The organism is Streptomyces sp. NPDC002787 (assembly GCF_053592095.1).
Genome location: NZ_JBSFVC010000046.1, coordinates 1 through 54,899 on the forward strand (window position 1 = coordinate 1; position 54,899 = coordinate 54,899).

Sequence of the window (54,899 nt, forward strand, 5' to 3'; positions counted from 1 at the left end):
GGCGGGGCGGGGGGGGGGGGGGGGGGGCTGGCCCCCACGTCCCCCCCCCCCTTCATCCGCCGGGCCGGCCCCGTTCGATCCCCCGGGCCGCGGGGCCGGGCGTTACAGCCGGTCCAGGACCTGCGTCAGCAGCGCGCCCATGCGGGTGGCGGAGTCGCGGCCGGCCTGGAGGACCTCTTCGTGGTTGAGGGGTTCGCCGGTCATGCCGGCCGCCAGGTTGGTGACCAGGGAGATGCCCAGGATCTCGGCGCCCGCCTCACGCGCGGCGATGGCTTCGAGGACCGTGGACATGCCGACCAGGTCCGCGCCGATGACGCGGGCCATGCGGATCTCCGCCGGGGTCTCGTAGTGGGGGCCGGTGAACTGCGCGTAGACGCCCTCTTCGAGAGAGGGGTCGATCTCCTTGCAGAGGGCGCGCAGGCGCGGAGAGTACAGGTCCGTGAGGTCGACGAAGTTCGCGCCGACGATCGGCGACGTGGCCGTCAGGTTCAGGTGGTCGCTGATCAGGACCGGCTGGCCGGGGCGCATGCCCTCGCGCAGACCGCCGCAGCCGTTGGTCAGGACGATCGTCTTGACGCCGGCGGCGACGGCCGTACGGACGCCGTGCGCGACGGCGGCGACACCGCGGCCCTCGTAGTAGTGGGTGCGGCCCAGGAAGACCAGCGCGCGCTTGTCACCGATCTTGTACGAGCGGATCTTGCCACCATGGCCCTCGACCGCAGGCGGCGGGAAACCGGGCAGCTCTGTGACCTGGAGCTCGGCCTCGGGAGCGCCGAGGGCGTCCACGGCCGGAGCCCAGCCGGAGCCCATCACGAGGGCGACGTCGTGGGTCTCGGCGCCCGTCAGCTCGCGCAGGCGCGCGGCGGCGGCCTCGGCGGCGGCGTACGGGTCGCCCTGGATGTCGTCCGGAAGAAGAGATGCGTTCACGCGACGAGGGTATCCGGTTCCGGCCTACGCGCGTAGATGGTGGCTTCACGGTATGGGGATCGTTGTCTTGTCGTTTCCTGCCAAGTCCCACGGACTTGTCATCGGACGGGGCCCCGTCCAGGCCGGGACGTCAGGCCTCGGTGATGAGGATGTCCTTGTCGTTGAAGACCTCGACGATGAAGATCAACAGGCGGCCCCTGCTGACCGTGTACTCGACCAGGATGTTCTGCGTGAGCCGGATCGTGCGGTCGTCACCGGTGGACCCTATGGGTCGGGACAGGGACAGGAACGGATCGCGGGCCAGCAGAGCGATGCCCTTGTCGAACGCGACGCGCTGCTCGTCGTCCAGTCGGTCGCGCGCCTCGGCGGCCTGAACCGTGTAATAGACGTCGTACGTAGGAGTGGGGGCCATGCGCTTCTCCCGTTGATGCGTCGGTCGCCCAAGTCTAGGGCCGGCCACCCTCAGCAAGGCCGCTTGCGCAGCTCCATCACGTAATCGTGTGGTGCGCCCGCCGACTCGGCGGCGTCGGCGACCTCGCCCAGGTAGCGGGCCGAGGGCAGGCCGCCCTCGTAGCCGTTGAGGACGTAGACCCAGGCCGGTTCCTCGCCCTCCAGGGTGTGCACACGGACCCGCATCCGGCGGTATATGTCGAGGCCGACGCCGACCCAGCGGTCCATCGCGTCCTCGTCCATGGGGGCGATGTCGTACAGCGCCACGAAGACCTGGGAGCGCGGCGCCTCGACGACCGTGGCCAGCGCGCCCTCCCAGCCCATGTGCTCACCGCCGAAGGTCAGCCGCCAGTCGTTCAGTCAGCCGGTTGCGCGCAGCGGGGAGTGGGGGGCGCGGCGGGACATCAACCGCGCGTCCATGTTGCCGGCGTAGGCGGCGTAGAGCGACATGGGGGAGAGAGTACGGGAGCGCTCCGCTCGGCAGGCCGGGCGCCTGAGGGGGCGGGGGGCTGTCGTGCGGCGGCCGCGGGTTCGTCGGGGCTGGTCGCGCGGTTCCCCGCGACCCTTGCGGGGCGCCCCGTACCCCCGACTCGGTGGCACCCGTGTCCGTACGGGACAATGGAGTACGTGACTCGGATCGTGATCATCGGTGGCGGACCCGGCGGATATGAAGCGGCGCTGGTGGCCGCGCAGCTCGGCGCGGAGGTGACCGTCGTGGACTGCGACGGTCTGGGCGGGGCGTCGGTGCTGACCGACTGCGTGCCGTCGAAGACCCTCATCGCGACGGCCGAGGTGATGACGACCTTCGACTCCTCGTACGAGGAGCTGGGGATCATCGTCGCCGACGACACCCCGCACATCGACACGCCCGCGCGTGTCGTGGGCGTGGACCTCGGCAAGGTCAACCGGCGTGTGAAGCGGCTCGCGCTGGCGCAGTCGCACGACATCACGGCGTCGGTGACGCGCGCCGGCGCGCGGGTCATGCGCGGGCGCGGGCGGCTGGAGGGGCAGCAGGACCTCGACGGGTCGCGCAAGGTCGTCGTCAGGGCGGCGGACGGGTCCGAGGAGACGCTGACCGCCGACGCTGTGCTCATCGCCACCGGCGGCCATCCGCGTGAGCTCCCCGACGCGCAGCCCGACGGGGAGCGGATCCTCAACTGGACGCAGGTCTACGACCTGGACGAGCTGCCCGAAGAGCTGATCGTGGTCGGGTCCGGTGTGACCGGTGCCGAGTTCGCCGGCGCCTACCAGGCGCTCGGGTCGCGGGTCACGCTCGTGTCCAGCCGTGATCGCGTCCTGCCGGGCGAGGACCCGGACGCCGCGGCCGTCCTGGAGGACGTGTTCCGGCGGCGTGGCATGAACGTCATGGCGCGCTCCCGGGCCCAGTCCGCCAAGCGGGTGGGGGACCGGGTCGAGGTGACGCTCGCCGACGGTCGGGTCATCACCGGCTCGCACTGTCTGATGGCCGTCGGCGCCATCCCCAACAGCGCGGGGATGGGCCTGGAGGAGGCCGGGGTCAAGGTCAAGGAGTCCGGTCACATCTGGACCGACAAGGTCTCGCGGACCACCGCCCCCGGCGTGTACGCCGCCGGCGACGTCACCGGCGTCTTCGCGCTCGCCTCCGTGGCCGCCATGCAGGGCCGTATCGCCATGTACCACTTCCTCGGCGACGCCGTGGCCCCGCTGAACCTGAAGACCGTGTCGTCCAACGTCTTCACCGACCCCGAGATCGCCACCGTCGGCTACACCCAGGCCGACCTGGACGCCGGTGTCATCGACGCCGTCGGGGTGAAGCTGCCGCTGCTGCGCAACCCGCGCGCCAAGATGCAGGGCATCCGGGACGGCTTCGTCAAGATCTTCTGCCGGCCGGGCACCGGCATCGTGGTCGGCGGCGTCGTGGTCTCCCCGCGCGCCTCGGAACTGATCCACCCCATCTCGATCGCGGTCGACAACAACCTGACAGTCGAACAGATCGCGAAGGCCTTCACCGTGTACCCGTCCCTGTCGGGCTCGATCGCCGAGGTCGCGCGCCAGCTCCACACGCGCAAGTCCGGCGACGGGGCCTGACGGTCGCGTTTCTGTCCAGGTTGGCCTCTATATCACTTCTCGCCCCACGGTGCGAACAACTTCTGTTATTCGGCGCAAACTGCTGAAAGCAGATGGTCGTTGGCGTTACTGTCAGTTTCGTGTTCGCTGCAGAACGTCGTCAATTGATCCTCGAAATGGTGCGGGCCAACGGAGCCGTGTCGCTCCGTGAGCTCGCCCGCGTCGTCCAGACCTCCGAAGTGACCGTACGGCGGGACGTGCGCGCTCTGGAGGCAGAAGGACTCCTCGACCGCCGGCACGGCGGTGCGGTATTGCCGGGCGGGTTCACGCGGGAGTCCGGCTTTCCGCAGAAGTCTCATCTCGCGACCGCCGAGAAAACGGCCATCGCCGACCTTGCCGCGAGCCTCGTCGAAGAAGGCGAGGCCATCGTGGTCGGGGCGGGGACCACCACGCAGGAGCTGGCACGCCGGCTCGCGCGGGTCCCCGGGCTGACCGTCGTCACCAACTCCCTGTTGGTGGCCCAGGCGTTGGCCCACGCCAACCGTGTGGAGGTCGTGATGACCGGCGGTACCCTGCGCGGTTCCAACTACGCCCTGGTCGGTTCCGGCGCCGAGCAGTCCCTCCAGGGGCTGCGCGTCTCCAAGGCCTTCCTCTCCGGGAGCGGACTGACCGCCGAGCGCGGCCTGTCCACGTCCAACATGCTGTCGGCGTCCGTCGACCGCGCGCTGGTCCAGGCCGCCGCCGAGGTCGTCGTCCTCGCCGATCACACCAAGCTCGGCACCGACACCATGTTCCAGACGGTGCCGACCGATGTGATCACCCGACTGGTCACCGACGACCCGCCGGGCCATGACGACCGCGCGGTCCCCGAGTTGCAGGCCCTGGCGGACCAGGGCGTGCAGATCTCCGTGGCCGGGGCATCGGGCGGCGGTGGTACGGGAGGCGATCCCGTCCCGGCGCGCCCGTCGCGCCGGGACGTGCCCCTTCCGGGGCCCCGCCGCAACCAGGTCCACGGCACCGCGCCACAGCTGCGCAGCGCCACGGCCATGGGAGAGCAGCCGCCGACCGGTGAACGGGAGCGCGAGCGGGCGGCTCGGGTCGCGGATCTGCGCCGCCGGTAGGACGGCTGACGCCCCCTGTGGGGAGAGCCGCGTCGGCGGCAGGGGCGGGCGCGCTGCGCCGCGCTGTCGGGTGCCTGGTGCCGGCGGTTACGGCTTCAGGCCACGCAGTGTCAGATTCAGCAGGCGGTCGGCCAGTTCCGGGTCGTCCGGGGTTTCCTCGGCCGCCAGCGCGATCGCGTGGGTGAGCTGCAGCAGGTCGCCGATGGATACATCGTCGCGTACGGCGTGGGCCTGCTGCGCCCGCTCGAGGAGAGCGGCGCCCGCCTCCCGGATGGGGGCGCAGCACCGGGCCAGGTCCGAGGCGTTCGCCGCTTCGGCGCGCGAGTCCGCGTACGAGACCGTCATCAAGGCCTGCGCAAGACCTCGGTATTCACCCGCGCGGGTGATGATGTCGCGCAACCAGGTGACGAGGGCCGTGCAGGGCCGGTCCGCGTCGAGTTGCTCCCGCGCCCGCGCCAGAAGGTCGCCGACGGCTTCCTCGAAGACCGCGCTCAGCAGGGCCTGGCGGTTGGGGAAGTGGCGGTAGAGGGTGCCGATGCCCACGTCCGCTCGGCGGGCGATGTCTTCGAGCGAGGCGGTCGTGCCGTGGGCCGCGAAGGCGAGGCGGGCGGCGGTGAGCAGGCGGGCGTGGTTGCGGCGGGCGTCCGCGCGCATCGGCCTCCGGCCTGCTGCGGGGGGCTTGACCGGGGTGGGGGTCATCGCGGCTTCACCTGCTCTCTTCCGGCGGGGGCGTCTTCAGCCTAAGAGCTCGGGTGACGGGCGTAGTTGCGCGGGTGCGGGTGGGTGGGGCTTCTCGCGCAGTTCCCCGCGCCCCTTTCAGGGCGCGGGGGTTCCACGTACGGGTCAGTCCTTGATCTCGCAGATGGCCGCGCCGGAGGTGATGGAGGCGCCGACCTCGGCGGTCAGGCCCTTGATGGTGCCGGAGCGGTGGGCGTTGAGGGGCTGCTCCATCTTCATGGCCTCAAGGACGACGACGAGGTCGCCCTCCTTGACCTCCTGGCCCTCCTCGACGGCGATCTTGACGATCGTGCCCTGCATGGGCGAGGCGAGGGTGTCGCCGGAGGCGACGGGGCCGGACTTCTTCGCCGCGCGGCGCTTGGGCTTGGCGCCCGCCGCGAGGCCGGTGCGGGCCAGGGTCATACCGAGGGCGGCGGGGAGGGAGACCTCCAGGCGCTTGCCGCCGACCTCGACGACGATCGTCTCGCGGTCGGTGTCGTCGTCGGCCTCGGCGGTGTCCGTGGGAGCCGCGAAGGGCTTGATGTCGTTGACGAACTCGGTCTCGATCCAGCGGGTGTGGACCGTGAAGGGGTCCGTGGAGCCGGAGAGTTCGGGGGCGAACGCCGGGTCCTTGACCACCGCGCGGTGGAAGGGGATCGCCGTGGCCATGCCCTCGACCTGGAACTCGTTCAGGGCGCGCGCCGCGCGCTGCAGCGCCTGCCGGCGGGTGGCGCCGGTGACGATCAGCTTCGCGAGGAGGGAGTCCCAGGCGGGGCCGATGACGCTGCCGGACTCCACGCCCGCGTCCAGGCGGACGCCGGGGCCGGCGGGCGGGGTGAACGTGGTGACCGTGCCGGGGGCGGGGAGGAAGTTGCGGCCCGGGTCCTCGCCGTTGATGCGGAACTCGAAGGCGTGGCCGCGCAGCGGCGGGTCGTCGTAGCCGAGCTCCTCGCCGTCGGCGATGCGGAACATCTCGCGGACCAGGTCGATGCCGGTGACCTCCTCGGTGACCGGGTGCTCGACCTGGAGACGGGTGTTGACCTCCAGGAAGGAGATCGTGCCGTCGGCGCCGACCAGGAACTCCACCGTGCCGGCGCCGACGTAGCCGGCCTCCTTCAGGATGGCCTTCGACGCCGCGTACAGCTCCGCGTTCTGCGCCTCGGAGAGGAAGGGGGCCGGGGCCTCCTCCACCAGCTTCTGGTGGCGGCGCTGCAGGGAGCAGTCACGGGTGGAGACCACGACCACGTTGCCGTGGGAGTCGGCCAGGCACTGGGTCTCCACGTGGCGGGGCTTGTCGAGGTAGCGCTCCACGAAGCACTCGCCCCGGCCGAACGCCGCGACCGCCTCGCGGACGGCCGAGTCGTACAGCTCGGGCACCTCTTCGAGGGTGCGGGCGACCTTCAGGCCACGGCCACCGCCACCGAAGGCCGCCTTGATGGCGATCGGCAGACCGTGCTCCTCGGCGAACGCCACGACCTCCTCGGCGCCCGAGACCGGGTCCGGGGTGCCCGCGACCAGCGGGGCGCCCGCGCGCTGGGCGATGTGCCGGGCCGCCACCTTGTCGCCGAGGTCGCGGATGGCCTGCGGGGGCGGGCCGATCCAGATCAGACCCGCGTCCAGGACCGCCTGGGCGAACTCCGCGTTCTCCGAGAGGAAGCCGTAGCCCGGGTGGATCGCGTCCGCACCGGAGTCCTTGGCCGCCTGCAGCACCTTGGCGATGTCCAGGTAGCTGGTGGCGGGAGTGTCACCGCCCAGGGCGAACGCCTCGTCCGCCGCACGGACGTGCAGAGCGTCCCGGTCCGGATCGGCGTACACGGCCACGCTCGCGATCCCGGCGTCCTGGCACGCCCGGGCGACGCGGACAGCGATTTCGCCTCGGTTGGCGATCAACACCTTGCGCACGATGGCTCCCTCTCCTTGAAACAAGCCGAGTTTAGGGACTGCCGACACGGCGTTTCGACCCGTCCACAATGGTGAGCTTGCCCACACGGAGCGTGAAACGAGGCTTGCTCGACCGGCGAAATCCCTTGTCGCACAGCATGGCGCAGGACTCCACGCGGAAACCCTAGCCCTCTGATGTGGTCAAGGTCTCTGTGCGGCAGCGCTGCGGCAGGTTGGGTTTCTTTGTGGAGTCCCTACTAATGGCCCAATGATTCTTTGCTCGCGCGAGAACCCTTGTCCCCCGGTTTACCCGTTAGTAGCGTTCGTGATGTCTCGAACGCCTACCTGGGGTAACGGATGAGCGGCGGGAGCCGCCGGGGTGGCAAGCGGCAAGGCGAGAGCGGAAGTGGGTGGGGCCGGTGATCCGCAGACCGGTGGCGGTGGTCACGGCGATCGTGCTGTGCGCGGAAGGGCTCGGGATCGCCGGGCTGCAGTGGTTCCTCGGCACGGTCGTCGACCGGCAGAAGATGTCGCTCGCCGGGCTCGATCCCGATGCGATGTCCGTGTCGACGAAGGTCGGGGGCGTGGTCTTCGGCCTCTACTTCGTCCTCTGCGGCGTGGTCGCCCTTCTCGTCGCGCTGCGCGACCGGCCCGCCGCCGGGCTGGGGCGCATCCTGCTCATCAGCGTGGCCGTCGTGCACGGTCTGCTCGGGGCGCTCACCGTGGGGCTGGTCGGGTGGGGCGCCTTCGCGTTCATGATGATCGTGCTGGGGCTGGTGCTGCTCACGCTGATGACGTACGACCGGCAGGACGCGGTCGCCGACGCCGTGCCGGGTGCTCCCTCGTCGCCGGGCGCTCCTTCCGCGCCGGGTGCGTCCTGATCACTTCTCGCGGGGCGTCCACAGCTCTGTGATGCCTACGCCCAGTTGGGCCAGCAGGCGGCGGAGCAGGGGCAGGCTGATGCCGATGACGTTGCCGTGGTCGCCGTCGATGCCGTCGATGAAGGGGGACGAGCGGCCGTCGAGGGTGAACGCGCCCGCCACGTGGAGGGGTTCGCCGGAGGCGACGTACGCGGCGATCTCCTCGTCGCTGGGGTCGCCGAAGTGGACGACCGTGGAGGCGGTGGCGGAGGCGTAGCGGCCGGTGGCGGTGTCGTAGACGCAGTGGCCGGTCTGGAGGGTGCCGGCCCGGCCGCGCATGGACTTCCAGCGGGCCGTGGCCTCCTCGGCGTCGGCGGGCTTGCCGAGGGCCTCGCCGTCGAGGTCGAGGACCGAGTCGCAGCCGATGACCAGGGCGCCCTTGACCTCGGGCCTCGCGGCGACGACGGAGGCCTTGGCCTCGGCCAGGGCGAGGGCGAGGTCGGCGGGGGTGGGGGCGGTCACCGCGTCCTCGTCGACACCGCTGACGATCACCTCGGGGGCGAGGCCGGCCTGGCGCAGCAGGTTGAGCCGGGCGGGGGACTGGGAGGCGAGTACTAGGCGACGGCGCGGCTGCGGTTCGGTCATGCGGTCAGGATATCGGCGGGGTGGGGGCCGTCGGTGCCTGCGGCGGCCTGCTGGGGGTCGCGGGGGCGCGCGTTCGCCTGCGGTGAGTTGTGGGTCGGGGGTGTGCCGGGGCACGCCCCCTTCTCGACGTACGCGGCCGACCGGCGACGTGGGGGTTCCGCGTCTTCGGTGGCGCTCCCTGCGTTCGTGCGCGGCCGCCCTGGCCTGGGCGCGGCAGGGTCAGAGGACGCCGAGTACGAACATCGCCAGGAGCATGGCCAGGGCGATGAGCACGCCGAGCCGCCGAAGCATGGCCTGCGTGTCGCGCAGTTCCTTCGGCGGCTCGTTCTCAGGGTCGGACCAGAGCATAGGGCGATGGTGCGTCGCTCGGAGGGCCGGGCGCCTGAGTACGCGTACTCAAGTGGAGAGGTGAGGTTCCGCTCAGCCGGGCCAGTAGGTGCGGCTCCACGTGGTGGGGCCCGGGGCCGGGAGACGGTGGGCGGCGATGCGGGACGGGTCGGACCAGGAGTCCCGGGTGGTGGGCGCGCCGGGCGGCTCGGTGGCTGCCGCCGCGGCGCGCGCTCGCACGACCGCCAGGGCGGCGGCCAGCTCCTCCGGGGTCGGATTGCCCCGTACGACCTTGATGGTCATGTCGGCTCCCAGCGGACCTAGAGGGGGATGTTTCCGTGCTTCTTCGGGGGGAGGGATTCCCGCTTGGTGCGCAGTTGACGCAGGCCGCGGACGATGTGGCGGCGGGTGTCGGACGGCATGATCACCGCGTCGACGTAGCCGCGTTCGGCCGCCGTGTAGGGGTTGAGGAGGGTGTCCTCGTACTCCTGGATGAGGCGGGCGCGGACCTCCTCGCGCTCCTCGTCCGAGGCGGCGGCGATCGTGCGGCGGTGGAGGATGTTGACCGCGCCCTGGGCGCCCATGACGGCGATCTGGGCGGTGGGCCAGGCGAGGTTGAGGTCGGCGCCGAGGTGCTTGGAGCCCATGACGTCGTAGGCGCCGCCGAAGGCCTTGCGGGTGATGACCGTGATGAGGGGAACGGTCGCCTCGGCGTAGGCGTAGATGAGTTTGGCGCCTCGGCGGATGATGCCCTCGTGCTCCTGGCCGACGCCCGGGAGGAAGCCGGGGACGTCGACGAAGGTGAGGACCGGGACGTTGAAGGCGTCGCAGGTGCGGACGAAGCGCGCCGCCTTCTCGGAGGCGTCGATGTCCAGGCAACCGGCGAACTGCATGGGCTGGTTGGCGACGATGCCGACCGGGTGGCCCTCCACGCGGCCGAAGCCGGTGAGGATGTTCGGGGCGAAGAGGGCCTGGGTCTCGAAGAACTCCGAGTCGTCCAGGACGTGTTCGACCACCGTGTGCATGTCGTACGGCTGGTTCGCGCTGTCGGGGACCAGTACGTCCAGCTCGCGGTCCTCGTCCGTGACGGCGAGGTCCGCCTGCTCGGGGAAGGCCGGGGGCTCGCTGAGGTTGTTCGAGGGGAGATAGGACAGGAGCTGCTTGACGTACTCGATGGCGTCCTTCTCGTCACCCGCCATGTGGTGGGCCACACCCGAGGTCGCGTTGTGGGTGCGGGCGCCGCCCAGTTCCTCGAAACCGACGTCCTCGCCGGTGACCGTCTTGATGACGTCCGGGCCGGTGATGAACATGTGCGAGGTCTGGTCGACCATGACCGTGAAGTCGGTGATCGCGGGGGAGTACACGGCGCCGCCCGCGCACGGGCCGACGACCAGGCTGATCTGCGGGATGACACCGCTGGCGTGGGTGTTGCGGCGGAAGATCTCGCCGTACATGCCGAGGGCCATGACGCCCTCCTGGATACGGGCGCCGCCGGAGTCGTTGATGCCGATGACGGGGCAGCCCGTTTTCAGGGCGAAGTCCATCGCCTTCATGATCTTCTGGCCGAAGACCTCGCCGAGCGAGCCGCCGAGGACGGTGAAGTCCTGGGAGAAGACGGCGACCGGGCGGCCGTCGACCGTTCCGTAGCCGGTCACGACGCCGTCGCCGTACGGGCGGTTGTTCTCCATGCCGAAGTCGGTGGAACGGTGGCGGGCGAACTCGTCGAACTCCACGAAGGAGTCCTCGTCGAGGAGCAGTTCGATCCGCTCACGGGCCGTCAACTTGCCCTTGGCGTGCTGTTTCTCCACCGCGCGCTCGGAGCCGGCGTGCGTCGCCTCATGGATACGGCGCTGCAGATCCGCGAGCTTCCCCGCGGTCGTGTGAATGTCGATGCTTGCTGGCTCTTCCGGCTCGGACATCGGGATACGGCTCCCTGGCTGCTCAATGGGGACGTGAGGGTGAGGGTCGTGCGGTGGATCAGGTGCGTGCTCAGAAGTGTGTGGGGTTACTCATCCGTAGAGTAGTGCTGCACCTGGCCTTCGGCAGTGCGGCGTTTACCACACTCCCGACCCCTTCCGGTTGTGCGATCGGTGCGTCGCGGCGGGACACGTCGGAGGGGTGGCGTCACGAGAGTGATCGAGCGCCCGTGAACCTCAGCTCGTCAGGGCTGGAATCCGTCCCTTTCTCGCGGGGCGGAGGATGTCAAACCTAGGGTGGGTTGCATGACAACCCCACCAGGTGCACAAGGAGACCCGTCCAGCGGACCGGGTGAGCCGAGGTCGGACCGTTGGTCTGACCTCGGCCGGCCGCCCCTCAACTCCGCCTCCCTGCGCCGGGCCCTGGTCCGGGAGGGCGGGCTGTGGAGTTCCCTGGACGTGGTGCCGGTCATCGGCTCCACCAACACCGATCTCGCGGGGCGCGCCGACCGGCTGCCCGAGGGGGCGGTGCTCGTCGCCGAGGAGCAGAACGCGGGGCGCGGCCGGCTCGACCGGATCTGGACCGCGCCCCCGCGCTCGGGTCTGTTCTTCTCCGTCCTCCTCAAACCGCGCGAGGTGCCCGTCCACCAGTGGGGCTGGCTGCCCCTCCTCACCGGCGTCGCCGTCGCGACAGGCCTGTCCCGGGTCGCCGGGATCGACACCTCGCTCAAGTGGCCCAACGACCTGCTGGTGACCGTGGCCGGTGAGGAGCGCAAGGCCGGCGGCATCCTCGCGGAGCGTGCCGGCGCGGAGGGGGTCGTGGTCGGTATCGGCGTCAATGTGAGCCTGCGGGAGGAGGAGCTGCCGGTGCCCACGGCCGGGTCGCTCGGCCTCGCGGGTGCGCTGACCACCGACCGTGATCCGCTGCTCCGGGCCGTGCTGCGCGCCCTGGAGGACTGGTACGGGCGGTGGCGTGCCGCCGGGGGCGACCCCTCGGTGAGCGGTCTCCAGGAGACGTACGCCGCCGGGTGCGCGACCTTGGGACGCAAGGTGCGGGCCGAGCTGCCCGGCGACCGGTCGATCGTGGGGGAGGCCGTGGCGGTGGACGGGGACGGGCGGCTGGTCCTCGCGACGGAGGACGGCGTGCAGGAGCCGGTGGGTGCGGGGGACATCGTGCACTTGCGGCCTGTGTGACCTGTGACGTGTGGGTGCCCTGTGGCATGGGCACCCGGCAGCGCGGACAACGAGCCCGTCCGGTGTTCGAGAACGGCCCCGGAGGGCGGCGGCGGGGGTGCGGGGGCGTCGCCCCCAGGGGCTCGCACCGACGCCGGGTGCCCCGCTGAACACGCGGGGCGCCCACCATCGGCCCCACCTGACGGAGTGAGCTGGCGCACACCTGCCGTAGAGTTGAGGCCGGTCGAGTACGTGACCGCGGTAGATCGGAAGGGCAGCAGGCGTGAGCGTCGAGGACACGGGGTCCGGCACGGACGCGCATGGCCGCGTGGAGCCTCCCCCGCTCTCGGCGTCTGTCGAGCGAGGGGACTCCCACGGTGCGGACGCCGGCGAGGAGGACCCGCTGGCGCTGCGGCTCGAAGGGCTCATCCTCGGGGCCGAGCGCCGCTACACCCCCTTTCAGGCGGCGCGCAGCGCGGGCGTGTCCATGGAGCTGGCGTCCCGTTTCTGGCGGGCCATGGGCTTCGCGGACATCGGCCAGGCCAAGGCGCTGACCGAGGCGGACGTACTGGCGCTCCGGCGGCTCGCCGGTCTCGTCGAGGCGGGGCTGTTGAGCGAGGCCATGGCGGTGCAGGTGGCACGTTCCACCGGGCAGACCACGGCACGGCTCGCCGAGTGGCAGATCGACTCCTTCCTGGAGGGCCTGACCGAGCCGCCGGAGCCGGGGATGACCCGTACCGAGGTGACGTATCCCCTGGTCGAGCTGTTGCTGCCGGAGCTGGAGGAGTTCCTCGTCTACGTCTGGCGGCGTCAGCTCGCCGCCGCCACCGGGCGGGTCGTGCAGGCCGCGGACGACGAGGAGATGGTCGACCGGCGGCTGGCGGTCTGTTTCGCCGACCTCGTCGGCTTCACGCGGCTGACCCGCCGTATGGAGGAGGAGGAGCTCGGCGAGCTCGTCGAGGCGTTCGAGACCACGGCGGCGGACCTGGTGGCCGCGAACGGGGGGCGGCTCATCAAGACCCTCGGGGACGAGGTTCTGTACGCCACGGACGACGCCGGCGTCGCCGCGGAGATCGCCCTCCGGCTCATCGAGACCATGGCGAACGACGAGACCATGCCCGAACTGCGCGTCGGCATGGCCTTCGGCACGGTGACGACCCGGATGGGCGATGTGTTCGGTTCGACCGTGAACCTCGCGAGCCGGCTCACCTCGATAGCGCCGAAGGACGCGGTCCTCGTCGACGGTGCCTTCGCCGAGGAGCTGACCCGCACCGGTGAGGCCCCCGCGTCGGAGGCCGAGGCCGCCGAAGCCGCGGCCGCCGCGGAGAAGGAGGGCGAGGAACCGCCGACCTACCGCTTCGCCCTCCAGCCCATGTGGCAGCGGCCGGTGCGCGGTCTGGGTGTCGTGCAGCCGTGGCTGCTCACGCGGAGGCCGGGGAAGCCGTAAGGGGCTGCGGCCGTGGGGTGTGGGCGCGGCCGGTTGTCGATGTCCGGTGTCGGTCCCGCTCCGGGCCGGCCGGAGCGGGGTGGCCGTGTCACCGGCCGAGCGTGTCGTTGACGCACAGTCCGACGAGGGGGACGCACAGGTCCGGCTTTCCCGTGTTCGTGGGGGTTGCCGTGTCGCCGGGGGACGTCGGGGAGCCGGGAGCGGTCGGTTGCTGGGGGGCTGCCGCCGCCGGTGGCTGGGCGGGCTGGCTGGGGCGAGGGGAATCGGGGGTGCGGGGCGCCGCGGGCGTCTGCGCGGCGTCGGGGTTGCCCGGCGTGGTCGGGTCTTCGGGGAGGGCGCGGGCGCCTGGGGCGGAGGGGATCTCGACGCCGAAGGAGGGGGCGGACGGGAAGGACGAAGGGGTCGGTGTGGGGGCGGCCGCCCCTGGAGACGATGGCTGAGTCGATGAGGGGTTCCCGTCGCCCATCGGTGCGTCGGCGGTCGGGGTGCCCGCGTCCGCCGAGGGTTCGTCTCCCACCGTCGCTCCGGCGTTGGCCGCCTCGTCCGTGACGTCGTCGGCCGCCATCGGGGCCGGGCCCGCGGCACCGCCGCCGGCCGGATCCGACGACAGCCGCAGGAGGCTCAGCGCCCCGGCCGCCAGTGCCATCCCGCCCATCGCGAACAGCAGCTTCCGGGGCCGGGGCCGACGGTGCCGGCCTCGTGGGCGGGGCGCCTCGTGGCCGGGGGAGACCTCGACCTGGTCCAGGGCAACTGTGGAGGGCAGGGGAGCGCCCGGCGAGGAGGTGGTCGCGGGCGTCGCCGAGGGCCTCCAGGGAGCCGACGCCCCGGCGGACTCCGACGGCATCGACGGTCTGGGGGGTGCCGATGGTCCTGTCGGCGCCGGTGTCCGTGACAGCCCGGGTGACCCTGGTGCCCTGGGGGACGTGGGTGCCGTGGTCCTCGCGGACGGCTCCGACGGGCCCGACGGCCCCGGCGCCGATGCCCCCGGGTTCGACGACGGCATCGGCGACCCCGGTGGCCCGGAAGGCGCGGGCGTCGCATGCCTCGGCACCGCCCCCGACGGCTGTTGTGGCACCCACCGTGCCGTGGTCGGTGCTGTCGTCGTGGTCGGCGCCGGCCTGGTTGCCGTGTGCGTCGTCATAGTCCGTCCCTCCCCTGCGCGCCCGTGTCCCCCGGTGCGCCTGTGGCGGAGCGCAGGTTATGTGGCGGGGTGTGGTTCGTGGTCGGACAAGGGCCGGATGTCACTCGAACGGGGAAACGGCCGCGGAGGTTGCCATGGGGTGCGGCGGTTGCCGATCGGTAGGGGGGCCAAACGGTTGCCGAGTTTGCCGGTCGGTTGCCGAGGTCGCCGGTCGGCTGCCGAGGGCGCCAACCGGTTGCCGAGGGTGCCAACTGGTTGCCGAGGGTGCGGCGGGGCTCGCCCGCTGACCGGGCTTTGGCCACGCCTTCCGTCCGGCCCTTCCCGTGTCCTCAGCCGCTACGGGAGCTTGTTCCCCGCACCTGCCCCCGTCCGGGCTTTCCCTGGAGGGGCTCGGCTGGGATGATCGAGGCGGCAGGTTGTTAACCGGCGTTAACCGGGAGGGTGTCATGGGCGGCGGCGCGGCGGCGGAAGCGGACGAGCGGCGGTTCGGGGAGTTCGTCGGGGTGCGGCGGCATGGGTATGCCGCCGAGCTCGTGCTTGATCGGCCCAAGGCCATGAACGCGGTGTCGACCGGCATGGCCCGTTCCATCGCCGCGGCGTGCGACGCGTTGGCCGCCGACGGGGACGTACGCGTGGTCGTGGTGACGTCGACCCATGAGCGGGCGTTCTGCGTGGGGGCGGATCTGAAGGAGCGGAACTCGTTCAGTGACGCCGAACTGGTGCGGCAGCGGCCCGTCGCGCGGGCGGCGTACACCGGTGTACTGCAGTTGCCGATGCCCACTGTCGCCGCCGTGCACGGCTTCGCGCTGGGCGGTGGCTTCGAACTCGCCCTGTCCTGCGACCTGATCGTGGCCGACCGCACGGCGGTGGTGGGGTTGCCCGAGGTGTCGGTGGGGGTGATTCCGGGCGGCGGGGGTACGCAGTTGCTGCCGCGTCGGGTGGGGGCCGCGCGGGCCGCCGAGCTGATCTTCACGGCGCGTCGGCTGGAGGCCGTGGAGGCGCGGGAGTTGGGGCTCGTGGACCAGTTGGTGGAGGAGGGGCGGGACCGGGACGAGGCGCTGGCGCTGGCCGCGCGGATCGCCGCGAACTCGCCCGTCGGGCTGCGCGCGGCCAAGCGCGCGTTGCGGCTCGGGCAGGGGCTCGACCTGCCGGCCGGGCTGGAGGTCGAGGACGCGGCATGGCGTTCCACGGCCTTCTCGGGCGATCGTGCGGAGGGCGTGGCCGCCTTCAACGAGAAGCGGAAGCCCGACTGGCCGGGCGAGTGACAGACAGCCACCGACCCGGCGGCCCCCTGCCCACCGCCCCCGCCAGCCGGCCCGTACCCCGCTGGGAGCGGGCGGTACCCGTCGCCTTTCGGGTCGGTGCCCCTCGTCCACCCGCCCGTACCCTTCCCATGTCAACCCCTCCCCCCCCGCCTGCCGGCCCCCGCCCCGTACCCCTGTTCGCCCCGCCAACGTCTCAAAACGGGTTAAAGCTCCCTAGCCTGGAGTGATGGGTGAGGACAGGCGGCTCAGGGCCGTGGTGGCGTTGGCGCGTGGGATGGCCGGTGCGCGTACGCCCCGGGAGACGTGGTGGGCGGCCGCGGACGGCTCGTGCCGGGCCCTGTCCGGGAGCTTCGCCGCGCTGTCCGTGTGGGAGCGGGAGCGGGGGCTGCTGCGGGTGCTCGTCAATGTGGGGAACCGGGCGGCGGACGAGGAGGAGTTCCCCGAGGACGAGACGTACCCGGTGCACGAGTTCCCGGAGATCGCGGAGTTCCTGCACGAGCGGTGGCTGGAGGGTGGTGAGCCCAACGCCTGGGTGGAGACGGCGGCCGGGCCTGCCGCCGGGCGGCGGCCGGGCGGCTACTGCCATCAGCGGGTCGCCGCGCTGCGGCGGCGCGGACGCGGCTGCTGTGTGGTGGCGCCCGTCGTGCTGAACGGCAGGGCGTGGGGCGAGCTGTATGTGGCCAGGCCCGCCGGGGAGCCCGTCTTCCACGGCGGCGACGCCGCCTTCGCGACCGTGCTCGCCTCGGTCGTGGCGGCGGGGCTCGCGCAGTCCGAGCGGCTGGAGGAGGCCCGGCGGCTCGCCTTCACCGACCCCCTCACCGGGCTCGGAAACCGCCGCGCGGTCGACCTCCGGCTCGACGAGGCGATGGAGGCCCACCGGCGCGACGGCACGGTGATCAGCCTCGTGGTCTGCGACCTCAACGGTCTGAAGAAGGTCAACGACTCCTATGGACACGCGGTGGGGGACCAGGTGTTGGAGCGCTTCGGCTCGGTGCTCTCGCGGTGCGCGGCCGAACTGCCGAAGGTGCTGGCCGCGCGGCTCGGCGGCGACGAGTTCTGTCTGCTCGCGGTGGGGCCGTCGGCGGACGAGGTGGTACGGGTGGCCGGTGACCTCTGCGTACGGGCGCGGGAGCTGGAGCCGGGCGACGGGGTCGCCTGCGGGGTCGCCTCCACCGGGGATCCGATCGGGCCTTTGCGCTCGGCCCGGCGGCTCTTCCGGCTCGCCGACGCCGCGCAGTACCGGGCCAAGGCCGCCGGTTCCGTCGAGCCGGTCGTCGCGGGGCGGGAGGGCGAGGGGGCCGAGGACCCGGTGGTCAGCCTCGCCGACCGGCCGCCCCCTCCGGTCGATCCCGCGCACCCGGGGGACCGGCGCCGCATTCGAGGGCGCCGGTCCTAGGGCGGGCCGCGCGACGGGTCGAGTCAGCGCGCGGTCCTGGGCTGCCCACGGCCAAGGGGGAGTGAGCCGTGGGCTGGTCGGTGGGGGTGGTCCGTGGGGGCGTGGGGGTGCGGTGATGCCGGGGAAGGTGGTCCGTGGTGGTGGTTCGACCCTATGGCGAGCGGGTGCCGCCAAAGGCCCGAGCCGGGGCATTCTGATCAATTTCGGAGGGTTCTCTGACCGTTTTCTAACCGTTTTCTGATCTACGCGGATAGCCTCGCCGCCGACTCCGCCGCAGCCTCCCAGGGCGTGGAGATGGGCCGGAGCCTTCTGTCCGGCCAGGTAAGGGCCTCTTCCCTCGTGCGGTCGTGACATTCGGCGATTCAGTCCCTACGATCCTGAATATGGATATGCACTCTGTGGACACGGTGGTGCTCGGGACGTCCGGGGTCACCGCGGCCGACGTCATCGCCGTGGCGCGCGCCGGCGCCCGGGTCGAGCTCTCCGACGAGGCGGTGGCCGCCCTCGCCGCGGCCCGCGAGATCGTGGACGCGCTGGCGGCCAAGCCCGACCCCGTCTACGGGGTCTCCACCGGCTTCGGCGCCCTCGCGACCCGGCACATCAGCCCGGAACTGCGCGCCCGGCTCCAGCGCAACATCGTCCGCTCCCACGCGGCCGGCATGGGGCCGCGGGTGGAGCGCGAGGTCGTCCGCGCGCTGATGTTCCTGCGGCTGAAGACCGTCTGCTCCGGCCGCACCGGCGTACGGCCCGAGGTCGCGCGGACCATGGCCGACGTCCTCAACGCCGGCATCACCCCCGTCGTCCACGAGTACGGCTCCCTCGGCTGCTCCGGCGACCTGGCGCCGCTGTCCCACTGCGCGCTCACGCTGATGGGTGAGGGGGACGCGGAGGGGCCGGACGGCGTCGTACGGCCCGCCGCTGAGCTGCTCGCCGCGCACGGCATCGCGCCCGTGGAGCTGCGCGAGAAGGAGGGGTTGGCCCTCCTCAACGGCACCGACGGCATGCTCGGCATGCTGGTCATGGCGCTGGCCGACCTGGAGAGGCTGTACACGTCGGCCGACATCACCGCCGCGATCTCCCTGGAGGCACTGCTCGGCACCGACAAGGTCCTCGCGCCCGAGCTGCACGCCATCCGCCCGCACCCCGGCCAGGCGGCCTCCGCCGCCAACATGCTCGCCGTGCTGAAGGGTTCGGGCCTGACCGGGCACCACCAGGACGACGCGCCCCGGGTGCAGGACGCCTACTCCGTGCGGTGCGCTCCGCAGGTGGCCGGGGCGGGGCGGGACACCGTCACACACGCGCGGCTGGTCGCCGAGCGGGAGTTGGCGGCGGCGGTCGACAATCCCGTGGTCCTTCCGGACGGGCGGGTCGAGTCCAACGGGAACTTCCACGGAGCGCCGGTCGCGTACGTGCTGGACTTCCTGGCGATCGCGGTGGCGGACCTCGCGTCGATCGCGGAGCGACGTACGGATCGGTTGCTGGACAAGAACCGGTCGCACGGGTTGCCGCCGTTCCTCGCGGACGACGCCGGGGTCGACTCCGGGCTGATGATCGCGCAGTACACGCAGGCGGCGCTGGTGAGTGAGCTGAAGCGGCTGGCCGTGCCGGCGTCCGCGGACTCGATTCCGTCCTCCGCGATGCAGGAGGACCACGTCTCGATGGGGTGGGCGGCCGCGCGGAAGTTGCGTACGGCTGTGGAGGGGCTGGGGCGGGTGCTGGCGGTGGAGTTGTACGCCGGGACTCGGGCCGTGGAGTTGCGGGAGGGGCTGACGGCCGCGCCGGCTACGCGGGCGGTGGTGGAGGCGCTGCGGGGGGCCGGGGTCGAGGGGGCCGGGCCGGATCGGTTTCTCGCGCCTGATCTGGCGTTGGCCGAGGTGTTCGTTCGGGAGGGGCGGTTGGTGGCGGCCGCGGAGGCTGTCACCGGGCCGCTCGCCTGACTTTTCTCGCCCCCGCCGACCTACCCGTCCCTCCCCCACTCTCGGCTTCGCTCGAGCGGGAGGTGCCCCCACCAGGGGCTGTGCCCCTTCGACCCCCATCCGCGGGTCCGGTGGGGGCTGGTCGCACAGTTCCCCGCGCCCCTCAAAAAGCAGGGGCGCGGGGAACTGCGCGAGACGCCCTACGGACCCGCGGACGAACTACGCGCCGCTCAACGGTTCGTACGCCTCGCGTTCCCGGCGGACGGAGTAGGCGATGAAGGCCGCGCCCAGGCCCAGCATGGTGGTGCCGCCGATGACGTAGGGCGTGGTGTTGGGGCTGCCGGTGTTGGCCAGTTCGGTGTCCTGGCCGGTCTCCGTGCCGGAGGCGTCCGTGGAGGTCGTAGTGGTCGTCCGCTGTCGTATGACCGCCTCGTCCTGCGTCGCGTTGGCGGACGGCACGAACCAGAGGGCACCCAGGAGGGTGCCCGCGGCGGTGGCGGTCAGCAGCGATCGGCGGGCGGTGGACGACGCGCGACGTGCGACGGACACGGAATATCGATCCCCTTGTGGTGCTGGCGAATTGGCCGTAGGGAGCGATGCTAATGAAAGGCGCGGGTCGCGGGAAAGTCGCGTGACCTGTGAGCCGTACGCTCCGGAGCATGAGTACAACTGAGACATCACAGTTTGTCCGGCTGCGCGTGGAATTGGTGGTGGAGGTCGAGAACGTCGAGGCCATCACCGGGGCCGCTCTGCGGCGGATCGCCGACGACTCCGATATGCCGGCCGATGAGCGGGTACACGCCGAGAGCGCGGTGACGGAGGACACGGCGGAGGCCCTCGCCTACCTGATCGACCCGTTCGACCTGGTCGGGGAGGTGCCGGGGGTCGAACTCGCCCAGGCCTCCTGGAGCAGCGAGGGCATCGACTACGACCCCGATTCGCCGGAATGGGGTCTCGACGAGGATGATGACCGAGAGGACGAAGAGGAAGACGGGCGCGGCTGAGTCGCCGGGGAGATTGACCGGCCCCGGGCGGCAACCGCCGCCCGGGGTTTTTTCGTCTCAGAGGTCGCACCAGCCACTTGTGCACCGTCGCCGGGTCGCCGTCGATCCGATGCGGGTGGAGTGGCGTATCCCACATATCCGTGACTGACGGAACGGCTCGGTGCCGTAGTGGTGTTTAAGTGCTTACGGGGATCTTCGGGTTTTGGGGATTCGGCAACGATGGAGAAGCGTGTGATGACGAACAGTAAGCGGCGCAGGGGCCTGTCGGTCGCGTCCGCACTGCTCGGCGGGGTGCTGGTGCTCTCTGCGTGCAGCGGAGGCGACGGCGACAACGCGTCCGGGAGCGACGGCGGGGACTCCTCGCAGTCCAAGGTCGACGAGGCCGCGGCCAAGAAGACCTCCGAGGCGGACATCGAGATCACGCCGAAGGACGGCTCGGGCAACGCCTCCATCAACAACTCGGCCAAGGTCACCGTGAGCAAGGGCACGCTCACCGAGGTGAAGATGACCACCTCCGAGGGCACCGCGGTCGAGGGCGAGATATCCGCGGACAAGAAGACCTGGGCGCCCAGCGTGCAGTTGGAGCGGTCCACCAGTTACAAGATCAGCGCCGCCGCGCAGGACTCCGAGGGCCGTGAGGCCCACGAGAACGCGGCGTTCACCACGGTCTCGCCCGCCAACAGCTTCATCGGCAACTTCACGCCCGAGGACGGCTCCACCGTCGGCGTCGGTATGCCGGTCTCGATCAACTTCGACAAGGCGATCACCGACAAGGCCGCCGTCCAGAAGGGGATCACCGTCTCCACCAGCTCCGGCCAGGAGGTCGTCGGGCACTGGTTCAACGCCAACCGCCTCGACTTCCGGCCCGAGGACTACTGGCAGGAGGGCTCCACCGTCACCCTGAAGCTCGCGCTCGACGGGGTCGAGGGCGCCGAGGGTGTCTACGGTGTGCAGCAGAAGACGGTGTCCTTCAAGATCGGCCGCAACCAGGTCTCGGTCGTCGACGCCAAGACCAAGCAGATGAAGGTCATGCAGGACGGCAAGGTCATCAAGACCATCCCGATCTCCGCCGGCTCGCCCGAGAACAAGACGTACCAGGGCGTCATGGTGATGTCGGAGAAGTTCAAGGAGACGCGCATGAACGGCGCGACCGTGGGCTTCACCGACGACGACGGCAAGGGCGAGTACGACATCAAGGACGTGCCGCACGCCATCCGTCTCACCACCTCCGGGACGTTCATCCACGGCAACTACTGGGGTGCCGACTCCGTCTTCGGCAACGTCAACACCAGTCACGGCTGTGTCGGTCTGAACGACACCAAGGGTGCCAACGACAAGGGCACGGCGGGCTACTGGTTCTACAACAACTCGATCGTCGGTGACGTCGTGGACATCCGGAACACCGGTGACAAGACGGTCGCCCCGGACAATGGCCTCAACGGCTGGAACCTGAGCTGGGCCGACTGGAAGGCCGGCTCGGCGGTCTGATCCACCGTCAGCTCTGAGACACGATGCCGCCCCCGCCCGGGGCGGCATCGCTGTTTTCCGCCTCCGGCAGCAGCACCCTCCTCGCGCGTCGGTGTGGAGTTCGGGGCGTGTGCGGGTCGCGCGAGGCATGTGGCACCAGTTGACTCCCGGTCATACTGCGTAGACCGGGGGGAATTGACACGTATGTGTGCGGAACGTCCCCTGGCCGGACCAAGGGGGAGATCTGCGCAGACATACGAGAAGCGTGTGCACCGCCACGATCGCCCTGGCGTCTGCCGTGGCGCTGACGGCGGGATCGACCGACCCGGCGTCCGCGATATCCGGGCGCGCGACCGACACGACCGTGGCGGACCTCGACCTCAAGGAGCTCGACCGCAAGAACCTCGACCCCGGTGGCGGTCGTCCCGTCGCTCGCGGCAAGCCCGCCGTCGACCACATGCTCGACCTCACCGGTATCACCGGGTCGGCCGAGGGTGAGTGGTTCACGCCGTACGACAAGGACGGCACGGTCGAACCGCGGGTGCCGGAAGGGACGTACATCCGAAGCGGTCACGGACGCCCGGCGGCAGGCCCGGCGGGCCGTTCCGCTACGGCGTCGCCGTCGGCGCGCGGGTCGCGTCCGTGCCCCAGCTGGCCAGCAGGCGCAGGGCGTCGGCGGAGGGGGAGCCCGGCTCGGCATGGTAGGTGATCAGGCTCTGCTCGTGATCGTCGGGCAGGTGCAACGTCTCGAAGGAGAGGGTGAGTTCTCCGACCAGAGGGTGACGCATGCGCTTCACCCCGTGGCTCTTCTCCTTCACGTCGTGCGTCGCCCACAGCCGCCGGAACTCCGCGCTCTTCACCGACAACTCGCCGACGAGCGCCGACAGCAGCGGATCGTCCGGATGGCAGCCCGCGTCCATCCGCAGGTAGCTGACGATGTCGGCCGCCTTCTGGTCCCATTCGACGTACAGATCCCGGTACTCGGGCCGCAGGAACACCATCCGCGCCCAGTTCCGCTCCGGCGCCGGCAGCTCCGACCAGTCGCCGAACACCGCCGCCGCCATCCGGTTCCAGACGAGGATGTCCGAGCGCCGGCCCGTGACGTACGCAGGGACGCCGTCCAGGGCGTCGATCAGCTGCCGCAGGGCGCCCCGCACCTGCTGCGGACGGGCCGACCGCTTCTTCTTGTGGACCTTCGGCTTCGCCAGGTGCGTGAGGTGGGCGTGCTCGGCGTCGTTCAGCCGGAGGGCGCGCGCGATGGAGTCGAGCACCTCCGCCGACACGTTGCGCCCGTTGCCCTGCTCCAGCCTCGTGTAGTACGCCACCGACACACCCGCGAGCTGCGCCAGCTCCTCCCGGCGCAGCCCGGGCACGCGACGGTGCCGCCCGAAGGTGGGCAGCCCGACGTCCTCCGGCTTCAGCCGCGCCCGCCGGGTGCGCAGGAACTCGCTGAGCTCGGCACGCCGGTCCAGCGCGCCGGCGGCTCCGGCGTCGCCGAAGGGCGGCTCCTGTATGGCTTCGGGCTGTTCGTCCATACGGCAAGTATTCCTGGTCGTACGCCCATGAGCCTGACCCCGCCAGTGGTAGGACCGGCGGACGTACGCAAAGCCGTGGCCTGGGTGAAGCCTGTGACTTCGGGCAGGCTGGTATCCGCAGCCGGCCGGAAGGCAGGCCGGATGCGGGACGACGATCAGGAGAATCCCGGCATGACCACCACTGTTGCCGCCTATGCGGCGCCCGCCGCCAAGGCTCCGCTGGAGCGCACCACCATCGAGCGCCGCGAAGTCGGTGAGTACGACGTTCTGATCGACATCAAGTACGCCGGTATCTGCCACTCGGACATCCACCAGGCCCGCGAGGGCTGGGGCGAGGCGATCTTCCCGATGGTCCCCGGCCACGAGATCGCCGGTGTCGTCGAGGCCGTCGGCTCCGGCGTCACCAAGTTCGCCGTGGGTGACAAGGTGGGCGTCGGCTGCATGGTCGACTCCTGCCGCGAGTGCGAGAACTGCCAGGCGGGCCTGGAGCAGTACTGCCTCAAGGGCAACGTCGGCACGTACAACGCCATCGGCAAGGACGGCGAGCCGACCTACGGCGGCTACTCGGAGAAGGTCGTCGTCGACGAGGCCTTCACCCTGCGCATCCCCGACGGCATCGCCCTCGACGAGGCCGCGCCCCTGCTGTGCGCCGGCATCACCACGTACTCCCCGCTCAAGCACTGGAACGCCGGCCCCGGCAAGAAGATCGCCGTCGTCGGTCTCGGCGGTCTCGGGCACATGGGCGTCAAGCTCGCGCACGCGCTCGGCGCCGAGGTGACCGTCCTCTCGCAGTCCCTCCGCAAGAAGGACGACGGGTTGAAGCTGGGCGCCGACCACTACTACGCGACCAGCGACGAGGCCACGTTCAAGGAGCTGGCCGGCACGTTCGACCTCATCCTCTCCACGGTCTCGGCCCCGCTGAGCCTGGACGCGTACTTGGCGTTGCTGAAGACCGACGGCGCCTTCGTGAACGTCGGCGCGCCCGAGGAGCCCGTCGCCCTCAACCTCTTCTCGGTGATCGCCGGCCGCAAGACCCTCGCGGGCTCCGGCATCGGCGGCATCCAGGAAACCCAGGAGATGCTCGACTTCTGCGCCGCGCACGGCCTCGGCGCCGAGATCGAACTCATCCGCGCCGACCAGATCAACGAGGCGTACGAGCGGGTGCTGGCGAGCGACGTCCGCTACCGCTTCGTGATCGACACGTCGACGATCTGAGAAGGCCGGCTGTTCGGCTGAGGCTGAGTGGGGGCTTCCCGCGCAGTTCCCCGCGCTCCTTCAGGGGCGCGGGGAACTGCGCGATCAACCCCCACAAACCCGCGGCTGAGGGCTGAAGGGGCGCAGCCCTTGAGCGGCCCCGAGTAGCGTGGAGAACGCCGGTCATGAAGACGTACGGGGAGGTGTCCGCGATGCCCGTCGCGCTGAACCACACGATCGTCGCCGCACATGACAAGCAGGCCTCGGCCCGGTTCCTGGCCGACATCCTGGGGCTGGAGGTGAGCCCCCGGTACGGCCCGTTCGTCCCCGTCGAGATCCCCAACGGCGTGACCCTCGACTACATGGACTCGCCCGACCCCATCACGCCCCAGCACTACGCCTTCCTGGTCACGGAGGACGAGTTCGACGAGATCTTCGCCCGCATCGAGGCGGCCGGCCTCACCTACTGGGCCGATCCCTTCCACCGCCGGACCATGGAGATCAATTACAACGACGGGGGCCGCGGCGCGTACTTCGACGACCCGAACGGCCACAACCTGGAGATCATCACCAGGCCGTACGGAAGCGGGGCCTGAGGGCGGGGCGCACCGGGTCGCACCAGGGCGGGGCTTCACTACGGCTGCGGCTGGAGCCTGGTCAGGCGCTCCACATCCCCCGTCAACAGGTCGGCGTGGCTGATCGCGAAGTCGCCGTTGGGCAGGGTGCCGTCGAAGTGCCGTCCGACGACCGTGCCGGGCAGGTACGCGCGCAGGCGGTGGCGCATGGCGGGGTCGTACGCGACGGGGGCGCCCCAGTCGGGCGGGGCCTCGTCCGTGCCGAGAACCACCCAATGGTCCACGGGGACGGGGGAGTCGAGGTCGGGCACGCCCCCGGTGTGGCAGTCGAGCGCGGGCAGGGTGAGCAGTTCGGGGTCGAGCGGCGGGTACCACATGAGCAGCGGCTTCGCCTGTGCCGCCTGCGCGTTGTCGAAGCAGCAGACGGCGATGGCGTGGGCGGGGTAGCGCTCCGCGTAGAACGCGAACAACTCCGGGGCGAGGATCGGCCGTTTCCGTTCCGGGACCTCGGTGAGGGCCGCCGGTACGGCGCGCGGGTCACGGGCGAGGACGACGGTGTACACGTCGTGCTCGAACACCTCGACGGCCGGCCGGTCGCCCCACCCCATCCAGGCGATCGAGTCCTGGACCGCCGCCACGGACACCGGGCGTACGGCGTCCACCATCCGCTCCAGCAGATCGGAACTGCGGCCCACGGAGAGGAAGTTGTGACGGCTCATGCCCTGTGTGGGCAGGTGCAGGAGCATGGCGTTCGGGCCGTCGGTGAGGTTCTGGGCGGTGTTCTGGTAGCCGAGGACATGAATCAGCCCGTGCTCGACGTGCCGCAGCCGCCCGCAGTACAGGGTGGTGCCGGAGAACTCGGCCGGAGCAAGGGAAACACACATGCTGTGACGCTATCCCGCGCGGCGGGGGCGGGGGCAGTGGCGGCGGCACGGGGTGCCCGGATGTGGTGGCGGCACCGGCGGCACAGGCACGGGTTGCTCGAATGCGGGGCGGCACAGGTGCGGGCTGCCCGGACGCTGTGGCGTCGGCGGCACGGGTTGCCCGGATGCGGGGCGGCACAGGCATGGGGTTGCCCGGATGCGGAAGCAATGGCGGCGGTGCGGGTGCCCGGAGGGTAGGGGCGGCAGCGGTACGGCTTTGCCGGAGGGGAGGGGCGCAGCCGTACGGGTTTGCCGGAGGCGGGGCCGGCGCAGGCGTAGTTGCCCGGGTGCGGGGCCGGCGCAGGCGCACGTTGCCCGGATGCGGGGGCGGCGGGGCGGTCGGACGATGGAGTGGGGAGAGGCAGGCGGCCGTGCGCGATCACCATCCGGGGGGCTTCAGAGGTGTGAGCGACATGCCCCTTCAAAAGGTCCGACCGGGCACGGTCCACAGGGTCCGCCCGGACATCAGCGTGCTGGCCGACAGCCTGGAGGTTCCGGGGATCGGCCACATCCCCGTGAACGCCTTCGTGTTGCTGGGCGCCCAGCCGGTCGTGATCGACACCGGCCTGGGCCTGCCCGACCGGAGCTTCGTGGAGACCCTCAGTACCGTGCTGGACCCGGCGGACGTGCGCTGGATCTGGCTCACCCACCCCGACCGCGACCACACGGGCGGGATCTTCGACCTGCTGGCGGCGGCCCCCGACGCACGTGTGGTGACGACCTTCATCGGCGCGGGAATCCTCTCCTGCGAACGGCCACTGCCCCTCGACCGCTGCTATCTGCTGAACCCCGGCGAGACCATGGACATAGGCGATCGCACCCTCACCGGCTTCCGCCCGCCCCTGTTCGACAACCCCGCCACCGTCGGTTTCTTCGACGACCACTCCGGCGTCTGCTTCAGCTCCGACTGCTTCGGCGCGCCCCTCCCCACGGCCGACCTCGCCCAGGCCGACGACGTCCGCGACGTCGCCGTCGACGATCTGCGCGACGCCCAACTCCTCTGGGCCACGGTGGACAGCCCCTGGGTCAAGACGGTGGACATGGACAAGTACCTGGCGACCTTCCAGCCGCTCAAGGACCGCAAGCCCGACCTCGTCCTCTCCACCCACCTCCCCCCGGCCGCCGGCATCACCGGCGCCCTCCTCGACACCCTGGCCACCGCCCCTGACGCCCCACCGTTCATGGGCCCGGACCAGGCGGCCCTGGAACAGCTACTGGCGACCTTCGAACCGCAGGGCGGGCACCACTGAGCCGCTTCAACCTCGGCCCGAGTGACTCGCGCGCTCGACGAACCGCGGCGCCGGCCACACGGTGACCGGCTCGGCGGCGGAGTAGATCTCCAGCAGCGAGAGGTAGCCGCCTTTCGTGAAGACCATGACCCCGGCGTCGTCCGGCGTGTCGTACCAGGCGTCGACGGCGTAACCGTCGCTCCGGGTCGGCGCCGGAGGCACCGCCTCGCGGTCCACCGCGAGATCGACCGTCGCGCATCCGCATCCGCACCCGCCGACGACATACGCGTACGGGATCTGGGCGCGAAGCGCGGTGCCGACCGGGTCCTCGCCGGTCAGCAGCGCCTTCAGCGTCGCGGAGACAGCCGGCGGGAGACGCTCGGCGGGCTCAGCCATCCGCCTTGGCCACGCCGATCGGGCAGGACACCCCCGTGCCGCCGATGCCGCAGTAGCCCGCCGGGTTCTTGTCCAGGTACTGCTGGTGATAGCCCTCGGCCGGGTAGAAGGTGCGGCCCTCCGCCGGGAGGATCTCGGTGGTGATCTCGCCGTGGCCGGCGGCGGTCAGGACCTTCTGGTAGGCCTCGCGGGAGGCCTCGGCCGCGGCGGCCTGGGCCGAGGTGTGGGTGTAGACGGCGGAGCGGTACTGGGTGCCCACGTCGTTGCCCTGGCGGTAGCCCTGCGTCGGGTTGTGGGACTCCCAGAAGACCTGGAGGAGGCGCTCGTAGGAGATCAGGGCGGGGTCGTAGACCACGCGGACGGCCTCGGTGTGGCCCGTCAGGCCGGAGCAGACCTCTTCGTAGGTGGGGTTCTCCGTGTAGCCGCCCTGGTAGCCGACGAGGGTCGTCCACACGCCCGCCGGGAGCTGCCAGAACTTCCGCTCGGCGCCCCAGAAGCAGCCGAGGCCGAAGTCGGCGGTCTCCAGGTGCTCGGGGTAGGGGCCGAGGAGCGGCGTGCCGAGCACGGTGTGGCGGTCGGGCACGGTGAACGGCAGCTCGGCGCGGCCACGCAGAGCCTGCTCGGGGGTGGGCAGCTGGGGCGTGCGGCCGAAGAGCATCGGGACTCCTACTCCTTGAAGCTCGGAACGAGAGGGCGGTACCCGGAGAACGTTCCAGGTACCGCCCGAATTCCTACGGCGTCCCGTGAGGGAGCGCGCCGGCCGCTCAGTCCGTCGAGGACGCCGCCGCCACCGCCTGTGCCGACGCGTTCCGGATACGGCAGTAGAACGCGGCCATAGCCTCTCCGTCGCCCTGATAGCGCCACGGCAGGGCGTTGACGTACCCGTCGACCAGCTTGAACTGCTCGAGCGCGGCGTCGTCGCGGTCCTGGAGGGAGAGGTAGTACGCGAGGAGGTGCCGCAGCTCGGGCAGGCGCGGGTGGGTCGGGTCGGCCGCGGCGGCGTCGGCGAGACCGGCGTCCACCCGGCCGATCATCCTCGGCGTACGCTCCACGCTGTTGTCGTCCGACTTGTCGTGCTCGAAGTGCGCGATGAGCGGGAAGGCGGTGAGCAGACTGCCCAGCGGCGCGTCCGCCGCCGCGCGCTCGGCGAACTCCGTCGCCAGCTTCTCCGAGCCCCGCCACTTCGCACACCAGTACTGCAGCGCTGAGAAGTGGGCCTCGTAGTGGTGCGGGGCGCGCGCGGTGATCTCCGCCCACAGCCGGTCCATCTCCGAGTGCGGGTAGCCGAGCCCGAGGGCGACCCAGATCTCGGTGATGTACGGCGTCGGGTCGTCGGGGTTGAGCGCCGCCGCCCGGCCGATCTCCTCGCGGGAACGTTCCAGCATCCGGTGGAAGCCCCCGAACTGCTCACTGGTCGTGTGCTTGGCCAGCTTCCCGCCGCGCAGATCCCAGGCCAGGATCACCGTGCTGCGGGCCCGGACGACGGCCGCGTCCGGGTCGTCGGGGCGGTCCGCCTCCCAGGCGAGCAGCCAGTCGTCCTCCTTGGCCGCGATCTCGGCCAGCAGATACGCGGCCGAGGACCGGCGCTCCCAGTCCCGGCCCGAGTCCTGCATCAGCTTGGCGGCCGCCTTCCAGTCCCCGCCCCGCACGGCGGCGAGTGCCGACTCCAGGCCGGCTGGGAGCGGGCCCGAGAGCTCGGTGTTTTGCCGCTCCGCCGGCAGCAGCCCCATGGCCTCGGCGACGTCCGGGTCGGTGTCGCCACTGGGGCGGAAGAACTCCTTGAGGAAGACTCCGGCGATCCACAGGCCGAACAGCAGCGTCGGCACCGCCAGCACGGCCAGTATCCACAGCAGTACGGTCATCGCGGGGCGTCCGTTTCTCGGGCGGCGGGTCCTTGGGGCGTGGGCAGCAGCGCGCGCAGCGGCCCGGTGTCCGGGTGGTCGGCGACCGCCGCGTCGATCGCGGCGCCGAGGTCGGTCTCGGTGCCGTCCGGCGCGGGCGGCAGAGTCACCGCCGCCGGCTCCGACCAGGAGAACTCCCAGCGCAGCCGGGCGTGGGCGCTCAGCTCGGCCAGCACCATGCCCTGCAGCGCGTCCGCCAGCGCGGGCCGCACGAACTCCCGGAAGGCCCTCCCCTGCGCCTCGGCGGCCTGGTCCGACAGTGGCAGCCGCCGGGCCAGCTGCCACAGCTGACCGTCGTCGATCACCTTCAGCAGCGCGGGCAGGGACGGGTGGCCCTTGGTGTACATCGCCAGCGCCCGGTGCAGCGCGGTGTCGAGGGAGGCGAAGGTCGCGGCCATCGAACCGTCGAGCAGCTCCTGCCAGTCGCCGGTGCGCCGGAACCGCAGCACGTCCTCGGTGAGGACCGCGTCCTCCAGCGTCGCCAGGGTCCGCTCCGGGTCGGCGAGCAGACCGAGCGCCGCGCCCTTGCCCTCGTCCGTGCGGCCGTCGGCGGGCAGCGCCTCGATCCGCTCCACACGATCGGCGATGGGCGGGTGCGAGTCGTAGGGCGAGGCGGGCTCGGTGGGCAACTCGGCGCGCAGTCCGACCAGTTCGAGCTGGCGGGCGGAGAGCATCCGCCCGTAGCCGCCGAAGAACTCACCACGCGGCGGCAGCAGCCGCGCCTCGGAGCCCAGGGTGGCGTAGCCGTTCATGTAGAAGCCGAACGCGGCGTCCAGCGCCGGTATCTCGCGCAGCGCCGACGCGGTGGCGTCACGCCCCGCGATCCGGGCGGCGGCGGTGTCGGCGGCGTACTCCTGGCGGCGTGAACCGGCGAGCGTGGCGCGGATGTACAGCTTGGCGTAGCCGATGTAGATCTTCGCCATCACGCGGTACGTCATGCCCGCGTGCCCGGTGTCGACCTCCTTGGTCCTCTTCCCCTTGGCCGCGGCCTTGGCGTTCTTCTTCTCCTGCCGGGCCCGCTCGCGTCCGGCGGTCTTGTCGGCCCGCTCCTCGAAGTGCCGGATGGTGCGCAGCACCTGGGCCCGACCGCGCACGGTGATCGCGGCGAGCCGGGTGTCGGCGTTGGAGTAGTGGCCCAGCTCATGGGCGAGGACCGCGCGCAGCTGCGCCTCGGTCAGGCCCTGCAGCAGCGGTACGCCGAGGTAGAGGCGGCGGGTGCCGGGAAGCAGGCCGAGCAGCCGGGCGTCCTCACTGACGGCGGCGTTGACGTCGGCCGTCAGGACGATCCGGGCGGGCGCCCGGGTGCCGACCCGGTCGGCCAGCTCCCGTACGGTCCGCCACAGTTCGGGCTCGTCGGCCTCCGTCACCGGCAGGCCCGGCGGTTCCTCGCCCTTCGGTGTCCGCAGCATGAACAGACCGCGGACCAGCGGGATCGCGAGCAGTACGGAGACCACGTACAGCTTGGCCGCGACGCCGGACGGGGCGTGCAGATAGAGCAGGTAGTCGGCGCCGGCGAGCGCCGCGAGCAGGATCACGCCGAGCAGATGGAAGCCGGCGAGCAGCACGAGGGCGCGCAGTGCGCGCAGGGTCGCGCCCATTGGGCAGAGTTCCCCCCACGGGAAAGATCGCGAACGATCATTTAAACGGTGATACCGGGCGGTCTAGGACGTGTCCATGACCAAGAGGTGTGAGGGGCGGAGTATTTCGCACGGGTGTGCGGGGTTGCAAGGGCTTACTGGGGCGCCGGGCGCCTCAGTGCAGCAGCGTTGCCGGGCTGCCCCCGTTCGCCTCGTAGCCCGCCACCGCCAGAGCCCGGAATATCGCGTAGTCCGCGGCCGGGTCGGAGGTGAGGGTCCAGGGGAGGGCGCCCACGTGGCCGTCGACGTGGACGAGCTGGTTCATGGCCTCGGACCAGCGCTCGCCGCGGACCAGGAAGAAGATCAGCAGATGGCGGACGTGGGCCAGCATCGGGTCGTCGGGCCGGGCCGCGTGCACCGCGAACAGGGCGCCGTGGACCGCCTTGGTGACGACCTCGCTCTCGTAGAAGCCCTGCACCAGGTTCACCTCGGGCAGGTGCTCGAACACCGCGAAGAGGGGCATGGCCGCGAGGAGAGACCCCTGCGGGGCGCGGGCGGCGGCCGCCTCGGCGAAGGAGTACGCCAGCTCCCGCGAACCGTGCCACTTCTCGCACCAGTAGTGCAGGGCCGCCAGATGCGCCCCCATGTGCGCCGGGGCCCGGTCCAGGATCTTCAGCCAGAGCTGCTCGAACTCCTCACGGGAGTACGCCAGCCCGCGCGCCACCGACAGCTCGATGATGTGCGGGATCGGGTCGCCGGGGGCCAGCAGCGCCGCGTCGCCGCACGCCGATCTGGCCTCCTCCATGATGATCCGGAAGTCGTCCGTGCCCGGCGTCGACGTCCGCCACGCCTGCTGCACCAGGAACTCCGCGTGCACCGCGGCGCCGCCCGCGTCCTTGGGAGCCTCCGCGCGCCACACCCGCAGCCACTGCCCGCCCGGCGTCTCACCCACCCCGCCCGGCCGCTGCGCCAGCTCCAGCGCCGCCGCACCCGCGAACGCCTGCACCCGCTGCCACCGGACCTCGCCGTCCGCCTCCGTACCGGCCAGCAACTGCTTCGCCGCCCGGTAGTCCTGCGAACGCTGCACCACATCCAGCACGTCCAGCAGATCCTGGTCCGGCCCAGGCATCCGCACGTCCAGCAGCTCCTGCCGCACGAACCCGTAGTTCGCCGGGTCCGCCGCGTCCGGATGCCCCGCCTCGACCTGCTGAATACCGGCCCGCCGACGCGCCATGATCGGCCACATCACGAACCCGATCATGAGCATCGCCATCAGGACCCAGAGAATCTCCATGCGACAAGGGTTCCAGAAGCCGCCGACAATTGCCCAACCCGGTCGGGGCCCTGTGGATAACTCCCTGACCGCAGCAGGGCCAGGGGGCGGGGCTGTGACATGCGCGGCTCGGCCGCGTGGGCGTGACCAGCCACAACGCGCCCGCAGTCGCCGATCACAGTCGTACCCGAGCCACAAGGCGCCCCCCACCCCGTCCGACCGCTTAGGCTCGGGAGCCATGAGCGACACCCACACCAGCCAACACTTCGAGACCCTCGCGATCCACGCGGGCAACACCGCGGATCCCCTCACCGGCGCGGTCGTCCCGCCGATCTACCAGGTCTCGACCTACAAGCAGGACGGCGTAGGAGGCCTGCGCGGCGGCTACGAGTACAGCCGCAGCGCCAACCCCACGCGCACCGCGCTGGAGGAGAACCTCGCGGCACTGGAGGGCGGCCGCCGAGGCCTCGCGTTCGCGTCCGGACTGGCCGCCGAGGACTGCCTGCTGCGCACGCTGCTCAGCCCCGGCGACCACGTGGTCATCCCCAACGACGCCTACGGCGGCACGTTCCGCCTCTTCGCGAAGGTCGTCTCCCGGTGGGGCGTGGACTGGTCCGTCGCCGACACCGGCGACCCCACGGCCGTACGGGCCGCCATCACCCCCAAGACGAAGGCCGTCTGGGTGGAGACCCCCTCCAACCCGCTGCTCGGCATCACCGACATCGCGGCCGTCGCCCAGGTCGCCCGCGAGGCCGGCGCGAGGCTGGTCGTCGACAACACCTTCGCCACCCCGTATCTCCAGCAGCCGCTCGCGCTCGGCGCGGACGTCGTCGTGCACTCGCTCACCAAGTACATGGGCGGCCACTCCGACGTCGTCGGCGGTGCCCTGATCGTCGGCGACCAGGACCTGGGCGAGGAACTGGCGTACCACCAGAACGCGATGGGCGCCGTCGCCGGACCCTTCGACTCCTGGCTGGTGCTGCGCGGCACCAAGACGCTCGCCGTCCGCATGGACCGGCACAGCGAGAACGCCACCAAGGTCGCCGACATGCTCACCCGGCACCCGCGCGTGTCCCGTGTGCTCTACCCGGGCCTGCCCGACCACCCCGGCCACGAGATCGCCGCCAAGCAGATGAAGGCGTTCGGCGGCATGGTGTCGTTCCAGGTCACCGGCGGCGAGGAAGCGGCCGTCGAGGTGTGCGACCGCGCCAAGGTGTTCACCCTCGGCGAGTCGCTCGGCGGCGTCGAGTCCCTGATCGAGCACCCGGGACGCATGACGCACGCCTCCGCGGCCGGCTCTGCCCTGGAGGTCCCCGCCGACCTCGTACGCCTCTCCGTGGGCATCGAGAACGTCGACGACCTCCTGGAAGACCTCCAGCAGGCCCTGGGCTAGGCGGCCCTGCCCGACGGGCCCGGCCCGGCGCTCACCAGCCCGTCACCGGTGGAGTCGTCGTCGACGGCGGCTCCACCCAGGGGCGGGCCGTCAGCGCCCACACGAAGAACGCGACCACGGCGGCCAGCAGTACCAGCCACATCAGATGGCGGGCCGCCGTCCGGCGCCGCAGCATGCGCCCACCGCGCCGCACCGCGTCCGCGCACAGGTCGGGCGGCACCCGCACCGGCTCGCGCTCCAGTATCCGCCGTACGGCCGCTTCGCGGTTCCGCAGACTCATGACGGTGCCACCTCCACCACCTTCTTCTTCTCGGGGGCGGCCTCGCGCGGGGGATGCAGGACGGTCGCCATCGCGCGCAGACAGACCGTCCGTACGCGTTCGACGGGCAGCCCGAGGAGCGCCGCCGTCTGTTCCTCGGCGACACCCTCGTAGAGCCGGAGGACGAGGATCAGCCGCTCCTGGGGGCTGAGGATGCCCAGGACACCGCCGGGGCCGGGGCGGAAGAGGGCGTGGTGGTGCCAGGCCCCGCGCGCGAAGCGGAGGGCGAGTTGCTGCCGGGTCCGGTCGTAGGGGTCCTCGCCGCGAAGGCGGTCCCAGGTGGCGTAGGTGTGGGCGAGGGCATGGGTCAGCAGCCGCCGCGCACGCGGGTTGTCGTCCGGCGGCTCCGCGGTGAGCAGGGTGGCGGTCTGCAACAGCCGCCCCGCCGCACCCGCGACGAACGCCTCGAACTCCCGCTCCCGGCGGGCGCCTTGGGCCACATGCCGTTCTCGCACCGCGCCTCCCGCCTGAGGCCGACCCTGAGGGGAACGGGACCCCGGCCGCGTACGGATCGGTCCACCGCGTGAGGATGCGGCTGCCGCGTACGACGAGGGCCCGGTCTCATATGAGGCCAGGAGCGGGGGTCCGGTCAAGAGTCGGGCGGCAGACGTGTGGATCGGCCGGCACATGTGTGAGTCGGGCGGCACGCGCGTGCGCGTACCCGCGTACCCGGTATCCGCGCGGCGAGGCGCACGCGCGCGTGCCACGACGATCGGCGCTCAGGACGCGGCCGGTGCCTCCGGGGCCGCCGCCATGCGGGCCGAGAGAGCGGTGTTGAAACGCGTGAGGAGGGAGCAGAACGCCTCGCGCTCCTCAGGGGCCCAGTCCTGGGTGAGCTCGGCCATCAGCTGGCGCCTGGAGGAACGTACCTCCTCAAGCCGGGAGAGCCCGCGCGGCGACAACTGGAGCACCACCGCACGGCCGTCCTCGGGGTGCGATGTGCGCTTGACCAGACCGGTGTCCACGAGCGGTGCCACCTGACGGGTGACCGTCGAGGAGTCGATCCCCATGCTCGCCGCGAGCGCCTTGACGCCCATCGGACCTTCGTTGTCGAGGCGGTTGAGCAGCAGGTACGCGGCACGGTCCATGGAGTTGCGCACCTGCCCGACGCCGCCGAGCCGGGTCTGTTCGGCACGGCGTGCGAACACCGCGACCTCGTGCTGCAGCGTGTCGAGAAGACCGTTGTCACCGACGGTCGTCATGTCCATCGACATTTCAGGTGTTGTGGGCATGGCCAAAGGCTCAATTCATGCGTGAGGCGCTGGGTTGGGGGACAGAGTACGCGGACCGGGCGCGGGGTGTACCAGCGCCGGTGAAACCCGTCCCGCGCCTTGGTCACACCCGCGTACCACCGCTGTGAACTGCGAGACTGGTGGTCATGAGCTACAGCACGGCTGACTCCTTTCCGCGGGTGACACTCGACGATGTGCGAGGCGCACAGAAGATGCTTACGGGGGTCTCACGTGTCACCGCGATGGAGGGCAGCAGGCATCTTTCGCAGCTCGTCGGAGCGCCGGTGCACTTCAAATGCGAGAATCTCCAGCGGACGGGCTCGTTCAAGCTGCGCGGCGCCTATGTCCGTATAGCGGGCCTGCTGCCCGAGGAGCGCGCCGCCGGTGTCGTCGCCGCGAGCGCCGGTAACCACGCCCAGGGCGTCGCCCTCGCCTCCTCCCTCCTCGGAGTGCACTCCACGGTCTTCATGCCGAAGGGCGCCCCGCTGCCGAAGATCAGCGCGACCGAGGAGTACGGCGCCGAGGTGCGCCTGCACGGCACGGTGGTCGACGAGACGCTGGCCGCGGCCCAGGAGTACGCGGCCGAGACGGGCGCGGTGTTCATCCACCCGTTCGACCACCCTGACGTCATCGCGGGTCAGGGCACGGTCGGCCTGGAGATCCTGGAGCAGTGCCCCGAGGTGCGCACGATCGTCGTCGGGATCGGCGGGGGCGGGCTCGCGGCGGGCATCGCGGTCGCGGTGAAGTCCCTGCGGCCGGACGTACGGGTCATCGGCGTCCAGGCGGAGGGCGCGGCCGCGTACCCGCCCTCGCTCGCCGCCGGGCTGCCCGTGGCGGTGGAGAACCCGGCGACGATGGCCGACGGCATCAAAGTGGGACGGCCCGGCGACGTGCCGTTCGGGATCGTCGCCGACCTGGTGGACGAGGTCCGCACCGTCTCCGAGTACAACCTCTCCAGCGCTCTGCTGCTCTGCCTGGAGCGGGCCAAGCTGGTCGTGGAACCGGCCGGCGCGAGCCCCGTCGCGGCCCTGCTGCGGGACCCGAGGTCCTTCGAGGGCCCCGTCGTCGCGGTGCTCTCCGGCGGCAACGTCGACCCGCTGCTGATGCAGCGCATCCTGCGGCACGGCATGGCCGCCGGCGGCCGCTACCTGCAGGTACGTCTCCGCCTGACCGACCGCCCCGGCGCCCTCGCGACGCTTCTCGGGGTGTTGTCAGAGGCGGACGCTAATGTCCTCGACGTGAGCCATGTGCGGACCGATCCCCGGCTCGGGCTCACGGAGGTGGAGGTCGAACTGCACCTGGAGACGAGGGGTCCGACGCACTGCGCCGAGGTCAACCTCGCCCTCCGCGAGGCGGGTTACACCGTCATCGACTGAGGCCGGACGCCTTTGTCACTCGTTCGGGAAAGTCCATTGAGAGACGCGATACATCGCGTTATGGTGTGTCTCGCGCTCGCCCGGGATGTGGCCCATGCCACTCATCGGGCAGAACAAAAAGTACAAACCTAGGCTTTGCGAAGGAACCCCAAAGACGTGGAGAAATCACATGCCAGGCGCCATTCACGCCGAAGGCCTGGTGAAGACCTTCGGTGATGTGAAGGCCTTGGACGGAGTCGACCTCGATGTTCCCGAGGGCACCGTCCTGGGTCTGCTCGGGCCGAACGGCGCGGGCAAGACGACCACCGTCCGATGTCTCACCACCCTGTTGCGGCCCGACCGCGGCAAGGCCGTGGTCGCGGGCATCGACGTCCTGAAAGACCCCGACGCCGTACGCCGCTCGGTCGGCCTCTCCGGCCAGTTCGCCGCGGTCGACGAGTATCTGACGGGCCGGGAGAACCTGCAGATGGTCGGCCAGCTCTACCAGATGCGGGCCAAGGCCGCGAAGGTGCGCGCGGGCGAGCTGCTGGAGCAGTTCCACCTCGCCGACGCCGCCGACCGGCCCGCCAAGACCTACTCCGGCGGTATGCGCCGCCGGCTCGACCTGGCGGCCGCGCTCGTGGTGTCGCCGCCGGTGATGTTCATGGACGAGCCGACCACCGGCCTCGATCCGCGCAACCGCCAGCAGCTGTGGGAAGTGATCAAACAGCTGGTCTCCGGCGGTACGACCCTGCTGCTCACCACCCAGTACCTCGAAGAGGCCGACCACCTCGCCCACGACATCGCCGTGGTCGACCACGGCCGTGTCATCGCCCGCGGCACCTCCGACCAGCTCAAGGCCCGCACCGGCGGCGAGCGCGTCGAGGTCGTCGTGCACGAGCGCGAGCGCATCCCGGCCGCCGTCGAGGTGCTCAACGGCTTCGGCAAGGGCGAGACCACCGTGGAGGAGCACACGCGCCAGCTCACCGTGCCCGTGACCGGTGGCGCCAAGCTGCTGGCCGAGGTCATCCGCGAGCTGGACACCCGCGGTATAGAGATCGACGACATCGGCCTGCGCCGCCCCACCCTGGACGACGTGTTCCTCTCCCTGACAGGACACCTCGCCGAGGTGAAGGACGAGGCCGAGCAGCGCGGCGAGGCCGCCGACGGCAAGGGGCGGGGCCGCGGAAAGGAGGGCGCGAGGTGAGTGTCGTCAGCGGCGCCGCGCGGATCGCACCGTCCGGCAACCCGATCACCCGGTCCGTCCGGGACTCCCTGGTCGTCGCCAAGCGCAATCTGATCCGTATGTCCAGAATCCCGGAGATGGTGATCTTCGGGCTCATCCAGCCCATCATGTTCGTGGTGCTGTTCACCTATGTGTTCGGCGGTTCCATGAACATCGGCGGCACCACGGACTCCGGTGTCTACACCGAGTTCCTGATGGCCGGCATCTTCGCCCAGACCGTCACCTTCGCCACCGCGGGGGCCGGCGCGGGCATCGCCGACGACATGCACAAGGGGCTCATCGACCGCTTCCGCTCGCTGCCCATGGCGCGCGGAGCCGTACTGACCGGGCGGACGCTCGCGGACCTGGTCCAGACGGCGCTCACCCTGGCGGTGCTGGCCGTGGTCGCCCTGCTGGTCGGCTGGCGCACCCACACCAGCTTCGGCGAGGTGCTCGGCGCCTTCGGCCTGCTGCTCCTTCTCGGCTACGCGTTCACCTGGGTCGGCGCGCTCATCGGCCTCTCGGTGCGCACTCCCGAGGCGGCCACCTCCGGCGGACTGATCTGGCTCTTCCCGGTCACGTTCATCTCGAACGCGTTCGTGGACTCCAGCCGTATGACGCCCTGGCTGCGGCATGTCGCCGACTGGAACCCCTTCAGTGCCACCGTCCAGGCCTGCCGCGAGCTGTTCGGCAACCCGGGGGTGTCACCGTCGGACGCCTGGCCCATGCAGCACCCGGTGTGGGCCTCGCTGATCTACTCGGTCCTCATCATCGTCATATTCCGGACCCTGTCCGTACGGAAGTACCGCTCGGCCACGGCATGAGCGGCGACCCGTGCGGGGTGCGCGGTGCCCCGGAGCGGACCTGACGAAGCCCCCGGCACCGTGGGGGCGCCGGGGGCTTCGTCCGAGGCAGGGATGGGTCCGTGCGGCTCAGCTCTGGTAGGGCTCGGCCTTGAGGATCCGCACCGAGGCGAACTTGCCGTTCGGCAGCTCGTACTGGGCGTCCTCACCGACCTTCTTGCCCGTCACGCCCGAGCCCAGCGGGGACTGGGGGGAGTAGGTCTCGATGTCCGAGCTCGCGTACTCGCGGGAGGCGAGCAGGAACGTCAGGGTGTCGTCCTCGTCACCGTCGAAGGCGATCGTCACGACCATGCCGGGCGCGACCGCGCCGTCCGCCGACGCCGGCGCCTCGCCGACCTTGGCGTTCTCCAGGAGCTGGGTCAGCTGGCGCACACGGAGCTCCTGCTTGCCCTGCTCTTCCTTGGCCGCGTGGTACCCGCCGTTCTCACGCAGGTCGCCCTCCTCGCGCGCGGCCGCGATCTTGGCGGCGATCTCCGTGCGCGCAGGACCAGACAGGTACTCCAGCTCGGCCCTGAGCTGGTTGTACGCCTCCTGGGTCAGCCAGGTGACGTTCTCGCTGGTCTGGGTCACAGGTGCTCCTCGTAGGTACTGGGAATACAAAGCATCGCCCTACCCAGAAGAATGTTCCTTCACGAGTGGGCGAAACCACGAGCCTAACAATTCAGTGGCGGAAGGGGGAGGACATAAACCACAAGCATTACGTCGCCGCAGGTCAGGCGTGCGGGAGAGTGTGGGAGGGACGCGTTGCGGGGGCAGCCGGACCCCGTCCGTCACCGGGTAGGGGGACCGGGGCCGGGACCGAGACTGGGGCTGGGGCCGGGATCAGTTGGCGTGACAGCCGAGCAGTTCGGCCGTGGTGCCGCGTGACGTCGTCTTCAGGGTGACGACCTCGTCGATGTCCGTGGTGTCGGCGGCGAAGTGGAAGTCGGCGCGTCCGACCTCGGAGCCGTCCTCGGCCTGGGAGCGGACGGTGCAGTAGCCCTCGACGCCGGTGTCCTTGTCGCCCCTGAGGTGCACCTTCACCGAGGAGGCCGAGGTATCGAAGGTGTAGATCTCGACGCTGATCTTGTTGCCGGCGACGTAGTGGTAGGCGAACCAGCCGATGAGGACGAGGAGGGCGGCGCCCAGGACGGTGCCGATGACCTTGAGCTTGCGGTCGGCGCGCTCGTCCGGGGAGCGGCCGTAGCGGCCCTCGGGCAGCTGACTGCTCACCGTCGTCATGGTCGTCCTCTCGGAAAGGGGCCGGGCGCGGACTCCCGGAAGGGGCGTCCAGGTTCTGGACCGGGAATATCCCGCCCCCCGATGCCGTCACTATAGAAGCCCCCCGCCCAGCGCCTGACGGCCGCCCCACCACGGGTGTCCGAGCGGGGCGGCAGTATGGACTCACCGGATCGCGCCGGGCCGAGTCACCGAAGTTCAGGCCGGGCGCCGACTTACGAGGGAATGAGTCTTGACTGACCAGCTGCGACTGATGGCCGTGCACGCGCACCCCGACGACGAGTCGAGCAAGGGTGCGGCCACCATGGCGAAGTATGTGTCCGAGGGGGTGGACGTGCTGGTCGTGACCTGCACGGGCGGGGAGCGCGGCTCCATCCTCAATCCGAAACTGCAGGGCGACAAGTACATCGAGGAGCACATTCACGAGGTACGCAAGAAGGAGATGGACGAGGCCCGCGAGATCCTCGGCGTCGAGCAGGAGTGGCTCGGCTTCGTCGACTCCGGCCTCCCGGAGGGCGACCCCCTCCCGCCCCTTCCCGACGGCTGCTTCGCCCTGGAGGACGTCGACAAGGCGGCCGGCGAGCTGGTCCGGAAGATCCGCGCGTTCCGTCCCCAGGTGATCACCACCTACGACGAGAACGGCGGGTACCCGCACCCCGACCACATCATGACCCACAAGATCTCGATGGTGGCGTTCGAGGGCGCGGCGGACACCGAGAAGTACCCCGAGGCCGAGTACGGCCCGGCGTACCAGCCGCAGAAGCTGTACTACAACCAGGGCTTCAACCGCCCCCGCACCGAGGCGCTGCACAACGCCCTGCTGGCGCGCGGCATGGAGTCCCCGTACGGGGACTGGCTCAAGCGCTGGGACGAGTCCGACCACAAGGACCGCACCCTCACCACTCACGTCCCCTGCGCGGACTTCTACGAGATCCGTGACAAGGCCCTCATCGCCCACGCCACGCAGATCGACCCCGACGGCGGCTGGTTCCGGGTTCCGATGGACATCCAGAAGGAGGTCTGGCCCACCGAGGAGTACGAGCTCGCGAAGTCCCTCGTGGACACCTCGCTCCCCGAGGACGACCTCTTTGCGGGCATCCGCTAGCCCTGGGGGACAATGCCAGGCATGAGCGTAAGCCTGGCAGTCACACACCTCGTCCCCCTCGCCAAGGAGCTGGACAAGGACAAGGTCACCCCCGGCGTCCTCGGCTTCATCGTCTTCGCGGTGATGGCGCTGGCCGTCTGGGGCCTGATGAAGTCCATGAACAAGCACATGGGCAAGGTCGACTTCAAGGAGTCGCCCGACGCGGACGCCTCCGTCGAGGAGACGGCGACGGAGGCGGGCGGGAAGGCGACACCGGCGAAGCGCTGAGCGGCGACGCGACGGCTTGGCGGCATGACCGCGTGACACCGCCGAGGTGCCACGCGGTCACACCCTGTCGTCGCGGACGACAGCCCCGAACTCTCGCTCACCCCCCGCCCGTCACCGGCACCCCCATCACCTCCCGGGCATGCCGGTTCGGGACCATGCCCAGGGTCCAGGCCCGCCAGCCACTCTCCAGGTTCACCCCCCGCTCCAGCAGCAGCTGATACGCCTCGATGTATTCGGCGAGTTTCTCGTCCCGCAGGGGGTGGGCGGTGCGGGAGAGGTGGGCCAGTTCCTCCTCGGCCACGGCCGTGCCGATCTCCACGCCGCCGGGGGCCGCGTACGGCAGGAGCGTGCACTTCAGGAAGCGGGCCCAGTCCTCGCCCCGGCGGTCGCCGAATGAGGTGAAGAGCCGGGTCGCCTCCTCGCACAGGGCCAGAGCCTGGGGGGTGCGGTTGTTGCCCGCGTCCACCACCGCCAGTTCCAGGCAGGTCCAGGCCTCGCCGTGGGCCACGCCGATGCGCTGGAAGTCGGCGCGGGCGTCGACGAGGAGCTGACGGGCGAAGCCGGAGTTCCGGAGCGAGCCGGTCTGGACGGCTCGTTGGTCACGGGTGACACGGGCCGAGTGGTGACGGGCGCAGGCCAGGCCGTAGACGTCGCGCATACGGGAGAACATGGTCCTCGACTTCTCGAGCTCCCGCACGGCCTGGTCCAGGTTGCCGGTTTCCTCCAGGGCCTGGCCCAGGTAGTAGCCGGTCCAGGCCTCGCCGCGGGCGTCCTCGTTGTCGCGGTGACGGGAGAGGGCCTGACGGAGACCGTCGACGGCGGCCGAGGGGTCGCCGGCGACGAGGCGGGCGCGGGCGAGCTGGGTCATCGACCAGGCCTGCCCGCGGGCGTCGCGGGTACGGCCGAAGAGGTCCAGGGCCGTGCGGAGTTCGCTCTCCGCGCGCGGGATCTCGCCCATGCGCAGCAGCAACTGGCCCAGCTGGAAGTAGGCCCAGCCCTCGCCGTGCAGGGACTCCTGCTGGCGGTGGATGACCAGGGCACGGGTCAACAGGTCCAGCGAGTCGGCCAGATGGGCACGGTCGCGTTCCACCGCCGCCAGGGCGTGCATCGTCCAGGCGCGGTCCGCCGCCAGCTCGGGCACCGCCTGCATCTGGAGGGCCTCCAGGAGCTTCGCCGCCGCCTCGCTCAGGTTGCCCTGGTGGTGCAGGGTGATGCCCAGGGAGCACAGGGCCCGGGCGGCGCCCGCGTCGTGGTTGGTCTCCATGTACAGGTTGACCACCGACGCCAGCGTCGTACGCGACTTGTCCAGCTCGCCCAGCTGACGGGCCGCGATACCCGTACGCCACTGGACCGAGCGGGTCAGCAGCCCCTGGTCCACCGACTGGGCCAGTTCGTTCAGCTCACCGAGGCGGTAGAGGTCGCCGCGCAGCAGGCAGTAGTCGCACAGGGCGCCGAGCAGGCTGAGGACCGCCGCCTGGTTCACGCCCTCCGCGTGCCGGAGCGTGGAGGTGATGAAGCTGGTCTCGTCGTCCAGCCAGCGCAGCGCCTCCTCCAGCGACACGAAGCCGTGCTGGCCGAAGCGGTCCGAACGGGTCGACATGTTGCCGTCGACCAGGCGCAGGACGGAGTCGGCGAGATCCGCGTACGTCACGATCAGCCGCTCCTGCGCGGCCGTACGGTCGCTCGGCTCCTCCTCGTCGAGGAGGCGGGCGTGGGCGAAGGCGCGGACCAGGTCGTGCAGGCGGTAGCGGTTGCCGTGGACGTGGTCGATCAGGCCCGCGCGGGCGAGCGCGGTGAGGTGGCGGGTCGCCTCCGTCTCGTCGGTGGCGAGGAGGGAGGCGGCGGCCGCCGCGCCCAGGGAGGCGCGGCCCGCCAGGGCCAGGCGGCGCAGCAGACGGCGGGAGGGCTCCGACTGGTCGGTGTAGCGCAGCCACAGGGCCCGTTCGATCGGCTCGACCGGGCCGTACGCGCCGAGGTCGGTGGCCAGTTGGCCGGGCGTACGCGGGCCCAGGGACGAGCCGGCGATGCGCAGGGCGAGGGGCAGACCGCCGCACAGGTGCCGGATCCGGGCGACGGATTCGATGTCGTACGAGGCGGATCGCGCCCCCGATGACACCCCCGATGACACCCCCGCCCCCGCCCCCGCGCCCGCGCCCGCGACCGCCCCCGCCGACAGCACCGCCCCGTCCTGCGCCGCCGTGCTCAGCAGTTCGTGCGCGCCGTCGCCGTCGAGCGCCTCGACCGGGAGCTGGTGGACCCAGGCGGGCAGGTCGGCGGGGAGGGCGAGCGGGGCGCGGGCGGTGACGAGGACGAGGCTGTCGGAGCGTTCGGGGACCAGGACGCGGACCTGCTCGGGATCGGAGGCGTCGTCCAGGACGATCGTGACCGGCAGGGCGGTCAGATGCTGGTGGTACAGCTCGCTCAGCCGTTTGACCTGCTGGTCCTGGGACGTCCGCTCACGGAAGAGAAGCTGGTCACGGGGTGCGCCGAGACGATTCAGCAGATGCATCAGCGCGTCCCGGGTGGACAGCGGCGGCTCCTCCGGGCTGTCGGCGCGCAGGTCGACGACACAGGCCCCGCGGAAGTAGTCCCGCAGCTCGTGCGTCGCTCGGACGGCGAGGGCGGTACGACCGGAGCCGGGCGGGCCGTGCAGCACGACGACCGTGGGCCGGGTCTCGGTCTCGGCGCGCGCCGCCTGCACCCACTGACGGATCTTCCCCATCTCGTCCCGTCGGCCCGCGAACTGGTCGTCCGTCTCCGGGAGTTGGGCGAAGGACTGCTCCAGCACATTGCGCCGCCGCGCCGCCGCGCTCTTGTCGGCGCCGCGCAGCTGGGGCGCCTTCTTCTTCGCCGTCGCCGTCGACGCGGTGAGTACGCGCTGCTGGTCCAGGAACGGGCGAATCCCGCGCACTTCCAGCGCCGTCAGCCACTGCAGCCGCAGCTGCTCGGGGCCGCCGGGCTGGCCGAGGGCGCCCGCGTGGTGGTGGGCGGCGGGGAGGTGGGAGGCGGTCACCTTCAGGACCGTCGCCACGGCGCTCGCGACGCCGACGATGACGCCGGTACTCACGGCGGTGCCGGCGTCGACGCCGAAGGAGAGGTCGGCGACGACCGCCGTGCCGGCGGCCACGGCCGCGACCAACAGGGGAGTTCCGGAGCCCTCCTTCGCGTAGCGCTGGCCGAAGGTGAGGCGGCCGGCCTCCGACTCGTCCAGTGCGCGGGTGTACGCCTCGTACTCCTCCGCCGCGTTCTGGGCCATCGTGTCCAGGGCGGCGCGGGCGCGGCCCAGGAGGACCACGCCGTCGGTACGGCCGCCGGACCTGCGGACCTCCTCCTCGACCGCCCGGACCAAGATCCGTTCGGCCTCCCCCCGGTGGCTGTCCCGCATCACACGTCCCCCTTCGCCGAAACGGTTGCCTCCGGCCAGTGTGCGGCGAATAGTCGGGCTAGGCGATAGGGCGTGATCCTCTGCCGGGGTTGAGGTTCGGGGTTTCGCCGGGGGAGGTGGGGTTGTTCGCCGACCGCAGGTTTGCCGTGGTTGCTCGCGCAGTTTCCCCGCGCCCCTGACGGGGCGCGCCCAGAGCCTGGTGCGAAGAGCGGGACGCGCCCCCGTGCTGAACAGCGATTCCCGGGTACTGGGGAATGATGGGCACCATGCCGAACCGACTCGCTCACGAGACGTCCCCCTATCTCCTCCAGCACGCCGACAACCCGGTGGACTGGTGGCCCTGGTCGGCCGAGGCGTTCGAGGAGGCGCGGCGGCGTGGGGTGCCGGTGCTGCTCAGCGTCGGTTATTCGAGTTGCCACTGGTGCCATGTGATGGCGCACGAGTCGTTCGAGGACCAGGCGACCGCCGAGTATCTGAACGCGCACTTCGTCAGCGTCAAGGTCGACCGGGAGGAGCGACCGGACGTCGACGCGGTGTACATGGAGGCCGTACAGGCGGCCACCGGGCAGGGCGGCTGGCCCATGACCGTGTTTCTGACGCCGGAGGGGAAGCCGTTCTACTTCGGGACGTACTTCCCGCCGGCGCCCCGGCACGGCATGGCCTCGTTCCGGCAGGTACTGGAGGGGGTGCGGGCCGCCTGGGCCGACCGGAGGGACGAGGTCACCGAGGTCGCCGGGAAGATCGTGCGGGACCTGGCCGGGCGGGAGCTGCAGTTCGCGGCGGTCGACGTGCCCGGGGAGGACGAGCTCGCGCAGGCCCTGCTCGGGCTCACCCGGGAGTACGACGCGGCGCGCGGCGGCTTCGGCAGGGCGCCCAAGTTCCCGCCGTCCATGGTCATCGAGTTCCTGCTGCGGCACGCGGCGCGCACCGGCTCCGAGGGCGCCCTGCAGATGGCGCGGGACACCTGCGAGCGCATGGCACGCGGCGGCATCTACGACCAGCTCGGCGGCGGCTTCGCCCGGTACTCCGTCGACCGGGAGTGGGTCGTGCCGCACTTCGAGAAGATGCTGTACGACAACGCCCTGCTCTGCCGGGTCTACGCCCACCTGTGGCGGGCCACCGGCTCCGAGCTGGCCCGGCGGGTGGCGTTGGAGACGGCCGACTTCATGGTCCGTGAACTCCGGACGAACGAGGGCGGGTTCGCTTCCGCGCTGGACGCCGACAGCGACGACGGGACCGGCAAGCACGTCGAAGGCGCCTACTACGTCTGGACTCCCGAGCAGCTGACCGAGGTGCTCGGGGAGGAGGACGCCCGGCTCGCGGCGCAGTACTTCGGGGTCACGGAGGAGGGCACCTTCGAGGAGGGAGCGTCCGTGCTCCAACTCCCGCAGCAGGAGGGCGTGTTCGACGCCGAAAGGATCGAGTCGGTCAGGGATCGGCTGAATGAGGCCCGTGCGCGCCGCGCCGCCCCCGGCCGCGACGACAAGGTGGTCGCCGCCTGGAACGGGCTCGCCGTCGCCGCGCTCGCCGAGACCGGTGCCTACTTCGACCGCCCCGACCTGGTGGACGCCGCGATCGCCGCCGCCGACCTCCTCGTACGACTGCACCTGGACGAGAAGGCGCGGCTCGCGCGGACCAGCAAGGACGGGCAGGTGGGGGCCAACGCCGGGGTGCTGGAGGACTACGCGGACGTCGCCGAGGGGTTCCTGGCGCTGGCGTCGGTCACGGGGGAGGGCGTGTGGCTGGAGTTCGCCGGGTTCCTGCTCGACCATGTGCTCGTACGGTTCGTGGACGAGGAGTCCGGGGCGCTGTTCGACACCGCCGCCGACGCGGAGAAGCTGATCCGGCGACCGCAGGACCCGACCGACAACGCCACGCCGTCGGGGTGGAGCGCGGCGGCGGGAGCGCTGCTGAGCTACGCCGCGCACACCGGTTCCGAGCCCCATCGGACCGCGGCCGAGCGGGCGTTGGGTGTGGTGAAGGCGCTGGGGCCGAGGGCACCCCGGTTCATCGGGTGGGGGCTCGCCACGGCGGAGGCGTTGCTCGACGGGCCGCGTGAGGTCGCGGTCGTCGGGCCGGAGGGGCATCCGGGGACGAGGGAGCTGCACCGGACGGCGTTGCTGGGGACGGCGCCTGGTGCCGTGGTGGCGGTAGGGACTACGGACAGTGACGAGCTGCCGTTGCTGGCCGACCGCCCGCTCGTCGGCGGTGAACCGACCGCGTACGTCTGCCGTAACTTCACCTGTGACGCTCCCACGACAGAGGTCGACCGGCTGCGCACGGCCCTCGGAACGGTGTCAACCGGCTGAAACAGGTCCGATCAGGCCGAAACAAAGAGCGGACAAGATCGAACAACTGGCTGGAAGTGGGCCGGTGTTCGGACACATCCGACTACGTGTTCCCCCGAACGGAAACACGGTTTTTATCGGAAGGCTCCCCGAGGTTCACAGTTTCCCCCTAGTCTCTCCACGGTGACGCGCCGGGCCTAACTGTCCGTCGCGCAGGGGGTATTGGGGATCCGGGGGGATCTATCTTGCTGACGTCTGTCTTCATAGCCGTCGTCTCGCTGGCCTTGTTCTGGATGGCGGCTTTCACCCTGTGGTGGCAGATGCACGCGTGGCGCACGCCCGAAGTGCTCGCCTCCACCCGGTTCAGCAGACCGGACGGCGACGAACATGTGTCGTTCTCACTGCTGCTGCCGGCACGCCATGAACAGGCCGTGCTGGACCACACCATCCAACGACTGCTCGAATCCAGTCACGACGACTTCGAGATCATCGTGATCGTCGGGCACGACGACCCGGCGACCACCGCGGTGGCCCGGGCCGCCGAGGAACGCGACCCGCGCGTGCGCGTGGTCGTCGACCACCACGAGAAGAAGAACAAGCCGAAGGCCATGAACACGGCGTTGCCGCACTGCCGCGGTGACGTCGTCGGTGTCTTCGACGCCGAGGACCAGGTCCATCCCGAGTTGCTGTCCCACGTCGACCACGCCTTCCGCACCACGGGCGCGGACGTCGTGCAGGGCGGGGTGCAGCTCATCAACTTCCACTCCAGCTGGTACAGCCTGCGCAACTGCCTGGAGTACTTCTTCTGGTTCCGCTCCCGGCTGCACCTGCACGCGCAGAAAGGGTTCATCCCGCTCGGCGGCAACACCGTCTTCGTCCGCACGAGCGTGCTGCGCGAGGCCGACGGCTGGGACCCCGACTGCCTCGCCGAGGACTGCGACCTGGGCGTACGGCTCTCCAGCGTCGGCAAGAAGGTCGTCGTCGCCTACGACTCCGACATGGTGACGCGGGAGGAGACTCCCGGCACCCTGATGTCGCTGATGAAGCAGCGCACCCGCTGGAACCAGGGCTTCCTCCAAGTCTACCGGAAGAGGGACTGGAAGCAGCTGCCGGGCTTCCGGCAGCGGCTGCTGGCCCGCTACACCCTGATGACGCCGTACCTCCAGGCCATCTCCGGAGTGATCATCCCGCTCAACGTGGCCATCGCGCTCTTCCTCGACGTCCCCGTCGGCGTCGCCTTCATCACCTTCCTGCCGGCCGTCACCGCCCTCGTCACCTTCGTGTTCGAGGTCGTCGGACTGCACGACTTCGGCAAGCAGTACGGCCTCCGCGTCCGGTTCGTCCACTACGCCAAGCTCATCGTGGGCGGCCCCTTCTACCAGGTGCTCCTCGCCTTCGCTGCCGTCCGTGCAGTGTGGCGTGAGCAACGCGGCCGCAACGACTGGGAGTTGACCAGCCACGTCGGCGCGCATCTCGTCAACGCGAACGTGAACCGAGAGGACGTTCCTGCGTGACCTCCACACTTCCCGCGGCGACCAAGACGGAAGTCAAGGTCCCCGCGCAGCGGACAGCTGCGCCCAGAGCCGGTTCGACCAGTCGAACAACGGCTTCCGGTTCCGCTTCGCCTGCACCGAAGCGCCTGCGCGACTCGCGCGCCGACCTCGTCCTCTGCGGTCTCCTCCTCGTCGCGATCATGATCGTGCAGGGCTGGAACATCGCCGACTACCCGACCCTCAGCGACGACGAGGGCACCTACCTCGCCCAGGCCTGGGCCGTCCAGGAGGGCAGGGGCCTCGCCCACTACACCTACTGGTACGACCACCCGCCCTTCGGCTGGATCCAGATCGCCATCCTGACCTGGATCCCCGCCCAGCTCGCCCCCGAGTCGATGACCGTCGGCTCGATGCGCGCGGTCATGCTGCTGATCAGCGCCGTCAGCGCCATCCTCGTCTACGTCCTCGGCCGCCGCCTCTCGCTGCCCCGCTGGGCCGCCGGCCTCGGCATGGCCCTCTTCGGGCTCTCCCCGCTGTCGGTGGTCCTCCAGCGGGAGATCTTCCTCGACAACATCGCGGTGATGTGGACGCTCCTGGCGTTCTGCCTCGCCGCCTCACCGAGCCGTCACCTCTGGCACCACTTCGGTGCGGGGCTGGCCGCCGCCGCGGCCGTGCTCACCAAGGAGACGATGCTCCTCGTCCTGCCCGCCGTCCTGCTCACCATGTGGCGGCACAGCCACCGGGACACCCGCAAGTTCGCCATCACCGGCGCCGTCACCGCCTGCACCCTGATCGGCATCTCGTACCCGCTGTTCGCCCTGCTCAAGGGCGAGTTGCTGCCCGGCGACGGCCATGTGTCGCTGTGGGACGGCATCGTCTACCAGATGAGCCGCCCCGGCTCCGGCTTCATCCTCACCGAGGGCACGGGTTCGTACGGCGTCCTGCAGTCCTGGCTGTACTACGACCGTGTGCTGCCCCTGGGCGGGCTCGCGGGCGCCCTGCTCCTGTTGCTGACCTGGCGCTGGTCGGTGACCGCGAGGGCCCTCGCCGGACCCGCGCTCGCCGTCGCGATCCTCGCCGGAATGGCCCTGCGCCCCGGCTATCTGCCCGCGATGTACGTCCTCCAGGCCCTGCCCTTCCTCGCACTCGTCCTCGCGGGCGGCGCGGCGAGCGTCACCCACGGCGTGCTCCGGCGCCGGCGGAGCACGACGGAGAAGCGGGCCCTGACCTGGGCGCGGCACGGGGTCGCCCTGGCCCTCGCCGCGGCGGCGGCCGCGTACGTCGTCCCGCGCTGGTACGACGGCAACCACACCGCCATGACGTTCAACGCCAACGCCCCCTACCAGCAGGCCTCCCGGTGGCTCGGCTCCGAGATCGAGAACCCCGGCGACACCCGGGTCCTCGTCGACGACGCGCTCTGGCTCGACCTCGTCCACGAGGGCTACAAGCCGGGCCTCGGCGTCATCTGGTTCTACAAGGCCGACCTCGACCCGGCGGTGACGAAGACGATGCCACGCGGCTGGCGCGACCTCGACTACGTGGTCGCCTCGCCGACGGTACGGCGCGACGCGGTCGACCTGCCCAACGTCAAGGCTGCGATGGAGAACTCGACGCCGGTCGCCACGTTCGGCAGCGGCGAGGACCGGATCGAGATCCGCAGGATCGAGGCGGCCGGGACCGACGGCCGTACCGGCGAGACCGAGGCCACCGACGGCGACGACCCGATCCGCGAGACCGAGGCCGCTGGAGGCGACCGATGAGCAGCGGCAGTTACGAGTCCACCGTGCCCGAAGAGCTGGGCGACCCGGCCGTGCGAGGGGCGGAAGTCCCCGAGCCGGGGGCCGTCACCATCGTCGTACCGACCTTCAACGAGTCTGCGAACGTACGGGAGTTGCTGCACCAGATCACCGAGACGGTGCCCTGGCGGCTGCCCTGCGAGGTCGTCTTCGTGGACGACTCCACCGACGACACCCCCGAGGTGATCGGCAAAGCCGCGCAGGACTGCCCGTTCCCCGTGACCGTGCTGCACCGCGACGAACCGACCGGCGGACTCGGCGGCGCGGTGGTCGAAGGCATGAAGGCGGCCACCTCCGACTGGATCGTCGTCATGGACGGCGATCTGCAGCATCCGCCGTCCCTGGTACCGGAGTTGGTGGCGACCGGGGAGCGGTCCTCGGCCGGTCTGGTGGTCGCCTCCCGCTACATCAAGGGCGGCAGCCGTGCCGGACTCGCGGGCAGCTACCGCGTGGCCGTCTCGCGCGGCGCGACCTGGCTGACCAAGTCGTTGTTCCCCCGTCGCCTGCACGGCATCAGCGACCCGATGAGCGGCTTCTTCGCGATCCGCCGCAGCGCGGTCACCGCCGAGATCCTCCAGCCCCTCGGCTACAAGATCCTCCTCGAACTCGCCGTGCGCAGCCGCCCGCGCGAGGTCACCGAGGTGCCCTTCGTCTTCCAGGACCGGTACGCCGGCGAGTCCAAGTCCACCGCGCGCGAGGGCCTGAGGTTCCTGCGCCACCTCGTCGGGCTGCGCACCGCCTCACCGCTGGCCCGCATGATGGTCTTCGGGTTGATCGGCGTGACCGGCTTCCTGCCGAACCTGGCGGGACTGTACGCCCTGACCTCGGCCGGTATGCACTACGTCCCCGCCGAGATCCTCGCCAACCAGCTCGGGGTGGTCTGGAACTTCTTCCTCATCGAGCACCTGTGCTTCCGCGAGCGGCGCAGGCACCGCAAGGGGTGGGACCGCATCGGCCGGTTCGCGTTGCTGGCCAACGCCGACCTGGTGCTGCGTATCCCGCTGATCGCCCTCTTCGTCGGCCAGTTCGGGATGCACGCCCTGACGGCGACCGCGCTCGCACTGGTGACGACGTTCGTGCTGCGCTTCGTGGGGACCGAGGCGCTGGTCTACCTGCCACGCAAGGAGTCCCGCCGTGGCAGGAGGTCTCGCCGTGGGGAGCGCGGCGAGGAGAAGCAGGCCGAGCGGAAGCAGGCCGAGCAGCCGGCAAGGAGAGCCGCGTGAAGAACCACCCGAGGAACCACTGGAAGATCCGGATCAGACCCAGACCGAGACGCAGAACGGCCCTGCTGGCGGTGGGAGCCCTCGCCTCCGGCCTCCTGCTGATCTCACCCCAACCCGCGTCCGCCGCCAACCTCATTCAGAACCCGGGCTTCGAGACCGCCGGCGCTGGCGGCATGCCGTACTGCTGGTCGAAGTCGGGCTGGGGCGACAACGACTTCACCTTCTCCACGGTCGCGGACGCCCACTCGGGCTCCAAGGCCATGAAGGTCGAGCTGACCCGCCGGGTCTCCGGCGACCGCAAGGCCCTGATCACCGAGTCGGCGGCCTGCGCGCCCTCGGTCACCGTGGGCAAGCAGTACGACCTGGGCCTCTGGTACAAGTCGACGACCCCGGACACGTCCGTCACCCTGTTCCGGCACGACACCACGGCGGGCTGGCAGTACTGGACCGACCTCAAGACGCTGGAGATGGCGAGCGCTTGGACCGAGGCGACGGTCCGCACCCCCGAGGTCCCGGCGGGCACCGACCGGATCACCTGGGGCGTCTCCGTCTACGGCACCGGCTCCGCCACCACCGACGACTACACCATGGAGCAGGTCGCCGACCCGGTCCCCGAACCCGACTGCACGGGCACGCCGGCGGAATGCCAGAACGGCCGCTGGGACGTCCTGCCCACCCAGAACCCCGTCCGCTCCATGCACTCCGTCGTCCTCAACAACGGCAAGGTGCTGCTGATCGCCGGCTCCGGCAATAGCGAGGAGATGTTCGAGGCGGGCACGTTCACCAGCGCGGTCTACGACCCGAAGAACGGCACGTACAAGCAGATCCCGACGCCGGACGACATGTTCTGCGCGGGCCATGTGCAGCTGGACGACGGCCGGGTCCTCGTCATGAGCGGCAACAAGGCGTACCCGGCGGCCGATGGCTCGCACGGCTACGAGGGCTACAAGGACTCGTACATCTTCGACCCGGTGACGGAGGCGTACACCAAGACGAACGACATGAACGACGGCCACTGGTACCCGTCGGCGACGATCCTCGGCAACGGTGACGTCATCTCGTTCGGCGGCCTGCGCGAGGACTCCACGGGTTCGGTGACGGCGGAACTGTGGTCGGACGCCGAGCAGAAGTGGCTGGAGCTCTGGAAGGTCAACCAGACCTGGTCGTACTGGGGCCTGTACCCGTCGATGATCCTCATGCAGGACGGCCGCCTCTTCTACTCGGGCAGCCATGTCTTCGGCAACAACATCCCGGGCACGGGTTCGGCGATCTACGACTACGGCGCGAACACGATCACTTCGGTGCCGGGCTTGCAGAACAAGGACGAGCGAGACCAGTCGGCGAGCGTCCTCCTGCCCCCCGCCCAGGACCAGAAGGTCCTGACGATCGGCGGCGGCAACATCGACTCCAACCCCGAGGCGAACCGCCTGACGGACGTCATCGACCTGAAGGCCGCGAACCCGGCGTACGTGGCGGGCCCGCCGATCCCGCAGGGCACGGTGGACCTGGGCAACGGGAAGGTCGCCCAGACGGGCAACCAGGGCAAGATGTACGTCTCGGCGGTCCTGCTGCCCGACGGCAAGGTCCTGGAGACGGGCGGCGCCCTCCACAACCGGGCCAACCCGGTCTACGAGACGTCGATCTACGACCCGGCGACGAACACGTTCGACCCGGTGGCGACGGACCCGGAGGAGCGCGGCTACCACTCCTCGGCGTTCCTGCTGCCGGACGGCCGCGTCATGACCACGGGCGACAACCCGGGCAACGGCACGTGGAACCACGACGTGTCGATCTACACCCCGCCGTACCTGCTGAAGGGCAAGCGTCCTTCCATCACCTCGGTGATCGACAAGGAGTGGGTGTACGGGGACACGCAGCGCATCACGGTGGACCGGCCGATAGCGAAGGCGGAACTGATCCGCCCGGCGGCGGTCACGCACTCCTCCGACCCGAACCAGCGCTTCGTGGACCTGCCGCTGTCGGTCGACGGCAACAACGTGGACCTGAACGTGACGAGCAACCCGAACCTGGCCCCGCCGGGCTGGTACATGCTCTTCGCGGTCGACGCGAACGGCGTCCCGTCTGTGGCGGAATGGGTGCACTTGCAGGGCCCGTCCGCCCTGGCCGCCGCCTCCGGCGAAGCCCCCTCGGCCCACGTCCACGACTTCGCGGACGCCCCGAAGGGCAAGACCACCGGCCCGGCGAAGAAAACCAAGTCGAAGAAGGTCAGCCCGACCATCTCCGGCTGCGACCGCCACTACGGCACGGCGAACGTCTGCGTCCCGACGACCTTCCCGGACGAGGTCAAGAAGACGACGGCGTCACGGTGCGAGTGGCTGAAGGAGAACGACTACGGCCGCCTGAAGGTGAACGGCAAGGACGACCCGCTGAAGCTGGACCGCAACGGGGATGGCCTGGCGTGCGGGAAGGCGGATGTGAGGCGCCGCTGACGATCGAGCGCAGCAGGACCTGAGCGCGCCAGTGCACGACACGGCCCCGTTGCCGGTGGATGCCCACCGGCAACGGGGCCGTGGCCTGACCTGACCTGTGGCGGTCGGGCCTGTCCGTGTCGGTCGCGGGTCCGCCGGTACGGGTCAGCCGTAGCGGTACGGCGAGACGGTCGTCGTCGGTGCGACGTAGGCGCCGACGAGAGTGCTGCGAGCAGGCGCGGGGCGGCAGCCGGTGCCGTACCTGGTGCCGTATCCGTTTCGTGGGCACACCGCCGATATTCGCTTGCGCACCCTCGTCACCCGGGCCAACGTCGTCTGACTCCCGACGAAGGCAGAGAAGATGACCGCGCAGACCCACCCCATCGACCACGAACTCATCCAGGCCGCAGCGCACGTCGCTCGCACGCGCTGCCGGGGTGACAACCACACCATGGCAGCCGCGGCCCGCGCCCGGGACGGCCGGATCGTCACCGCGGTGAACGCCTACCACTTCACCGGAGGACCCTGCGCCGAGCTGGTCCTCATCGGCGCGGCAGCTGCCCAGGGCGCCTACGAACTGGACGCGATCGTCGCCGTCGGCGACCGTGACCGCGGGGTTGTTCCCCCGTGCGGCCGGTGCCGTCAGGTCCTTCTCGACTACTTCCCCACCCTCAAGGTCATCGTCGGCGAGGGCGACCGCGTCCGAACCGTGCTCATCACCGACCTGCTGCCCGAGAGCTACGTCTGGGCCGACCACCAGCTCGACGCCGAGAAACCCGCGCCACTCGGCACGGGCTGACACCGGCAGCTCACAGGAGGGCGGACTTCGCCAGTAAAGCCGCGCCGTCCCTGGGTCGCCCGAGGCCGCTCAACAGCGAGCCTTCGAACCAGCTTCCGTCTCGGAGAGCCTTCTAGCTTGATCTTTAACCTGTGCGGCGGGGTTGTGGGGTCGTTGGCTTCTTCGTTCGCTGCTTCGCTGTCGGTGATTTGCGGGGCGTGTGCACGT

49 protein-coding genes and 1 pseudogene are annotated in these 54,899 nt (G+C 70.9%); 25 read left to right on the plus strand and 25 right to left on the minus strand.

Annotated features, from left to right (window positions below; translation table 11 throughout):
- Positions 1–102 precede the first annotated feature (102 nt).
- From ACWD26_RS39715 to ACWD26_RS39725, 3 genes and pseudogenes are all read right to left on the minus strand, one after another.
- Positions 103–927 carry a purine-nucleoside phosphorylase gene (locus ACWD26_RS39715; RefSeq protein ID WP_451277876.1) on the minus strand — a complete coding sequence of 275 codons (825 nt, stop codon included), beginning with the start codon at positions 925–927 and terminating at the stop codon, positions 103–105.
- A 130-nt stretch (positions 928–1,057) separates the two neighbouring features.
- On the minus strand, positions 1,058–1,339 hold the full coding sequence (locus tag ACWD26_RS39720) for a type II toxin-antitoxin system RelE family toxin (protein WP_451277878.1): 282 nt from the start codon (positions 1,337–1,339) through the stop codon (positions 1,058–1,060).
- Positions 1,340–1,389: 50 nt separating this feature from the next.
- A pseudogene (locus tag ACWD26_RS39725) lies at positions 1,390–1,827 on the minus strand (gamma-glutamylcyclotransferase).
- Between the two features lie 168 nt (positions 1,828–1,995).
- On the opposite strand from ACWD26_RS39725, the gene ACWD26_RS39730 reads away from it, so the two are divergent.
- Together ACWD26_RS39730 and ACWD26_RS39735 are read left to right on the plus strand one after the other, a co-directional pair.
- Positions 1,996–3,444, plus strand: coding sequence for an NAD(P)H-quinone dehydrogenase (locus ACWD26_RS39730; protein ID WP_451277880.1), 1,449 nt, complete (start codon positions 1,996–1,998; stop codon positions 3,442–3,444).
- Between the two features lie 92 nt (positions 3,445–3,536).
- Positions 3,537–4,544: a DeoR/GlpR family DNA-binding transcription regulator gene (locus ACWD26_RS39735; RefSeq protein ID WP_451277881.1), complete on the plus strand. Its 1,008-nt coding sequence runs from the start codon at positions 3,537–3,539 to the stop codon at positions 4,542–4,544.
- An 87-nt stretch (positions 4,545–4,631) separates the two neighbouring features.
- On the opposite strand, the gene ACWD26_RS39740 is transcribed toward ACWD26_RS39735, so the two are convergent.
- Both ACWD26_RS39740 and ACWD26_RS39745 read right to left on the minus strand, forming a co-directional pair.
- On the minus strand, positions 4,632–5,198 hold the full coding sequence (locus ACWD26_RS39740) for a TetR/AcrR family transcriptional regulator (RefSeq protein WP_451277965.1): 567 nt from the start codon (positions 5,196–5,198) through the stop codon (positions 4,632–4,634).
- Positions 5,199–5,387: 189 nt separating this feature from the next.
- The gene (locus ACWD26_RS39745) at positions 5,388–7,163 is read right to left on the minus strand and encodes an acetyl/propionyl/methylcrotonyl-CoA carboxylase subunit alpha (protein WP_451277883.1); all 1,776 of its coding nucleotides are present in this window, start codon (positions 7,161–7,163) and stop codon (positions 5,388–5,390) included.
- A gap of 398 nt (positions 7,164–7,561) precedes the next feature.
- Between ACWD26_RS39745 and ACWD26_RS39750 the strand changes: the two genes are divergently transcribed.
- Complete coding sequence (locus ACWD26_RS39750) at positions 7,562–8,023, plus strand: hypothetical protein (protein ID WP_451277885.1); 462 nt, start codon at positions 7,562–7,564, stop codon at positions 8,021–8,023.
- Here the strand turns inward: ACWD26_RS39750 and ACWD26_RS39755 are convergent, their stop codons facing one another.
- The 4 genes from ACWD26_RS39755 to ACWD26_RS39770 form a co-directional block, all read right to left on the minus strand.
- Positions 8,024–8,647 carry a Maf family protein gene (locus tag ACWD26_RS39755; RefSeq protein ID WP_451277886.1) on the minus strand — a complete coding sequence of 208 codons (624 nt, stop codon included), beginning with the start codon at positions 8,645–8,647 and terminating at the stop codon, positions 8,024–8,026.
- 219 nt (positions 8,648–8,866) lie between these two features.
- Positions 8,867–8,995, minus strand: a complete 129-nt coding sequence (mmpB, locus tag ACWD26_RS39760; protein WP_451277888.1) for a morphogenic membrane protein MmpB — start codon at positions 8,993–8,995, stop codon at positions 8,867–8,869.
- Between the two features lie 72 nt (positions 8,996–9,067).
- Complete coding sequence (locus tag ACWD26_RS39765; RefSeq protein WP_451277890.1) at positions 9,068–9,277, minus strand: acyl-CoA carboxylase epsilon subunit; 210 nt, start codon at positions 9,275–9,277, stop codon at positions 9,068–9,070.
- Positions 9,278–9,294: 17 nt separating this feature from the next.
- Positions 9,295–10,893, minus strand: coding sequence for an acyl-CoA carboxylase subunit beta (locus ACWD26_RS39770; RefSeq protein ID WP_451277892.1), 1,599 nt, complete (start codon positions 10,891–10,893; stop codon positions 9,295–9,297).
- A 303-nt stretch (positions 10,894–11,196) separates the two neighbouring features.
- On the opposite strand from ACWD26_RS39770, the gene ACWD26_RS39775 reads away from it, so the two are divergent.
- Together ACWD26_RS39775 and ACWD26_RS39780 are read left to right on the plus strand one after the other, a co-directional pair.
- Positions 11,197–12,084 (plus strand): biotin--[acetyl-CoA-carboxylase] ligase, encoded by an 888-nt coding sequence (locus ACWD26_RS39775; protein ID WP_451277894.1) that lies wholly within the window; start codon positions 11,197–11,199, stop codon positions 12,082–12,084.
- Positions 12,085–12,346: 262 nt separating this feature from the next.
- Positions 12,347–13,510, plus strand: a complete 1,164-nt coding sequence (locus ACWD26_RS39780; RefSeq protein WP_451277896.1) for an adenylate/guanylate cyclase domain-containing protein — start codon at positions 12,347–12,349, stop codon at positions 13,508–13,510.
- A gap of 88 nt (positions 13,511–13,598) precedes the next feature.
- Here the strand turns inward: ACWD26_RS39780 and ACWD26_RS39785 are convergent, their stop codons facing one another.
- Positions 13,599–14,354, minus strand: a complete 756-nt coding sequence (locus ACWD26_RS39785; RefSeq protein WP_451277899.1) for a hypothetical protein — start codon at positions 14,352–14,354, stop codon at positions 13,599–13,601.
- Positions 14,355–15,097: 743 nt separating this feature from the next.
- Between ACWD26_RS39785 and ACWD26_RS39790 the strand changes: the two genes are divergently transcribed.
- The 3 genes from ACWD26_RS39790 to hutH all read left to right on the plus strand — a co-directional run bounded on the left by ACWD26_RS39790 (position 15,098) and on the right by hutH (position 19,249).
- The gene (locus ACWD26_RS39790) at positions 15,098–15,916 is read left to right on the plus strand and encodes an enoyl-CoA hydratase/isomerase family protein (RefSeq protein ID WP_451277901.1); all 819 of its coding nucleotides are present in this window, start codon (positions 15,098–15,100) and stop codon (positions 15,914–15,916) included.
- Between the two features lie 226 nt (positions 15,917–16,142).
- Positions 16,143–17,312: a diguanylate cyclase domain-containing protein gene (locus ACWD26_RS39795; protein ID WP_451277903.1), complete on the plus strand. Its 1,170-nt coding sequence runs from the start codon at positions 16,143–16,145 to the stop codon at positions 17,310–17,312.
- A gap of 398 nt (positions 17,313–17,710) precedes the next feature.
- Positions 17,711–19,249, plus strand: a complete 1,539-nt coding sequence (gene hutH, locus ACWD26_RS39800) for a histidine ammonia-lyase (protein WP_451277967.1) — start codon at positions 17,711–17,713, stop codon at positions 19,247–19,249.
- 198 nt (positions 19,250–19,447) lie between these two features.
- Here hutH and ACWD26_RS39805 read toward each other — a convergent pair whose 3' ends face one another.
- Entirely contained in the window at positions 19,448–19,777 is a 330-nt protein-coding gene (locus tag ACWD26_RS39805) for an LPXTG cell wall anchor domain-containing protein (RefSeq protein WP_451277905.1), read from the minus strand.
- Positions 19,778–19,887: 110 nt separating this feature from the next.
- Here ACWD26_RS39805 and ACWD26_RS39810 point away from each other — a divergent pair, with 110 nt between their 5' ends.
- Both ACWD26_RS39810 and ACWD26_RS39815 read left to right on the plus strand, forming a co-directional pair.
- Positions 19,888–20,232, plus strand: a complete 345-nt coding sequence (locus ACWD26_RS39810; RefSeq protein WP_451277907.1) for a hypothetical protein — start codon at positions 19,888–19,890, stop codon at positions 20,230–20,232.
- A 234-nt stretch (positions 20,233–20,466) separates the two neighbouring features.
- The gene (locus tag ACWD26_RS39815; RefSeq protein WP_451277909.1) at positions 20,467–21,720 is read left to right on the plus strand and encodes an Ig-like domain-containing protein; all 1,254 of its coding nucleotides are present in this window, start codon (positions 20,467–20,469) and stop codon (positions 21,718–21,720) included.
- Positions 21,721–22,307: 587 nt separating this feature from the next.
- Here the strand turns inward: ACWD26_RS39815 and ACWD26_RS39820 are convergent.
- Positions 22,308–23,234 carry a helix-turn-helix domain-containing protein gene (locus ACWD26_RS39820; RefSeq protein WP_451277911.1) on the minus strand — a complete coding sequence of 309 codons (927 nt, stop codon included), beginning with the start codon at positions 23,232–23,234 and terminating at the stop codon, positions 22,308–22,310.
- 171 nt (positions 23,235–23,405) lie between these two features.
- On the opposite strand from ACWD26_RS39820, the gene ACWD26_RS39825 reads away from it, so the two are divergent.
- Positions 23,406–24,449, plus strand: coding sequence for an NAD(P)-dependent alcohol dehydrogenase (locus ACWD26_RS39825; protein WP_451277913.1), 1,044 nt, complete (start codon positions 23,406–23,408; stop codon positions 24,447–24,449).
- A 191-nt stretch (positions 24,450–24,640) separates the two neighbouring features.
- Positions 24,641–25,024: a VOC family protein gene (locus ACWD26_RS39830; RefSeq protein ID WP_451277969.1), complete on the plus strand. Its 384-nt coding sequence runs from the start codon at positions 24,641–24,643 to the stop codon at positions 25,022–25,024.
- 38 nt (positions 25,025–25,062) lie between these two features.
- Here ACWD26_RS39830 and ACWD26_RS39835 read toward each other — a convergent pair whose 3' ends face one another.
- On the minus strand, positions 25,063–25,887 hold the full coding sequence (locus ACWD26_RS39835) for a hypothetical protein (protein WP_451277915.1): 825 nt from the start codon (positions 25,885–25,887) through the stop codon (positions 25,063–25,065).
- 452 nt (positions 25,888–26,339) lie between these two features.
- On the opposite strand from ACWD26_RS39835, the gene ACWD26_RS39840 reads away from it, so the two are divergent.
- Positions 26,340–27,176, plus strand: a complete 837-nt coding sequence (locus ACWD26_RS39840; RefSeq protein WP_451277917.1) for an MBL fold metallo-hydrolase — start codon at positions 26,340–26,342, stop codon at positions 27,174–27,176.
- A gap of 6 nt (positions 27,177–27,182) precedes the next feature.
- Here the strand turns inward: ACWD26_RS39840 and ACWD26_RS39845 are convergent, their stop codons facing one another.
- The 5 genes from ACWD26_RS39845 to ACWD26_RS39865 form a co-directional block, all read right to left on the minus strand.
- Complete coding sequence (locus ACWD26_RS39845; protein ID WP_451277919.1) at positions 27,183–27,551, minus strand: hypothetical protein; 369 nt, start codon at positions 27,549–27,551, stop codon at positions 27,183–27,185.
- On the minus strand, positions 27,544–28,209 hold the full coding sequence (gene msrA / locus ACWD26_RS39850) for a peptide-methionine (S)-S-oxide reductase MsrA (RefSeq protein WP_451277921.1): 666 nt from the start codon (positions 28,207–28,209) through the stop codon (positions 27,544–27,546). Before msrA ends, ACWD26_RS39845 begins: the two co-directional genes overlap by 8 nt.
- Positions 28,210–28,315: 106 nt before the next feature.
- On the minus strand, positions 28,316–29,413 hold the full coding sequence (locus ACWD26_RS39855) for a hypothetical protein (protein WP_451277923.1): 1,098 nt from the start codon (positions 29,411–29,413) through the stop codon (positions 28,316–28,318).
- Complete coding sequence (locus tag ACWD26_RS39860; RefSeq protein ID WP_451277925.1) at positions 29,410–31,050, minus strand: M48 family metalloprotease; 1,641 nt, start codon at positions 31,048–31,050, stop codon at positions 29,410–29,412. The genes ACWD26_RS39855 and ACWD26_RS39860 overlap by 4 nt, the downstream gene beginning before the upstream one ends.
- Before the next feature lie 154 nt (positions 31,051–31,204).
- Entirely contained in the window at positions 31,205–32,323 is a 1,119-nt protein-coding gene (locus tag ACWD26_RS39865; RefSeq protein WP_451277927.1) for a hypothetical protein, read from the minus strand.
- Positions 32,324–32,540: 217 nt separating this feature from the next.
- Between ACWD26_RS39865 and ACWD26_RS39870 the strand changes: the two genes are divergently transcribed.
- Complete coding sequence (locus tag ACWD26_RS39870) at positions 32,541–33,695, plus strand: cystathionine gamma-synthase (RefSeq protein ID WP_451277929.1); 1,155 nt, start codon at positions 32,541–32,543, stop codon at positions 33,693–33,695.
- A gap of 31 nt (positions 33,696–33,726) precedes the next feature.
- On the opposite strand, the gene ACWD26_RS39875 is transcribed toward ACWD26_RS39870, so the two are convergent.
- From ACWD26_RS39875 to ACWD26_RS39885, 3 genes are all read right to left on the minus strand, one after another.
- Entirely contained in the window at positions 33,727–33,975 is a 249-nt protein-coding gene (locus ACWD26_RS39875) for a hypothetical protein (RefSeq protein ID WP_451277931.1), read from the minus strand.
- Positions 33,972–34,469, minus strand: coding sequence for a sigma factor-like helix-turn-helix DNA-binding protein (locus ACWD26_RS39880; RefSeq protein ID WP_451277933.1), 498 nt, complete (start codon positions 34,467–34,469; stop codon positions 33,972–33,974). Before ACWD26_RS39880 ends, ACWD26_RS39875 begins: the two co-directional genes overlap by 4 nt.
- A 264-nt stretch (positions 34,470–34,733) precedes the next feature.
- Entirely contained in the window at positions 34,734–35,228 is a 495-nt protein-coding gene (locus ACWD26_RS39885) for a MarR family winged helix-turn-helix transcriptional regulator (protein WP_451277971.1), read from the minus strand.
- Positions 35,229–35,392: 164 nt separating this feature from the next.
- On the opposite strand from ACWD26_RS39885, the gene ilvA reads away from it, so the two are divergent.
- The 3 genes from ilvA (at position 35,393) to ACWD26_RS39900 (ending at position 38,650) form a co-directional block, all read left to right on the plus strand.
- Positions 35,393–36,622 (plus strand): threonine ammonia-lyase, encoded by a 1,230-nt coding sequence (ilvA, locus tag ACWD26_RS39890; RefSeq protein ID WP_451277935.1) that lies wholly within the window; start codon positions 35,393–35,395, stop codon positions 36,620–36,622.
- 169 nt (positions 36,623–36,791) lie between these two features.
- Positions 36,792–37,808 (plus strand): ATP-binding cassette domain-containing protein, encoded by a 1,017-nt coding sequence (locus ACWD26_RS39895; RefSeq protein ID WP_451277937.1) that lies wholly within the window; start codon positions 36,792–36,794, stop codon positions 37,806–37,808.
- The gene (locus ACWD26_RS39900) at positions 37,805–38,650 is read left to right on the plus strand and encodes an ABC transporter permease (protein WP_451277939.1); all 846 of its coding nucleotides are present in this window, start codon (positions 37,805–37,807) and stop codon (positions 38,648–38,650) included. Before ACWD26_RS39895 ends, ACWD26_RS39900 begins: the two co-directional genes overlap by 4 nt.
- Before the next feature lie 108 nt (positions 38,651–38,758).
- Here the strand turns inward: ACWD26_RS39900 and greA are convergent, their stop codons facing one another.
- The gene (gene greA / locus ACWD26_RS39905) at positions 38,759–39,259 is read right to left on the minus strand and encodes a transcription elongation factor GreA (protein WP_451277941.1); all 501 of its coding nucleotides are present in this window, start codon (positions 39,257–39,259) and stop codon (positions 38,759–38,761) included.
- A 252-nt stretch (positions 39,260–39,511) separates the two neighbouring features.
- A complete protein-coding gene (locus ACWD26_RS39910; protein WP_451277943.1) occupies positions 39,512–39,910 on the minus strand; it encodes a DUF4307 domain-containing protein in 399 nt (132 codons plus the stop codon).
- A gap of 229 nt (positions 39,911–40,139) precedes the next feature.
- On the opposite strand from ACWD26_RS39910, the gene mca reads away from it, so the two are divergent.
- Positions 40,140–41,012: a mycothiol conjugate amidase Mca gene (mca, locus tag ACWD26_RS39915; RefSeq protein ID WP_451277945.1), complete on the plus strand. Its 873-nt coding sequence runs from the start codon at positions 40,140–40,142 to the stop codon at positions 41,010–41,012.
- Positions 41,013–41,033: 21 nt separating this feature from the next.
- Entirely contained in the window at positions 41,034–41,279 is a 246-nt protein-coding gene (locus tag ACWD26_RS39920) for a hypothetical protein (RefSeq protein WP_451277947.1), read from the plus strand.
- 97 nt (positions 41,280–41,376) lie between these two features.
- On the opposite strand, the gene ACWD26_RS39925 is transcribed toward ACWD26_RS39920, so the two are convergent.
- Complete coding sequence (locus tag ACWD26_RS39925) at positions 41,377–44,664, minus strand: tetratricopeptide repeat protein (RefSeq protein WP_451277949.1); 3,288 nt, start codon at positions 44,662–44,664, stop codon at positions 41,377–41,379.
- A 266-nt stretch (positions 44,665–44,930) separates the two neighbouring features.
- Between ACWD26_RS39925 and ACWD26_RS39930 the strand changes: the two genes are divergently transcribed.
- From ACWD26_RS39930 to ACWD26_RS39950, 5 genes are all read left to right on the plus strand, one after another.
- Positions 44,931–46,973 (plus strand): thioredoxin domain-containing protein, encoded by a 2,043-nt coding sequence (locus ACWD26_RS39930; protein ID WP_451277951.1) that lies wholly within the window; start codon positions 44,931–44,933, stop codon positions 46,971–46,973.
- Between the two features lie 224 nt (positions 46,974–47,197).
- Entirely contained in the window at positions 47,198–48,466 is a 1,269-nt protein-coding gene (locus ACWD26_RS39935; protein ID WP_451277953.1) for a glycosyltransferase, read from the plus strand.
- Positions 48,463–50,205 (plus strand): ArnT family glycosyltransferase, encoded by a 1,743-nt coding sequence (locus tag ACWD26_RS39940; protein WP_451277955.1) that lies wholly within the window; start codon positions 48,463–48,465, stop codon positions 50,203–50,205. Before ACWD26_RS39935 ends, ACWD26_RS39940 begins: the two co-directional genes overlap by 4 nt.
- Positions 50,202–51,464: a glycosyltransferase gene (locus ACWD26_RS39945; protein ID WP_451277957.1), complete on the plus strand. Its 1,263-nt coding sequence runs from the start codon at positions 50,202–50,204 to the stop codon at positions 51,462–51,464. Before ACWD26_RS39940 ends, ACWD26_RS39945 begins: the two co-directional genes overlap by 4 nt.
- Complete coding sequence (locus tag ACWD26_RS39950; RefSeq protein WP_451277959.1) at positions 51,461–53,914, plus strand: galactose oxidase-like domain-containing protein; 2,454 nt, start codon at positions 51,461–51,463, stop codon at positions 53,912–53,914. Before ACWD26_RS39945 ends, ACWD26_RS39950 begins: the two co-directional genes overlap by 4 nt.
- Positions 53,915–54,058: 144 nt before the next feature.
- Here ACWD26_RS39950 and ACWD26_RS39955 read toward each other — a convergent pair whose 3' ends face one another.
- Positions 54,059–54,205 carry a hypothetical protein gene (locus ACWD26_RS39955; protein WP_451277961.1) on the minus strand — a complete coding sequence of 49 codons (147 nt, stop codon included), beginning with the start codon at positions 54,203–54,205 and terminating at the stop codon, positions 54,059–54,061.
- A gap of 49 nt (positions 54,206–54,254) precedes the next feature.
- Between ACWD26_RS39955 and ACWD26_RS39960 the strand changes: the two genes are divergently transcribed.
- Positions 54,255–54,692 (plus strand): cytidine deaminase family protein, encoded by a 438-nt coding sequence (locus ACWD26_RS39960; RefSeq protein ID WP_451277963.1) that lies wholly within the window; start codon positions 54,255–54,257, stop codon positions 54,690–54,692.
- Positions 54,693–54,899 lie beyond the last annotated feature (207 nt).

What these genes read in the sequence shown, in the direction of transcription:
- ACWD26_RS39720 (WP_451277878.1), bottom strand. Translation starts at nt 1,339, where the DNA reads ATGGCCCCCACTCCTACGTACGACGTCTATTACACGGTTCAGGCCGCC.
- ACWD26_RS39730 (WP_451277880.1), top strand. Translation starts at nt 1,996, where the DNA reads ATGGAGTACGTGACTCGGATCGTGATCATCGGTGGCGGACCCGGCGGA.
- ACWD26_RS39735 (WP_451277881.1), top strand. Translation starts at nt 3,537, where the DNA reads ATGGTCGTTGGCGTTACTGTCAGTTTCGTGTTCGCTGCAGAACGTCGT.
- ACWD26_RS39740 (WP_451277965.1), bottom strand. Translation starts at nt 5,198, where the DNA reads ATGCGCGCGGACGCCCGCCGCAACCACGCCCGCCTGCTCACCGCCGCC.
- ACWD26_RS39755 (WP_451277886.1), bottom strand. Translation starts at nt 8,647, where the DNA reads ATGACCGAACCGCAGCCGCGCCGTCGCCTAGTACTCGCCTCCCAGTCC.
- mmpB (WP_451277888.1), bottom strand. Translation starts at nt 8,995, where the DNA reads ATGCTCTGGTCCGACCCTGAGAACGAGCCGCCGAAGGAACTGCGCGAC.
- ACWD26_RS39765 (WP_451277890.1), bottom strand. Translation starts at nt 9,277, where the DNA reads ATGACCATCAAGGTCGTACGGGGCAATCCGACCCCGGAGGAGCTGGCC.
- ACWD26_RS39770 (WP_451277892.1), bottom strand. Translation starts at nt 10,893, where the DNA reads ATGTCCGAGCCGGAAGAGCCAGCAAGCATCGACATTCACACGACCGCG.
- ACWD26_RS39775 (WP_451277894.1), top strand. Translation starts at nt 11,197, where the DNA reads ATGACAACCCCACCAGGTGCACAAGGAGACCCGTCCAGCGGACCGGGT.
- ACWD26_RS39785 (WP_451277899.1), bottom strand. Translation starts at nt 14,354, where the DNA reads ATGCCGTCGGAGTCCGCCGGGGCGTCGGCTCCCTGGAGGCCCTCGGCG.
- ACWD26_RS39790 (WP_451277901.1), top strand. Translation starts at nt 15,098, where the DNA reads ATGGGCGGCGGCGCGGCGGCGGAAGCGGACGAGCGGCGGTTCGGGGAG.
- ACWD26_RS39795 (WP_451277903.1), top strand. Translation starts at nt 16,143, where the DNA reads ATGGGTGAGGACAGGCGGCTCAGGGCCGTGGTGGCGTTGGCGCGTGGG.
- ACWD26_RS39810 (WP_451277907.1), top strand. Translation starts at nt 19,888, where the DNA reads ATGAGTACAACTGAGACATCACAGTTTGTCCGGCTGCGCGTGGAATTG.
- ACWD26_RS39815 (WP_451277909.1), top strand. Translation starts at nt 20,467, where the DNA reads ATGACGAACAGTAAGCGGCGCAGGGGCCTGTCGGTCGCGTCCGCACTG.
- ACWD26_RS39820 (WP_451277911.1), bottom strand. Translation starts at nt 23,234, where the DNA reads ATGGACGAACAGCCCGAAGCCATACAGGAGCCGCCCTTCGGCGACGCC.
- ACWD26_RS39825 (WP_451277913.1), top strand. Translation starts at nt 23,406, where the DNA reads ATGACCACCACTGTTGCCGCCTATGCGGCGCCCGCCGCCAAGGCTCCG.
- ACWD26_RS39830 (WP_451277969.1), top strand. Translation starts at nt 24,641, where the DNA reads ATGCCCGTCGCGCTGAACCACACGATCGTCGCCGCACATGACAAGCAG.
- ACWD26_RS39835 (WP_451277915.1), bottom strand. Translation starts at nt 25,887, where the DNA reads ATGTGTGTTTCCCTTGCTCCGGCCGAGTTCTCCGGCACCACCCTGTAC.
- ACWD26_RS39840 (WP_451277917.1), top strand. Translation starts at nt 26,340, where the DNA reads ATGCCCCTTCAAAAGGTCCGACCGGGCACGGTCCACAGGGTCCGCCCG.
- ACWD26_RS39845 (WP_451277919.1), bottom strand. Translation starts at nt 27,551, where the DNA reads ATGGCTGAGCCCGCCGAGCGTCTCCCGCCGGCTGTCTCCGCGACGCTG.
- msrA (WP_451277921.1), bottom strand. Translation starts at nt 28,209, where the DNA reads ATGCTCTTCGGCCGCACGCCCCAGCTGCCCACCCCCGAGCAGGCTCTG.
- ACWD26_RS39855 (WP_451277923.1), bottom strand. Translation starts at nt 29,413, where the DNA reads ATGACCGTACTGCTGTGGATACTGGCCGTGCTGGCGGTGCCGACGCTG.
- ACWD26_RS39860 (WP_451277925.1), bottom strand. Translation starts at nt 31,050, where the DNA reads ATGGGCGCGACCCTGCGCGCACTGCGCGCCCTCGTGCTGCTCGCCGGC.
- ACWD26_RS39865 (WP_451277927.1), bottom strand. Translation starts at nt 32,323, where the DNA reads ATGGAGATTCTCTGGGTCCTGATGGCGATGCTCATGATCGGGTTCGTG.
- ACWD26_RS39870 (WP_451277929.1), top strand. Translation starts at nt 32,541, where the DNA reads ATGAGCGACACCCACACCAGCCAACACTTCGAGACCCTCGCGATCCAC.
- ACWD26_RS39875 (WP_451277931.1), bottom strand. Translation starts at nt 33,975, where the DNA reads ATGAGTCTGCGGAACCGCGAAGCGGCCGTACGGCGGATACTGGAGCGC.
- ACWD26_RS39885 (WP_451277971.1), bottom strand. Translation starts at nt 35,228, where the DNA reads ATGTCGATGGACATGACGACCGTCGGTGACAACGGTCTTCTCGACACG.
- ilvA (WP_451277935.1), top strand. Translation starts at nt 35,393, where the DNA reads ATGAGCTACAGCACGGCTGACTCCTTTCCGCGGGTGACACTCGACGAT.
- ACWD26_RS39895 (WP_451277937.1), top strand. Translation starts at nt 36,792, where the DNA reads ATGCCAGGCGCCATTCACGCCGAAGGCCTGGTGAAGACCTTCGGTGAT.
- ACWD26_RS39910 (WP_451277943.1), bottom strand. Translation starts at nt 39,910, where the DNA reads ATGACGACGGTGAGCAGTCAGCTGCCCGAGGGCCGCTACGGCCGCTCC.
- ACWD26_RS39920 (WP_451277947.1), top strand. Translation starts at nt 41,034, where the DNA reads ATGAGCGTAAGCCTGGCAGTCACACACCTCGTCCCCCTCGCCAAGGAG.
- ACWD26_RS39925 (WP_451277949.1), bottom strand. Translation starts at nt 44,664, where the DNA reads ATGCGGGACAGCCACCGGGGGGAGGCCGAACGGATCTTGGTCCGGGCG.
- ACWD26_RS39930 (WP_451277951.1), top strand. Translation starts at nt 44,931, where the DNA reads ATGCCGAACCGACTCGCTCACGAGACGTCCCCCTATCTCCTCCAGCAC.
- ACWD26_RS39945 (WP_451277957.1), top strand. Translation starts at nt 50,202, where the DNA reads ATGAGCAGCGGCAGTTACGAGTCCACCGTGCCCGAAGAGCTGGGCGAC.
- ACWD26_RS39960 (WP_451277963.1), top strand. Translation starts at nt 54,255, where the DNA reads ATGACCGCGCAGACCCACCCCATCGACCACGAACTCATCCAGGCCGCA.